The organism is Aliidiomarina sedimenti, assembly GCF_003986955.1.
Classification (GTDB): Bacteria; Pseudomonadota; Gammaproteobacteria; order Enterobacterales; family Alteromonadaceae; genus Aliidiomarina; species Aliidiomarina sedimenti.
The window spans coordinates 1-57,671 of the sequence record NZ_PIPN01000007.1 but is presented as its reverse complement, the minus strand read 5'-3'; the positions used below and the strand labels follow the sequence as shown (position 1 = coordinate 57,671).

The 57,671-nt window shown below is 52.5% G+C and carries 51 protein-coding genes and 1 tRNA gene (1 of these 52 running past the window's edge); 29 read left to right on the top strand and 23 right to left on the bottom strand.

Annotation, left to right across the window (positions count from 1 at the left end):
* Positions 1-18, bottom strand: the beginning of a protein-coding gene (gene hemJ, locus CWE12_RS13380) for a protoporphyrinogen oxidase HemJ (protein WP_126790221.1). It extends 426 nt beyond the left edge of the window; 18 of the gene's 444 nt are visible here — the first part of the coding sequence; it begins with the start codon at positions 16-18; its stop codon lies beyond the left edge, outside the window.
* A gap of 57 nt (positions 19-75) precedes the next feature.
* Between hemJ and CWE12_RS13375 the strand changes: the two genes are divergently transcribed.
* The 4 genes from CWE12_RS13375 (at position 76) to pepQ (ending at position 3,230) form a co-directional block, all read left to right on the top strand.
* Positions 76-795 carry a DUF6776 family protein gene (locus CWE12_RS13375; RefSeq protein WP_126790220.1) on the top strand — a complete coding sequence of 240 codons (720 nt, stop codon included), beginning with the start codon at positions 76-78 and terminating at the stop codon, positions 793-795.
* Positions 796-814: 19 nt separating this feature from the next.
* Positions 815-1,162 (top strand): iron-sulfur cluster insertion protein ErpA, encoded by a 348-nt coding sequence (erpA, locus tag CWE12_RS13370; protein ID WP_126790219.1) that lies wholly within the window; start codon positions 815-817, stop codon positions 1,160-1,162.
* A 276-nt stretch (positions 1,163-1,438) separates the two neighbouring features.
* On the top strand, positions 1,439-1,822 hold the full coding sequence (locus tag CWE12_RS13365) for a DUF3718 domain-containing protein (protein WP_126790218.1): 384 nt from the start codon (positions 1,439-1,441) through the stop codon (positions 1,820-1,822).
* A 94-nt stretch (positions 1,823-1,916) separates the two neighbouring features.
* On the top strand, positions 1,917-3,230 hold the full coding sequence (gene pepQ, locus CWE12_RS13360) for a Xaa-Pro dipeptidase (RefSeq protein ID WP_126790217.1): 1,314 nt from the start codon (positions 1,917-1,919) through the stop codon (positions 3,228-3,230).
* Here the strand turns inward: pepQ and CWE12_RS13355 are convergent.
* Positions 3,227-4,336, bottom strand: a complete 1,110-nt coding sequence (locus tag CWE12_RS13355) for an anhydro-N-acetylmuramic acid kinase (protein WP_126790216.1) — start codon at positions 4,334-4,336, stop codon at positions 3,227-3,229. The genes pepQ and CWE12_RS13355 overlap by 4 nt on opposite strands.
* Before the next feature lie 6 nt (positions 4,337-4,342).
* The gene (locus tag CWE12_RS13350) at positions 4,343-5,650 is read right to left on the bottom strand and encodes a peptidoglycan DD-metalloendopeptidase family protein (protein WP_126790215.1); all 1,308 of its coding nucleotides are present in this window, start codon (positions 5,648-5,650) and stop codon (positions 4,343-4,345) included.
* Positions 5,651-5,903: 253 nt separating this feature from the next.
* Here CWE12_RS13350 and tyrS point away from each other — a divergent pair, with 253 nt between their 5' ends.
* Positions 5,904-7,100, top strand: a complete 1,197-nt coding sequence (tyrS, locus tag CWE12_RS13345) for a tyrosine--tRNA ligase (protein WP_126790214.1) — start codon at positions 5,904-5,906, stop codon at positions 7,098-7,100.
* A gap of 72 nt (positions 7,101-7,172) precedes the next feature.
* Here the strand turns inward: tyrS and CWE12_RS13340 are convergent, their stop codons facing one another.
* From CWE12_RS13340 to CWE12_RS13310, 7 genes are all read right to left on the bottom strand, one after another.
* Positions 7,173-9,170, bottom strand: coding sequence for a methyl-accepting chemotaxis protein (locus CWE12_RS13340; RefSeq protein WP_126790213.1), 1,998 nt, complete (start codon positions 9,168-9,170; stop codon positions 7,173-7,175).
* Positions 9,171-9,266: 96 nt separating this feature from the next.
* Positions 9,267-10,091: a symmetrical bis(5'-nucleosyl)-tetraphosphatase gene (locus CWE12_RS13335; protein ID WP_126790212.1), complete on the bottom strand. Its 825-nt coding sequence runs from the start codon at positions 10,089-10,091 to the stop codon at positions 9,267-9,269.
* A 57-nt stretch (positions 10,092-10,148) separates the two neighbouring features.
* Positions 10,149-10,523, bottom strand: a complete 375-nt coding sequence (apaG, locus tag CWE12_RS13330; RefSeq protein WP_126790211.1) for a Co2+/Mg2+ efflux protein ApaG — start codon at positions 10,521-10,523, stop codon at positions 10,149-10,151.
* 4 nt (positions 10,524-10,527) lie between these two features.
* Positions 10,528-11,331 (bottom strand): 16S rRNA (adenine(1518)-N(6)/adenine(1519)-N(6))-dimethyltransferase RsmA, encoded by an 804-nt coding sequence (gene rsmA / locus CWE12_RS13325; RefSeq protein WP_126790210.1) that lies wholly within the window; start codon positions 11,329-11,331, stop codon positions 10,528-10,530.
* A complete protein-coding gene (gene pdxA / locus CWE12_RS13320) occupies positions 11,328-12,314 on the bottom strand; it encodes a 4-hydroxythreonine-4-phosphate dehydrogenase PdxA (protein WP_126790209.1) in 987 nt (328 codons plus the stop codon). The genes rsmA and pdxA overlap by 4 nt, the downstream gene beginning before the upstream one ends.
* On the bottom strand, positions 12,311-13,597 hold the full coding sequence (surA, locus tag CWE12_RS13315) for a peptidylprolyl isomerase SurA (RefSeq protein ID WP_126790208.1): 1,287 nt from the start codon (positions 13,595-13,597) through the stop codon (positions 12,311-12,313). The genes pdxA and surA overlap by 4 nt, the downstream gene beginning before the upstream one ends.
* Positions 13,598-13,620: 23 nt before the next feature.
* A complete protein-coding gene (locus CWE12_RS13310) occupies positions 13,621-15,948 on the bottom strand; it encodes an LPS-assembly protein LptD (RefSeq protein ID WP_157981986.1) in 2,328 nt (775 codons plus the stop codon).
* Between the two features lie 176 nt (positions 15,949-16,124).
* On the opposite strand from CWE12_RS13310, the gene CWE12_RS13305 reads away from it, so the two are divergent.
* Genes CWE12_RS13305 through djlA form a run of 3 tightly spaced genes read left to right on the top strand, consistent with a single transcriptional unit; the run spans position 16,125 to position 18,682 of the window.
* Positions 16,125-17,132, top strand: a complete 1,008-nt coding sequence (locus CWE12_RS13305) for an aminoglycoside phosphotransferase family protein (RefSeq protein ID WP_126790206.1) — start codon at positions 16,125-16,127, stop codon at positions 17,130-17,132.
* On the top strand, positions 17,120-17,797 hold the full coding sequence (gene murU / locus CWE12_RS13300) for an N-acetylmuramate alpha-1-phosphate uridylyltransferase MurU (protein ID WP_126790205.1): 678 nt from the start codon (positions 17,120-17,122) through the stop codon (positions 17,795-17,797). The genes CWE12_RS13305 and murU overlap by 13 nt, the downstream gene beginning before the upstream one ends.
* Positions 17,798-17,818: 21 nt before the next feature.
* The gene (djlA, locus tag CWE12_RS13295) at positions 17,819-18,682 is read left to right on the top strand and encodes a co-chaperone DjlA (RefSeq protein ID WP_126790204.1); all 864 of its coding nucleotides are present in this window, start codon (positions 17,819-17,821) and stop codon (positions 18,680-18,682) included.
* On the opposite strand, the gene CWE12_RS13290 is transcribed toward djlA, so the two are convergent.
* Genes CWE12_RS13290 through CWE12_RS13280 form a run of 3 tightly spaced genes read right to left on the bottom strand, consistent with a single transcriptional unit; the run spans position 18,683 to position 22,890 of the window.
* On the bottom strand, positions 18,683-19,510 hold the full coding sequence (locus CWE12_RS13290) for a DUF3530 family protein (RefSeq protein WP_126790203.1): 828 nt from the start codon (positions 19,508-19,510) through the stop codon (positions 18,683-18,685). It abuts the gene before it with no gap.
* A 45-nt stretch (positions 19,511-19,555) separates the two neighbouring features.
* Positions 19,556-20,251 carry a pseudouridine synthase gene (locus CWE12_RS13285; RefSeq protein WP_241984213.1) on the bottom strand — a complete coding sequence of 232 codons (696 nt, stop codon included), beginning with the start codon at positions 20,249-20,251 and terminating at the stop codon, positions 19,556-19,558.
* Complete coding sequence (locus CWE12_RS13280; protein ID WP_126790202.1) at positions 20,248-22,890, bottom strand: helicase-related protein; 2,643 nt, start codon at positions 22,888-22,890, stop codon at positions 20,248-20,250. The genes CWE12_RS13285 and CWE12_RS13280 overlap by 4 nt, the downstream gene beginning before the upstream one ends.
* Before the next feature lie 161 nt (positions 22,891-23,051).
* On the opposite strand from CWE12_RS13280, the gene CWE12_RS13275 reads away from it, so the two are divergent.
* Entirely contained in the window at positions 23,052-24,434 is a 1,383-nt protein-coding gene (locus CWE12_RS13275; protein WP_126790201.1) for a PhoH family protein, read from the top strand.
* Here the strand turns inward: CWE12_RS13275 and CWE12_RS13270 are convergent, their stop codons facing one another.
* The 7 genes from CWE12_RS13270 to metK all read right to left on the bottom strand — a co-directional run bounded on the left by CWE12_RS13270 (position 24,435) and on the right by metK (position 29,733).
* Positions 24,435-25,373, bottom strand: a complete 939-nt coding sequence (locus tag CWE12_RS13270) for a hypothetical protein (RefSeq protein ID WP_126790200.1) — start codon at positions 25,371-25,373, stop codon at positions 24,435-24,437. It lies immediately after the preceding gene.
* Between the two features lie 19 nt (positions 25,374-25,392).
* The gene (locus CWE12_RS13265; protein ID WP_126790199.1) at positions 25,393-25,683 is read right to left on the bottom strand and encodes a hypothetical protein; all 291 of its coding nucleotides are present in this window, start codon (positions 25,681-25,683) and stop codon (positions 25,393-25,395) included.
* Positions 25,684-25,776: 93 nt separating this feature from the next.
* Positions 25,777-26,184: a Holliday junction resolvase RuvX gene (ruvX, locus tag CWE12_RS13260; protein ID WP_126790198.1), complete on the bottom strand. Its 408-nt coding sequence runs from the start codon at positions 26,182-26,184 to the stop codon at positions 25,777-25,779.
* On the bottom strand, positions 26,184-26,741 hold the full coding sequence (locus CWE12_RS13255; protein WP_126790197.1) for a YqgE/AlgH family protein: 558 nt from the start codon (positions 26,739-26,741) through the stop codon (positions 26,184-26,186). Before CWE12_RS13255 ends, ruvX begins: the two co-directional genes overlap by 1 nt.
* Before the next feature lie 106 nt (positions 26,742-26,847).
* The gene (gene gshB / locus CWE12_RS13250; protein ID WP_126790196.1) at positions 26,848-27,798 is read right to left on the bottom strand and encodes a glutathione synthase; all 951 of its coding nucleotides are present in this window, start codon (positions 27,796-27,798) and stop codon (positions 26,848-26,850) included.
* 57 nt (positions 27,799-27,855) lie between these two features.
* Positions 27,856-28,584, bottom strand: a complete 729-nt coding sequence (locus tag CWE12_RS13245; protein ID WP_126790195.1) for a 16S rRNA (uracil(1498)-N(3))-methyltransferase — start codon at positions 28,582-28,584, stop codon at positions 27,856-27,858.
* Positions 28,585-28,587: 3 nt separating this feature from the next.
* Positions 28,588-29,733 (bottom strand): methionine adenosyltransferase, encoded by a 1,146-nt coding sequence (gene metK / locus CWE12_RS13240; protein ID WP_126790194.1) that lies wholly within the window; start codon positions 29,731-29,733, stop codon positions 28,588-28,590.
* 232 nt (positions 29,734-29,965) lie between these two features.
* Here metK and tkt point away from each other — a divergent pair, with 232 nt between their 5' ends.
* The 7 genes from tkt (at position 29,966) to queA (ending at position 37,780) form a co-directional block, all read left to right on the top strand.
* Positions 29,966-31,957, top strand: coding sequence for a transketolase (gene tkt / locus CWE12_RS13235; protein ID WP_126790193.1), 1,992 nt, complete (start codon positions 29,966-29,968; stop codon positions 31,955-31,957).
* A complete protein-coding gene (gene epd / locus CWE12_RS13230) occupies positions 31,958-32,974 on the top strand; it encodes an erythrose-4-phosphate dehydrogenase (RefSeq protein ID WP_126790192.1) in 1,017 nt (338 codons plus the stop codon). It abuts the gene before it with no gap.
* 109 nt (positions 32,975-33,083) lie between these two features.
* A complete protein-coding gene (locus CWE12_RS13225; protein ID WP_126790191.1) occupies positions 33,084-34,265 on the top strand; it encodes a phosphoglycerate kinase in 1,182 nt (393 codons plus the stop codon).
* Positions 34,266-34,308: 43 nt separating this feature from the next.
* Positions 34,309-35,373, top strand: a complete 1,065-nt coding sequence (gene fba / locus CWE12_RS13220; protein ID WP_126790190.1) for a class II fructose-bisphosphate aldolase — start codon at positions 34,309-34,311, stop codon at positions 35,371-35,373.
* A gap of 29 nt (positions 35,374-35,402) precedes the next feature.
* Positions 35,403-36,194: a DUF481 domain-containing protein gene (locus tag CWE12_RS13215; RefSeq protein WP_241984212.1), complete on the top strand. Its 792-nt coding sequence runs from the start codon at positions 35,403-35,405 to the stop codon at positions 36,192-36,194.
* 83 nt (positions 36,195-36,277) lie between these two features.
* Complete coding sequence (locus tag CWE12_RS13210) at positions 36,278-36,733, top strand: Crp/Fnr family transcriptional regulator (protein WP_126790189.1); 456 nt, start codon at positions 36,278-36,280, stop codon at positions 36,731-36,733.
* 9 nt (positions 36,734-36,742) lie between these two features.
* The gene (gene queA, locus CWE12_RS13205) at positions 36,743-37,780 is read left to right on the top strand and encodes a tRNA preQ1(34) S-adenosylmethionine ribosyltransferase-isomerase QueA (protein ID WP_126790188.1); all 1,038 of its coding nucleotides are present in this window, start codon (positions 36,743-36,745) and stop codon (positions 37,778-37,780) included.
* On the opposite strand, the gene tgt is transcribed toward queA, so the two are convergent.
* Positions 37,777-38,895, bottom strand: coding sequence for a tRNA guanosine(34) transglycosylase Tgt (gene tgt, locus CWE12_RS13200; protein WP_126790187.1), 1,119 nt, complete (start codon positions 38,893-38,895; stop codon positions 37,777-37,779). The genes queA and tgt overlap by 4 nt on opposite strands.
* A 141-nt stretch (positions 38,896-39,036) precedes the next feature.
* On the opposite strand from tgt, the gene CWE12_RS13195 reads away from it, so the two are divergent.
* The gene (locus CWE12_RS13195; RefSeq protein ID WP_126790186.1) at positions 39,037-39,351 is read left to right on the top strand and encodes a hypothetical protein; all 315 of its coding nucleotides are present in this window, start codon (positions 39,037-39,039) and stop codon (positions 39,349-39,351) included.
* Positions 39,352-39,358: 7 nt separating this feature from the next.
* Here the strand turns inward: CWE12_RS13195 and CWE12_RS13190 are convergent, their stop codons facing one another.
* Positions 39,359-42,436 carry a serine/threonine-protein kinase gene (locus CWE12_RS13190; RefSeq protein WP_126790185.1) on the bottom strand — a complete coding sequence of 1,026 codons (3,078 nt, stop codon included), beginning with the start codon at positions 42,434-42,436 and terminating at the stop codon, positions 39,359-39,361.
* A gap of 384 nt (positions 42,437-42,820) precedes the next feature.
* Between CWE12_RS13190 and CWE12_RS13185 the strand changes: the two genes are divergently transcribed.
* The 6 genes from CWE12_RS13185 (at position 42,821) to CWE12_RS13160 (ending at position 53,599) form a co-directional block, all read left to right on the top strand.
* Positions 42,821-43,525, top strand: a complete 705-nt coding sequence (locus CWE12_RS13185) for a flagellar brake domain-containing protein (RefSeq protein WP_126790184.1) — start codon at positions 42,821-42,823, stop codon at positions 43,523-43,525.
* Positions 43,526-43,676: 151 nt separating this feature from the next.
* The gene (gene rpsU, locus CWE12_RS13180) at positions 43,677-43,892 is read left to right on the top strand and encodes a 30S ribosomal protein S21 (protein WP_126790183.1); all 216 of its coding nucleotides are present in this window, start codon (positions 43,677-43,679) and stop codon (positions 43,890-43,892) included.
* A 212-nt stretch (positions 43,893-44,104) separates the two neighbouring features.
* Entirely contained in the window at positions 44,105-45,853 is a 1,749-nt protein-coding gene (gene dnaG / locus CWE12_RS13175; protein WP_126790182.1) for a DNA primase, read from the top strand.
* Positions 45,854-45,979: 126 nt separating this feature from the next.
* Positions 45,980-47,815: an RNA polymerase sigma factor RpoD gene (rpoD, locus tag CWE12_RS13170; protein ID WP_126790181.1), complete on the top strand. Its 1,836-nt coding sequence runs from the start codon at positions 45,980-45,982 to the stop codon at positions 47,813-47,815.
* A 228-nt stretch (positions 47,816-48,043) separates the two neighbouring features.
* Entirely contained in the window at positions 48,044-50,623 is a 2,580-nt protein-coding gene (locus CWE12_RS13165) for a TonB-dependent receptor (RefSeq protein WP_126790180.1), read from the top strand.
* 234 nt (positions 50,624-50,857) lie between these two features.
* A complete protein-coding gene (locus tag CWE12_RS13160) occupies positions 50,858-53,599 on the top strand; it encodes an ExeM/NucH family extracellular endonuclease (protein WP_126790179.1) in 2,742 nt (913 codons plus the stop codon).
* 76 nt (positions 53,600-53,675) lie between these two features.
* On the opposite strand, the gene CWE12_RS13155 is transcribed toward CWE12_RS13160, so the two are convergent.
* Positions 53,676-54,134, bottom strand: a complete 459-nt coding sequence (locus CWE12_RS13155) for a hypothetical protein (protein ID WP_126790178.1) — start codon at positions 54,132-54,134, stop codon at positions 53,676-53,678.
* Positions 54,135-54,310: 176 nt separating this feature from the next.
* Here CWE12_RS13155 and CWE12_RS13150 point away from each other — a divergent pair.
* From CWE12_RS13150 to CWE12_RS13125, 6 genes are all read left to right on the top strand, one after another.
* Positions 54,311-54,386: transfer RNA gene (locus CWE12_RS13150), tRNA-Ile, on the top strand.
* Positions 54,387-54,871: 485 nt separating this feature from the next.
* Positions 54,872-55,570, top strand: a complete 699-nt coding sequence (locus CWE12_RS13145) for a hypothetical protein (RefSeq protein WP_126790177.1) — start codon at positions 54,872-54,874, stop codon at positions 55,568-55,570.
* A gap of 106 nt (positions 55,571-55,676) precedes the next feature.
* Positions 55,677-55,949 (top strand): hypothetical protein, encoded by a 273-nt coding sequence (locus CWE12_RS13140; RefSeq protein WP_126790176.1) that lies wholly within the window; start codon positions 55,677-55,679, stop codon positions 55,947-55,949.
* Positions 55,950-56,074: 125 nt separating this feature from the next.
* The gene (locus tag CWE12_RS13135; RefSeq protein ID WP_126790175.1) at positions 56,075-56,959 is read left to right on the top strand and encodes a TIR domain-containing protein; all 885 of its coding nucleotides are present in this window, start codon (positions 56,075-56,077) and stop codon (positions 56,957-56,959) included.
* An 89-nt stretch (positions 56,960-57,048) separates the two neighbouring features.
* Entirely contained in the window at positions 57,049-57,315 is a 267-nt protein-coding gene (locus CWE12_RS13130) for a hypothetical protein (RefSeq protein ID WP_126790174.1), read from the top strand.
* 205 nt (positions 57,316-57,520) lie between these two features.
* The coding region (locus CWE12_RS13125; RefSeq protein WP_133306975.1) for a transposase at positions 57,521-57,671 on the top strand (151 nt) is incomplete at its 3' end.

The window sequence follows — 57,671 nt, the reverse complement described above, 5'->3', positions numbered from 1 at the left end:
AAGTAAAAAGTGGTTCATGTTACTATTTCGGTCATTTCTTAGTTTGGGTATTAGCATACCACAGGTGGTCGTAAGGTGAGTTTTTCGAATTGGCGACAACGTCTTGGACGCTTTCGCTTTACAATAGTAGTCGTTGTCCTGGCAGGTTTATGCGCCTGGGGCGGGTATGAAATTGGCAATGCCAGACTGAAATTTCTTGAACAAGAGCGGGAACGCCTCGAAAACCGTATCACCCGATTGCAGAGTACTATTGAAGATCTGGAGTATCAGACCAATATACTAAAGGTGGAACGTGATGTAGACCGGGTCGCCATCGAGAACTTGCAGGGTGAGTTACGTAGTGCTCAGGACCACACCTCTGAAGTACGCCGCGAACTGTCTTTCTATCAGCGGGTGATGGCCCCTGAACTGGATGCGGATGGGGTTAAAATTGACTCGCTGCAGATTACCGGAGATGGCGGTGACGTGTTCCGCTTCCGCTTGATTCTGGTCCAGCTGGATCGGGCCCAGCAGCAACTGGCACAGGGGTCTTACTCGATTATCCTGCGAGGTCGTCGCAATGGACGTGGGGTTGAGTACAATGTGCTGGAACTGGCCCAGCTCGCAGAGGGCACAGGCAGTTTTGCGATGAATTATTTCACCCGGGTCAATGGCAGTTTTAAAATGCCCGAAGGGTTAAGTCCTGAAACGGTGCAGGTTAACGTGCGCACCCGGGGCGGGCAGCGCACCAGTCAGCAATATAACTGGAATGACCTTGCAAATGCGGGCGCCGCAATGCAAGGCGAATCAAATTAAAGGTCAGGAGGTAGAAGCCATGAGTGGTGTTGAACAGGCATTGCCGATTGAATTTAGTCAGGCCGCGGCGAAACGGGTGAAAACCCTGATCGAGGAAGAAGAAAACGAGACTCTGAAGCTTCGTGTTTTTGTTACCGGCGGAGGCTGTTCGGGCTTTCAGTATGGCTTTACCTTTGCTGAAGAGGTCAACCCGGACGACATGTCGATTGAACGCGAAGGCGTAACCCTGGTGGTTGATCCTATGAGCCTGCAGTATCTGGTGGGTGGAGTGGTCGACTATGAAGAGGGGTTGCAGGGCGCGCGCTTCTTTGTCAATAACCCCAATGCGACCACAACCTGCGGATGTGGAGCTTCATTCGCGGTTTAAAGTGTGTTCGTCATGAACGCGCTCAGTGAATGCTATTAATAGAAAAAATAATCTACTCAACAGACCAGTCGGAATGTTTAGCTGGTTAACAAAATCCTGCACAACGCCAGCCTGTACAAGGGCTGGCGCGGTTGTTTTAAGGCGAGAAAAGTTAACAAAACCTGCTCATAAATCCAGCAGTCATTTAACAATAAAAGTACACGAAATTGCTTGCCTTTTAATCTGTCTGCGGCAAAATTGCGCAAAATTTAACGCACGTCAGATAGGAGTTTGTGGATGAAAAAGTTAGCGTTAGCAACAATCGTTTGTGGTTTAGTGATGGGTACGTCGATTCAAACTGCCTCAGCCAATCAGGTAGCCGAAGGTATTTGTACCGCAATCAGTGCTGATGACCGTCAGCGCCTGCGTACCATTCTTAGCAACCACAATATGCGTTTGCGCAATATCTACTCTGGCGTACGTTGCAATGGCTACAGCATGCTGCAGTTTGCGATTACCGCTGAAGCTGCTCAGGTTGGTGAAATGATCACTCGTCAGTTACCAGCCAGCGCGATTGAAGAAGATACCGTGAATGGTGAAACCATGCTGAACTGGGCAGAATCATCAGGTTATGGCTCTTCCGCGGTGGTTGATGCGGTGCGTTCACGTCTGGGTGAATAAGCCAGCAAACGAATAAACAGAAAAAGGGCGACCATGCAGGTCGCCCTTTTTTTTGTTAAACTCTGGGCTCTTTTTGATCGTAATTGAGGTGATTATGGGTAGTTATGCGAACCACATCAGCACGGTGCAGTCCCGCTTTGACGAAGCGCTGCAGGCCACAGGTTTTGACAGTGTGCTGATCTATTCAGGTCAATCGCAGATAGCCTTTCTGGACGACAATCCGTACCCGTTCCGGGTCAACCCGTTGTTTAAATACTGGCTCCCTGTCACTGAAAGTCCGAAGAGTTTTATCTTTTATAAAGCTGGCTGCAAGCCAGTGGTGTATCTGTATAAAGCGAAGGATTTCTGGCATGCACCCGTCAACATTGCGCCGGCCGAATGGCAGGATCATATGGAGCTGAAAGTCGTCGATAATCTGGCTCAGGTGCGTTCAGATTTGGGCGACGAGCTGGCGAAAACGGCGTATTTGGGCGAGCAGTTCGAACCCATGACCAGTTGGCAGCTGGGTCAGATAAACCCCAAGGCATTGATTGATCATCTGCATTATCAGCGGGCGGAAAAAACTGAATGGGAACTGGAAAACCTGCGCAAAGCAAATGGCCTCGCAGCGCAAGCGCATGTCGCTGCACGTGATGCATTTTATGCCGGCGCGAGTGAAATTGAGATCCAGCATGCGTATCTGAGCGCCATTAATTTCCGTGAGCAGGAAGTGCCCTATAACTCGATTATTGCCTTGAATGAGCACTCGGCCATTTTGCATTATGATGTGTACGACCGCAGCGCTCCCTCCGAGTCGCGTTCCTTTCTGATTGATGCTGGCGCTCTGTACAACGGCTATTGTGCCGATATCACCCGTACCTATGCGGCGCAGAAAAGTGGTTTCTACCAGGAACTGGTGGAGGCAATGGATAAAGCCGAGCAGGCCATTATTGAGGCCATCCGTCCTGGTGTTTCGTATTACGATCTGCATGTTCGCATGCATCACATGGTTGCAACTATTCTGGTCGACTTTGGCTTCTTTAAGATTAGCCCCGAGGAAGTGTACGAGCGCGGCTACACCAATGCATTTTTCCCGCACGGCTTAGGCCACTACATTGGCCTCCAGGTGCATGATGTTGGTGGTTTCCTCAAGTCCGCTCAGGGTGATGCTTATGAGCGTGACGGGCGCCATCCATTCCTGCGTTTGTTGCGTAACATTGAACCGGGTCAGGTCTTTACCATTGAACCTGGCTTGTATGTGGTTGATCAGTTGCTGGAAGAGTTTGACGGCAATGATGACTTCAACTGGGCGCGGATCGCTGAACTGCGGCCTTATGGTGGTGTTCGTATCGAAGACAGTGTGCACGTTACAAATGACGGGGTGGAGAATATCACCCGTGATGCATTTGCTAAGGTAAGTAAATTTTAATTCGCTGGGAAATAGCCGCCGAGTATGGCGGCTCGTGTAGCGCCCGTCACTTCCGGTAGGTTGGACGGGCGTTTCTCGATGTGGCTCCAGGCTAACCAGGCAAACGCCATGGCTTCCACCCAGTCTGGTTCAATTCCAAGCTCTGCAGTGGAGGCAAACGTCACCTCGGGACTAAGCGCTTTAAGCCGATCCAGCAATGCACTGTTGTGCACGCCGCCGCCACAAACGAAACATTCGCGTAGCGCGTAATTGCGCAATGGGTCACCAATCGTAACCGCGGTCAATTCAAGCAGGGTTCGCTGTATGTCGGCCGGGTCGAGATCCTCTGCGGCAAGGTTCTGCTCTACCCAGTCGAGGTGGAAGTACTCTCTGCCGGTGCTTTTTGGGGCTGGCTGGCGAAAGTAAGGGTCTTCCAGCATACGTTCAAGGAATGCCTGATTAATCTGTCCTGACTGAGCAAAGTCACCCTCTTGGTCAAAATAGCGCCCCTGCAGCGGGTGCTGCCTGGTGTACCAGGCGTCGAGCAGGCAATTGCCCGGGCCGGTGTCAAAACCAAGCGTTTGCTTATCCTCAGTAAATAACGTCAAATTGGCAATGCCACCAATATTGAGCACCGCCCGCGAGAGAGCATCACCACCCAGCATGGCCTTATGAAAGGCTGGCGCCAGAGGCGCTCCCTGGCCCCCCAGTGCTATATCCTTACGTCTGAAGTCCGCTACCACATCAATACCTGTTAAGCTCGCCAGCGTCGACGCACAGCCCAGCTGAAGGGTATAGGCCGGGGTTGCTACTGGCATATGGCGAACGGTCTGGCCATGACTACCAATCGCGCGGATACGGGAAGCAGGGACGTCAGCCTGACGAAGGAAATGAAGAATATGCTGGGCGCAGAAAGCAGCGAACTCGCGGTCACAGGAGGCGTAGATATTAAGTTCGTCAGTGGCGGGCTGGGTCAATGCCTGGAGGTGTGTTCTTAGCGTTAAAGGGAGCGGGGCTGAATGGCTCTTGACCAGTCTGGTATGGCCATTTTCATCGATTTCACACAAGGCTATGTCGAGTCCATCCAGACTGGTGCCCGACATCAGGCCAAGGTAAAAATCTGACATCGTTTGCTATAGCTCGTCGTTGTCGTTCATCGCCACCATGACGCGGCGTTGGCTTTCCAGTTGTGCCAGGCGTTCCTCAACGATTACGTTGAACTGGGCCATTTCGCTGCGCGGCAGTGATTCGGCGGCTGGCAGGTCGACCGTACGCGGGTTGCGATGGACACCATTGACTAAGAATTCATAATGCAGGTGGGCACCAGTTACCCGTCCGGTAGCGCCAACTGTACCGATACGCTGTCCCTGGCGAACCCGGGCTCCGCGCTGTACATCACGACGGTTAAGGTGAAGGTATTTGGTGACGTAGCGTTCGCCATGCTGAATGAAAACGTAGTTACCATTGAGGTTATTGTAACCACTTTCAACGACGCGACCATCGCCGGCTGCCATAACGGGGGTGCCTGTGGCTGCGGCATAATCAATACCATTGTGCGGACGAACCTGACCAGTTACCGGATGCACGCGGCGAGGATTAAAATCTGAACTTACCCGATTGAATGCGACGGGTGCGCGGAGGAATGCCTGGCGCATATTGCGGCCGTCAGGCTTGTAGTAATTACCATTGTCATGGCGAATCGCCTGGAAGGAGTCGCCCTGGTTGGAGAATTCAGCGGCGACGATACTGCCGGTGCCAATGAATTCACCATCTATAAAACGCTCTTCAAAAATGACGCTGAAATGATCGCCGGGGCGGATATCCATGACGAAATCCACGTCCCAGCCGAATAGCTCTGCAAGGTTCATGATCTGAGCCTGGGTTAAACCTGCCTGAACCCCTGCATTCCAGAAACTGCTGGAAATCGTTGCATTGGCAAAACCGTAGCGGACTTCGACCTCTCTCAGGTCACGTTGACTCGCGTAGCTGCCGTCTTCCATCAAGGTAATCAGCAGTGTTTCCATGTCATTCAGTTCGTACGTTAGCTGAACTAATTCGCCGTCTGAGTTACGACCAACATGCAGGGCATCGCCCGGGTGAATACGCTGCAACAGGCTGGCATCTTCTGCCTGCGTTACGCGGTGCAGCTGTTGGGCGGAAAAATCGAGGCGCTGGAAAATGCGCGCCAGGCTATCGCCGGAGCGAACCTGGTAGCTCTGCCATTCAAGGTTATCCAGTAATTCATTATCTTCAGCTTCAAGGGCCGCCACATGCAATTCAAGAGCGTAACGCTTACCGAGCTCAAGCTCTTCTGCACTGGAGGTGTTACGCGATGCGCTCGCCTTTTCAGACGGCAGCAAGGCAAGCAACAGCAACGCACCCAGGATGAGCGCGATGACCACTTTATGTTGTCGCGGCAGATGATGAATAAATTGTGTCATGAGATGACCCTTGAACTACCTGTATTTAGCGCACTTAATTATCGTTAGCATTATTGTCAGCCTGAACACTACAGAAGACTGTCCGTATCAGGCCGAACTTGTCAGACTGCACGAGGCATGCAAAGTTGCATTGTAACATTGTAACTGTGCAAACATCGAGCAGTATCTGTATATGCTTGCCAGAATGCTTAAAAGCTCAACAAAAATCAAGTAGAATGCGACCTTCAAACGAATTTCAGGGCGAGGAAAGTAAATGAACGGTAAGCCAGGAGTCGCGGAATTACTGCGCGGAGTAGATGAAGTTCTATTGGCGGATGAGCTTGAGAAGAAGCTCAGCAGCGGTAAGACATTGACCGTCAAAGCTGGCTTCGACCCCACCGCGCCGGACCTGCATTTGGGCCACACTGTATTGATTAATAAGCTAAAAATACTTCAGGACATGGGCCATAACGTGGTCTTTCTGATCGGTGATTTTACCGGCATGATAGGTGATCCGACGGGCAAAAATGTGACCCGGAAACCACTCTCCCGGGATGATGTGCTGGCCAATGCGCAGACCTATAAAGAGCAAATATTTAAAATTCTCGATGCAGAAAAAACTGAAGTTCGTTTCAATAGTGAATGGATGAATGAGCTTGGCGCCGCAGGACTGATTAAACTGGCAGCCAGTTCCACGGTCGCCCGTATGCTCGAACGCGACGACTTTAAGAAGCGTTATCAGGGTGGTCAGCCGATTGCCATTCACGAGTTTCTGTACCCACTTATCCAGGGCTGGGATTCGGTTGCGCTGAAAGCTGACATTGAGATGGGTGGTACTGACCAGCGCTTCAATTTATTGATGGGCCGTGAGCTGCAAAAAGAAAACGGTCAAACGCCACAAACGGTGATTACAGTACCGTTGCTTGAAGGACTCGATGGCGTGCAAAAAATGTCTAAGTCACTGGGCAACTACATAGGTATTACCGATGCGCCAAACGATATGTTTGGTAAGGTGATGTCGGTCTCAGACGAACTGATGTGGCGTTATTTTGAGTTATTGAGCTTCCGCTCAGAGGATGATTTAGCCCAGCTAAAAGCGCGGGTAGAAAACGGCGAGAACCCACGTGATATCAAAATCGAACTGGCTAAAGAGCTAATCGAGCGGTTTCATGATAAGGCCGCTGCCGACGGTGCCGAGCAGGATTTTATTCAGCGCTTCCAGAAGAATGCGATCCCGGATGAAATGCCGGAACACAGCCTGCAGCTGGACGACGCCCAACTTGGTATCGCAAGCGTACTGAAGGAAGCCGGCCTGGTATCTTCAACCTCAGAAGCGATGCGTATGGTTAAGCAGGGCGCGGTAAAACTGGACGGTGACAAGGTGACTGACAGTAAACATCAATGCCAGCGTGGTAGTACTGCAGTGTATCAGGTAGGAAAACGTAAGTTCGCCCGCATCACACTGAACTAACTAGCTTGGTGTAGGGCAATAAAAAAGGCGTCTGATATATTCAGACGCCTTTTTTGATCGTGTTTACGTAGCTTACAAGCGGAAGCTCTTCACGCTGTCCTGCATTTCGGCAGACAGTTTAGCCACTTCGTCACTGGCTTCGGCCGTCTGGCGAGCGCCAGATTCAGCCTGCTCAGCAATAGCCACAATGGCTTCCAGCTTCTCGCTGATATCCTGCGCAGTAGCACTTTGTTGTTCTGCTGCGGTGGCAATGGCGGTACTGCTGTCAGATGCCTGGTGCACTGACTCAGTAATGGCCTGCAGCGCAACAGAGGCTTCGTCAGCCTGGGTTACACAGGTCTCAGCCTGGGCTCGACCACGTTCCATCACGGTAACCGCACGGTTTGAATCGTTCTGCAGACGTTCAATCATATCCTGAATTTCTTCAGTTGACTGCTGGGTCCGGCTGGCCAGGGTGCGAACTTCATCGGCTACAACGGCGAAGCCGCGACCTTGTTCGCCCGCCCGGGCTGCTTCGATCGCTGCGTTCAGAGCCAGTAGGTTGGTCTGTTCGGCGATACCGCGAATCACGTCAAGAATGCCGCCAATGTTGGAGCTGTTTTCCGACAATTGGTTGATGACGTCCGAGGCGTTCTGGATTTCGCGCGCTAACTCTTCGATGGTGCGTTTGTTTTCATCCGAGATAACACGGACACGTTTCGCTTCTTCATCCGAATGCTGGATTTCATTCAGTGCCTGAGTTGCGCCGTTCGCCATTTCTGTCGAGGTGCTGCTCATTTCCTGAGTCGCGGTTGCTACCTGTTCAACCTGACTGCGCTGCTCCTGAATCGAGTTCCGTGAATCGGCAGAAACACTGGAGGACTCTTCAGCTGCGGTTGCCAGTTGTGTAGCACGGTCTGCAATGCCTTCAATCAGCTCACGCAGGTTAAAGATAAGTTTATTGATGTTACCGGAAAGCTCACCAAACTCGTCATTTGCACTGTCATCGAGACGTCCGGTCAGGTCACCGTTGGCCAGTGTATTGAGCATGTCATTAACCCGGCCCAGTGGGCGGCTAATTGAGCGCACTGTGACAAACGCAATGATCACCGCAAGTGCGATCGACAGAATAGTTAGCACAGCATTCAGCCAGCCACTGCGGGTAATCGCGTTGCCTGCGTCCATTTGAGCGCTATCAGCGACCTGTTGTACCTGGCCCTGTAGATCGGCCATTTCGGTCAGGATCACATCCATCAGCTGATTATTGGTCCCTAGCAACGCTTGCGCGTCTTCGCGGGCCTGCAGTCGCTCGAACACGACGGCAACCAATGAATCATCGCTGTCGCTCAGACTGTTGGCTGCGGTGTCAATGTAATCACCCACGTCAGCTAGCAGGGCATGATCAGAAAGCCCGGTAAGTGTTTCGTAACGCTCGCGGGTTGAATCAACCGCCACTTCAATCTCACTGCGAATAATCTCGGCGCGACCCTGTTCTTCAACGGCTACCAGGTCGTAGGCCAGAGTCACAAGGCTATTAAGACTGTTCTCAAGCTGGCCTGCCTGAGTGCGAAGCTCGTTGCTAAGGCCCTGGACATCGGTCAGGTCAAGCAATGACATCGCCGCATCGTCAGCAGAAAACTCAATGTCGCCCAACAGGCTGTCACGGGTATTAGCAAGTCGCAGGTAGCGGGTCTGGTAGTCGAAGATTTGCCCGACCTGAGAGGTGAAGCTTTGAATATCCGCTTCCAGAATTTCGATCTCATCACGTTGGTCAGTTGCATTCAAACGTTGAGCGAGCTCTTCGAGTTGAGTGTCAACGGCCGTCGATGCCTCGGTAAATTCACCTTGCAGGGTTTCCACCGTTGCCAGACGCTGACTGTGAAATGCTTCCAGCTGGCTGTTCGAGAGTTGTAGTAATTCCGTTTGCAGATTTGCCACACCAATTAAGGAGGGAATCGCAACGTCACTTACTTCTTCAGATGACTCGCCAATGCCTTTCAAACTAAAGAAGGAACTTAAACTTATAATAAGCAGTAACAGGGTAATGATGGCAAAGCCACCGATAACCCGCGCCGCAACGGTTAACCTCATGGTATTCTCCTACCGACAACCTGATAATTTATAGTTATAACGAATGCACTATATCGAAATTTTGAGCAATTTGAAATTGCATTCACCGCAGCCCGGCTACTTTACATCCGTGAACGCTGCTTGAGTGACGAAACTTTGCTGGTCGATATTCAGCAGTGTGAGCTTGTTTCCCCATACACAGCCCGTGTCGAGCGCAATAATGTCCTCTCGTCCGGTTTTTCCGTTTAGTGCTGCCCAGTGGCCGAACATTATTTGTATCGGCGAGGGTGGATAAAAGTTGAACCAGGGTAATAAGTCGGCATCAGCCTGTTGCGGCGACAGTTTTGAGGTCAGATCTAAATGCAGCCCATCGTCTTCCTGGCGACAGAAGCGCATGCGGGTGAAAGCGTTGACAATGAAACGGAAGCGTTCGATACCAGTGAGCTTGTCGCACCAGCGCGTTGGTTCGTTGTGATACATCTGTTGCAGGTAATCTTGATAATCATCACCCTGCAATTGAGCACTTACCTCATCGGCGAGGGTCTGGGCCTGGGCAAGTGACCACTCCGGGTAGACCCCGGCATGAACGATAACAGAGTCTGAAGCGGGTAGATGCAGCATGAGAGGCTGTTGGCGTAACCACTCAATCCAGAACTCAGTTTCTTTACCCTGGTGAATCATGTCGGTATTGTCTTTAGGATGGGCCTGGCGCACACCACACAACACCGCCAGCAAATGCAGATCGTGATTGCCCAGCACGCAGCCAAAGGCATCGCCTAATTCCACGGCAAACTGTAAAACCTGCTGTGAATGAAGTCCACGCCCGACCAGGTCGCCGACACTCCAGAGCTTGTCAGTGACAGGGTCGAAGGCCACTTTATCAAGCAGCGCTTTTAGTTCATCAATACATCCATGGATGTCGCCAACCGCGTAGTGAGCCATAGCTGTGTCTTTTGGTTAGTAGAACGTGTCTGTTAGTCGGGCTTTCTGGTCGATGTTCTAGTGGAGTATGTGCGGTACCGCAAGACGAAACGCGGGAATAGCCACCTGGTGCAGTTCACCCTGCTGGTCACAGATCCCGTAGTGGCCATGCATGCTGCCAATCGGAGTGGTCAGCACGGTGCCACTGGTATAGCTGAACGCTTCGCCCGGCTGGATGACCGGCTGTTTGCCCACCACCCCATCTCCGGCTACCTGTGTCACTTTGCCGTCTGCATCGTTGATTGTCCACTCCCGGGTTAACAGCTGAATCGCTTCGCTGCCGTCGTTGGTAATCGTAATGGTATAGGAAAAGACAAATTGCTTTTGCTCCGGGTCAGATTGCGACTGTAGATATCGGGTCTCTACATTGACCAATACGTTGGAACTTAACATTGCTTTATTCACGCTCCGCAAGCCAGTTTGCCAGTCGGCAGAAATCATCAACACTGAGAGTTTCCGGCCGTGCCGCGGGGTTGATCCCCAGACTTTCTAAGTCGGCCTCGGTCATCAGTTCTTTAAAGTTATTGCGAATTGTTTTACGCCGTTGGTTGAAGCCTGTCAGGCAAACCTGGTTAAGTAATTTACGATCTTTTACTTCAACTCTGGGGGTGGTTAAAGGGCGTAACCGAACCACCGCCGAATTGACTTTAGGTGGCGGGGTGAAGGCACCTGGCGGCACATCCAGCACCGGCGTGACTTCGCAGGCTTGTTGGATCATCACCGTGAGGCGGCCAAAGGCTTTGCTTCCCGGCTCCGCTCCCATCCGGTCGACCACTTCTTTCTGCAACATAAAATGCATGTCTTCGACCACATCCAGTTGTTGCAACAAGTGGAAAATCAACGGGGTTGAGATGTTATAGGGCAGGTTGCCGAACACCCGCAGCGGTTTACCCAGCTCTTTGCTGAGCGCCGCAAAGTCAAATTTCAGCGCATCAGCGCGGTGCACAGTCAGCTTGTCTTTTAAAAACGGGTGGCTCTCCAGGCGGTCAGCCAAATCTCTGTCCAGCTCGACCACATGCAGGTGACCACAGGCATCGGCAGCCGGTTCAGTCAGTGCCGCCAGGCCGGGGCCTATTTCAACTAACGCCTGACCCGGTTGCGGGTGGATAGCGCCAACGATGGAATCGATCACCCCCCCGTCATGGAGGAAGTTCTGACCGAAACGTTTACGGGCTCTGTGCCCTTGATGAACTTTACTCATAATGCTTTGGTTGCCATGCTAATAGCTTGTTCGAGGGCAAGCTTGAAACTGCCGGGATGGGCGTTACCTCGACCCGCTAAATCAAGAGCTGTGCCATGGTCGACTGAGGTGCGGATAAATGGCAAGCCCAGGGTAATGTTAACTGCGGCGCCGAAACCTTTGTACTTCAGTACCGGCAAACCCTGGTCATGGTACATCGCAAGCACTGCATCTGCCTGTTCCAGGTATTTTGGCTGAAAAATGGTGTCTGCAGGTAACGGACCCTGAAGCTGGTAACCGTGCTCCTGCCGTAATTGTTCCAGGCATGGCTCAATAACAGCCTGTTCCTCGCTTCCCAGATGGCCGTTTTCGCCGGCGTGAGGGTTGAGACCGCACACCAGAATACGCGGTGCGGGGAGGTTAAACTTACTCACCAAGTCCTGATGCAGGATATGAATCACTTTTTCCAGGCGTTGTGTGGTAATCGCTTTCGCCACATACGCGAGCGGAATATGGGTAGTGACCAGTGCAACGCGTAACCCCTCAGTGGCCAGCATCATCACGACATCGTTGCAACCTGCCTGGTGAGCAAAGAATTCGGTATGGCCGCTGAAGGGGATACCCGCTTCGTTAATAATACCTTTGTGCACAGGGCCGGTGACCACTGCCGCAAACTCGCCGCTAAGATTACCTTCACAGGCTAAGCGCAGGGTTTCAATCACATAACTACCGTTGGCGTCATCAAGCTGGCCGGCTACTGTGGGTTTGGCGCTGGCGACATGGCGAATGCACAGTTCACCCGCAGCAGTGGGCTGCGCTGGCTGGTCTGGTTCATAACTGCGCAGGTGCAGTGGTAACTGAAGTAAACTGGCTCGTGCCAGCAGCAGTTCACGGTCGGCAAAAACAACCAGCTCAGCAGGCCATGCCTGCTGAGCTAACTGAATAATTAAATCAGGACCGATGCCAGCGGGCTCCCCCGCTGTTACAGCTAAGCGAAGGGTCACTCTTCAAGCACCTCGACATAAGCACGGTCGCGTAGCTCTTGTAACCAGATATCCAGTTCTTCGCGGTACTTACGGGAAAACAGCATGTTACCCGCCTGGTCCTGCTTGCGCTGTTCAGTCACGTCCTGGGTACGGCGATCCTGAACTTCAAGGATGTGCCAACCATGGGTGGTACGGAACGGCTCACTGATATAGCCAATCTCCTGATTCTCCGCTTTCTCACGGAATTCAGGGACATACATTGAGGGGTCTGCCCAGCCGAGGTCTCCGCCGGCGCGTGCTGAACCGGTATCAGCCGAGTGCTCCTCAGCCAGTTCGGAAAACTCCTTTTCGCCACTCATAATCTGTTCGCGGAATTCGGCTAACATTGAGCGGGCACGGGCGTCAGACAAAATAACCGAGGGTTGAATCAGAATATGGCGCGCTTTCACTTCTTCCGCCGTAAACACTTCGGCACCGCGAACATCGTTGACCCGTAAGATATGGAAACCGATCCCGGAACGCAGTGGACCGACGATATCACCTGCCTGGGCGCCTTCTACAGCATCTGCAAATAGCGTTGGCATGGTATTGATGGTCATCCAGTCCATTTCGCCACCATCCAGTGCGTTAGACGCAGAGGAGGCAGTCACTGCAAGTTCAGCAAAGTCATCACCTTCTGAAAGACGGTTAAGCACCGCACTCGCTCGCTGCTCGGCTGCGCTTTCATCGTTTTCTCCGCTGTCGTCCTGAAAACTGATCAGTATATGGCTCAAATTGTACTCGGTAGTGGAGTCACCCTGTTCATCAATGATCTCTACCAGGTTATTAATTTCCTGTGGACTGATATAAACCCGCCGCTGAACGGTTGCACGCTGCACTTCGTTGGTTACGATCTGCTCACGGACGTTCTCCCGGTATTGACGCCAGGACTCGCCGTCCGCCTCAATCTGCGTCCGCATCATATCGACTGTCATCTCGTTGTCGGAGGCAATAGAAGCGATGGTCTGGTCGAGTTGAGCATCACTGATGCGAATACCCATGCGCTCGGCTAACTGCATTTGCAGTTTCTGAGAGATGAGGCGTTCACTGGCCTGAGTGCGTAACACATCGTCACTTGGAAGTGAGCGGTTAGCACTGCGGCTGTCACGTTTAACCTGCTGAATAAGACTCTGAATTTCGCTTTCCAGAACGACCGTGTTATCAACAATAATAGCGACGCGGTCTAGCGACTGTTGTGCCAGGCTTGATGCCGATACTAGCAGCATGCTCAGAGCTATGATCCAGGATGTTACTACTCTCATAAAATATCCATTAATTGTGTACATTAATCACTTAAGTAAAATGGGCGACGATAGCCAAAAATGCCTTGTTGCAGCATGCCCGCGAGGCTAGAGCGGTCACTACTTAGGCCTGTAATAACAAATTGCAGACTGAGACCGTTGTCAAATTCAGCTGGTGACAGGCTCTGTTGCGACTGGATACCTTCGAAGTTGCGGTCGATCCGCCGATAGGCACTTAAGCGCACTGCCCAGCAGCAGCTTTCATATTGGACGCCGAAATTTGCATCCAGGGTCCGGCTATTGCCGAGGTCCCGGTAATAGTGCCCAGCTACCGACCACTGTGAGCGAAGCTGCCAGGAACCCAGCATACCAACCTGTTCAACGTCAGTTTCCGTACCAATAAGACCGCGAACCTGACGGAAGTTCAACTGTATCAAATTGCTATTATCTTTACGATATTCAACAGCAGACCGGCTTTTCTGCATTTGGTTCAGTTCACTGTCGTACTGAGCACTGGCGCTGAAGAACCAGCGACTGCTAATACGAAAATCGACTTCTGCAGCCAATTCTGACGAGGTATCAGTAATTTGAGTCGAGTTATCAAACAACTGAGTTTCGCTGTCATCAAAGTAAAATATCTGACCGATGCTAAAGCGCATAAGTTCTTCGGCACTCTGATTAAAAATACTGGTGGTAGCGCCGACCGTTACCTGGTTGGCATCAGCTATCCGATCCAGTCCGGAGAAACGACGTTTGCGAAACAGTCCATTGTAATCGTCCTGCAACGGCACTGAGTCATACACCCCAATATTGCGTTGGTCGCGATAGGGGGTGTAAAGAAACTGCACCTGAGGTTGCAGAGTCTGAATTCCGGTCTGATCAGAGAACGAAAACGGGCGTTCAAAGTTCAGTTGGCCGTGCAGTCGCAATTCAGGTAACGCCCGGGTAATCGAACGGTCTACCAGTTCACCGTTTTCAATCAGGGTTTGTTCATAATGGGTTAGCAGCATGCGTCCTTCTGAACTCCACTCCCAGCCAGGGCGTCGCATGAGGTAGCTAACGCCTGTCTCGGTGTGAAAGCGCGAGGCTTTTTCCGGTGAGCCGCTTTGGCGCTCGAAGTGCGTCAGTTCGTTCTGCCAGTCCAGACGCAGGCCCTGCCTTACTGGCTGGCCGGTGTCGTAGTCGACGCTTAGCCGGGGAAGGGTGCGGAACGCGCTTTGGTAGGGCCCCAGTAACTGAAAATCTTCAATCTGTAATTGGCCCTGCCAGCGATTATTGGAGTAATCTGCCTGCCCGCGGCGATAGATATGCGAGTCCGCCCGGTTAGCAAAGTCGCTGCCGAAATCATTAAAGTAATTTACATCACTGACCGAGCTGGCATCGATGTAGGTGCTCCAGTTGTCACTGATATGAGCAAGATGTTCAACCCGCCAGTAGGAGCGAGAGCCTTCATCCTGACGATCATTATCCTGGTCGAGAAACTCCAGATTGACCTGAGCGAGTTGGCGCTGGTCCATATAGCGCCCTTCCGCCATGCCCATAATCCCCCGCTGAGACATGTAGCGTGGGGTTATGGTGGCGTCGTAGTTGGGCGCCAGGCTAAAATAGTAAGGCTGCGCGAGTTCAATTCCGTTGCGACCTGATGACGTTATTGTGGGGTGCAAGAAGCCGGATTTGCGCTCGTCGGTAAGCGGAAAAGAGAAACTTGGCACATACAGTACCGGAATATTGAACAAGCGCACCTGAGCCCCACGCGCCCGGCCCCAGCCTTCGCCTTCGTTCATTTCGATACTGCGGGCGCGGATTTCCCACGGGGGGCGGTCGCCGGGGCAGGTAGTAAAGCTGGAACGGTTGAAATTGAGAGAACGGGTGTTGTCGACATTGGTGATGTGGAGTCCGCGGGCCGCTCCTCTGGCTGAGGTGCCCACCAGATAATAATCAAGCTGATGAATAGACGCCGTCTGCGCCCGGGTGTTTGCTTCAATACTCTCGCCGCGTACCGCGACATAGCCGTCCGTGTAGACCAGCCCACCAGTGGCGCTCAAAGACCCTTCAGCCTGATTAAACTGCGCCTGCTCCGTTTGAATATACTGGTTCAGATGGCGGATCTCGACATTGCCACTAAACGAAGCCTGATTATTGCGCCGCATATCGAATTCATCTGCATTGACTTCAAGGCGTTCGCTGCCGTCTGCACGCACCGAGGCATCCATGCCTGTGTTGATCACGGCATTCTTCATCACGGCATTGTGCAGCACCGGATTAACCCCTTCGCCGACGTGTGTGACTGGGTCTGGTAACCACTCGGGAGGAGCAGAACACTGCTCGGTCAGCGATGGCGGATTAGAATTTGCCTGTACTGGGGCTGCCAAAAGCAGCGGTAACAAGATAACAGTTGGCAGATGCCCGGGATAATGCACCGTGACTGGCTCCGTCAGTTAGAATGAATAGGTGTCGCAAAAGGCGTTTATGATAAAGCAATTTCCTTCGCGCGGCTATTTGATAAGATAGACCTTTTATACAGATTGACGAATAGGAGCGCCATATAGTGACTGACATTCGGCAGCAGCAGTTAGCCAGTTGGCTGGAGACTCAGCCTGAGTGCCCAGCGGGAGCGCTACAGAGTGTTTCCGGTGACGCCAGTTTTCGGCGTTATTTTCGATACCCGTATGCGGGTAGCTGGCGCATAGCCGTTGATGCACCCCCGCCGCATGAGTCGTTGCAGCCGTTTATGGCGATAGCACAACGTTACGCTGACGAAGGCGTACCAGTGCCACTGGTGCATGCATTTGACGAAAAACAGGGCTTTATGGTGCTCGATGACCTTGGCGATACTTTGCTTTACAGCCAACTGACCGATGAAGCCGCCGCGGCAACCAATTATCAGCAGGCGCTAGCCATGCTGCCGAAGATAATGCGCGTCGCCAGCACCGACCAGGGACCACTGCCAGCCTACTCAGAGCCGCTGCTGCAACGTGAGCTGGATCTCTTTCATGACTGGCTCCTGGAAACCCACTTTGGGCTGACCCTGACCCCGGCGCAACACCAGGTGTGGCTTGAGGCCTGCGATCTGCTGAAAGACAACGCACTGTCTCAACCACAGGTCGGGGTCCATCGGGACTATCATTCGCGCAACATCATGCAAACCGACGAGGGCTTGGCAGTTATCGACTTTCAGGATGCGGTACTCGGGCCTGTTACCTATGATGGAGTCTCTTTGTTGCGTGACTGCTACGTACGCTGGCCGGATCAATTTGTCGCCACTCAGCGTGCATTCCTATACCAGCGGCTCCGCACTGAAAAGCTTCTGGACAGTGAGGTCAGCGAAGAGACTTTTACCCGCTGGTTTGACTTAATGGGGATTCAGCGTCATCTCAAGGCGGCTGGCATATTCGCCAGACTGAACCATCGTGATGGTAAACCCGGCTACATGGCCGATGTGCCGCGCACCTTAGGCTACATCAAGGATGTCAGCCAAGGGTACCCGGACCTAGCAGAGTTTTATGCGCTGTTAACGGATATTTTGCCAGGAGCCTCGTTTTCATGCGAGCGATGATCCTGGCGGCTGGCCGTGGCAGCAGAATGCGTCCATTGACCGACCAGTTACCAAAGCCATTACTGACTGCTGCAGGTACGCCGTTAATTGACTACCATTTGCATAAGCTGGCGAAGGCTGGGGTCACCCATGTGGTGATTAATCATGCCTGGCTTGGTCAACAGCTTGAGGCGCATATCGGTGACGGCAGTCGGTTTGGGGTCAGCGTTGCGTGGTCTCCTGAGCCAGCAGGGGGGCTGGAAACCGCTGGTGGCATTATTCGCGCCTTGCCCATGCTCGGCGATGAGCCATTTATCGTGGTCAATGGTGATGTCTGGAGTGACATTGATTACCATGAATTGCCGGCTCAGCTTGGCGACGCCCATGGTCACCTGGTGCTGGTTGAAAACCCGCCTCACCATAGCGAGGGCGACTTTGCTCTCAACCACGGTCGAATTAGCCTCGAAACAACGCCACGCTACACCTTTAGTGGCGTAAGCGTTATCAGCCCGCAGCTTTTTGCCGGGTTCGATGAGGGTTTTCTTAAACTGCGTCCTGTCTTTGAACAGGCAATTCACGGCGGCTTGCTAACCGGCCGACTGCACCAGGGCTACTGGTGCGACGTAGGGACGCCACAACGTTTAGCTGAGCTCGATCGATATTTACGCATCGACCTCGACCATTAGTGAGGAAAAAGTAGCAGGCTTATGTGGGGAAAAATTGTTGGTACAGTGCTTGGCCTTTTACTGGCGCGCCTTCCGGGCGCAATTTTGGGGTTTTTAATCGGTCATTGGTTTGATCATGCGTATCGTCAGCAGGTAAACGAAGGGGGTGGTTTTGCCAGCTTATTTAAAGATCAGCGGTTAAACTCAAAACAGGCGACGTTTTTCTACGCCATGTTTGCGACCCTGGGTCACCTGGCGAAGAGCAAGGGCCGTGTCACCGAAGTGGATATTGCTCAGGCTCAGCAGCTTATGAGGGAGCTTGAGTTACATGGCGACATGATGCGTGAGGCACAGGAGGCGTTTCGCGAAGGCAAGCAGGCGAATTTCCCGTTAGAGAAAACGTTAAAGCAGTTTCGCCAGGATAGTCGTGGCCGCTTTGATCTTTTACAGCTCTTTATGGAACAACTAGTGGTTGCGGCGTTGAATGACCGCCGTCTGCAGCGCAGTGAATACGATGTCCTGTTGCGCGCTGCCCGGGCATTGGGGTTCAATAAGTTTCAGCTGGATAAATGGCTGCTCATGACCGGGGCGAGCGCTCGTTTCGCCCAGTCTTCAGGTTCACAGCAGCGCACCCACCATCGCCAGCAGTCCCGTAGCGGCGGCGAACAGTACCGGCGGCAACAGCAGGCAGGCTCGCTGGAAGATGCCTATCAGGCACTCGGGGTTGAAGCCTCGGTTAGTGACGAACAGGTTAAAAAGACCTATCGCAGTCTGATGCGGCAATATCATCCGGATAAACTGGCTGCTCAGGGGGTGCCGGATCAAATGATGAAAAAGGCGACCCAGCGCTCACAGGAAATTCAGGCAGCGTATGAAAAGATTAAGCGCGCACGGCGGGCCGCCTGATCAGAAGTCTTCGCTTTGCAGCCAGCCATACACATGGTGTTGTAAATAGCGCGGCTGCTCAGCATGACGACCAGCGGGGAGTATACGCTGACGATAACTGAGGTGATTGTGGCGTCGTGCCTGCTGCTGTCGTCTGGAATTTGTGTCAGTGGCCCAGCTATTGCCGTCACCGGGTGCTAAGTCAAGCAGCGGGATCCGCAGTTCAGCCAGGGTGGTCGCCAGCGCCTGGTTCAGTTGCCACTGTGGGTAATACACACCATGCACAATCAACGCATCGATTTGAGCAAATTCACCCTCCGCCATTAAATCTGCAAGCAGTGCTGCACTGACTCCTTCTGCGACGACGACCAGGGCACCCGTGTGCTCAGCGGTATGGGTAAGTGCGGCGTTCATACGCAGCCGTAACGCGTCTTTCAGGGGCTCCACCGTAGCAGGTTCAGGATAGCGCTCGTACGCATCTTCTGCTTGCCAGGTAAAACTACCAATGTCGGTGGTGGGAGGCTGCAAGGCGAAGGTATACCAGCCATAGCCAATCATACTTTGATACAAAGCCCGTATCGCCGACGACTGCAGCGGATGGGTGCCGACATCCGGCAGCAGGATCATGCGCCCGCGGTCATAGGCCTGTTCATTTTCTTTTTCCAGCAGTAAATACCGATCGTCGTCGTCTTCAAGCCAGACCACCTCGCCAGGCGGCAGGTAGTACTCAAAGTCGTTCTGACTGGCGAAGCTGGCTGAGGAGGCTAGCAAGGCAGCGCCGACTAAAGCAATGCCAAAGGGCTTACCACCAACGAGCGACCATCGCGGATACTGGAAATTTGTTTTCATGCCTCAGGTATCGGCCAGGTTCACCGTTTGCTTTAGTCTGGCGGGTTAAAAAGGTGCCGCCAGGGTGAACGCCTGGGGCTGTCCTGTTATCGGGTGGATGAAACCGATTGACTGCGCATGCAAAAGCAACCGTCGAGCCGCCCGTTGCGATGTCTCAGTGCCATACAGCCGGTCGCCTAAAATTGGGCAACCGAGCGCGTTCATATGCACCCTGAGCTGATGTGAACGCCCCGTAACCGGACTCAGGATAACGTCTGATACATTCTGTCCGGCGTTATAGTTGAGTACCTCATAACCGGTCAATGAAGGTTTACCCTGGTCAGTACACACCATTTGTTTGGGCCGGTTCGGCCAGTCGCAGCGTAACGGCAGGTCGACCTCGCCCTGAGGCTGGGGCAACTGACCTTCCACGCGGGCATAGTAACGCTTGGTTACGGTCCGTCGTTGAAACTGTTTACTCAGCTCACTTTGTGCTTTTTTGTGTAAAGCAAACAGGATCAGTCCTGAGGTGGCCATGTCGAGCCGGTGAACCACGCGAATTTCTGGCCATACCCGACGCAGACGGCGTTCAAGACTGTCCTGATGAGCAGGGGCTTTGCCGGGGACTGACAGTAAACCGCTGGTCTTATCGGCAACCACAATGTCGTCATCGTAATAGACCAGGCTAAGATACGGATTCTGTGGAGGCTGATAGACGAAATCATCCGTAGCCCGCGACACATGCCCGGTGGTTCGCATCATCCGCCTTCGGTTCCTGCGTTAACAATAACCCGTATGCTATCGATGCTGATCTGTGGCGCCGCGAAGGCTTTTTTCCAGCTCGCCTGTTGCAACTGCAGGGCTTCAATTTCTTCGTCGCGAATGCTGGGGTTGCGGGTTTGCAAATGTTGCAGCCGCTCAATTTCGTTTTCGAGGCCTTGCAAGCGACGTGCTGCAGCGTCTGCACACTGCTGTTGCAGTACTGACTCGGCCTCGGGCAGGGTTTGTTTGACCACTGCCTGTAACGGTTTGCGTAGCGCCTTGATCATTTGCGCGGCCGATTTCTTATTGACGAAGTGGAGTTGCTTGTTGAGTGTATCGGCAGTTATTTTCTGGTTCAGATTGCGGCCCTGGCTATCCAGTAGCAGGCGCACAGGCGCACAAGGGTAGAGCTTTTCAAGTCCCAGCGCGGGGGCTTGCGGTAAGCTGGCCCGGACATGCATTTCTATGAACCAGTGCCCTGCAGGTAGCGCTTTGTTTTTCAGAATGCCGACACAGGCGCTGCCATGGTTATCACAGATCACCAGATCCAGTGCGGTTAGCACCTGTGGATGCTCCCAGGTAAGAAACTGAGCATCATCGTAACGCAGCGCGGTGACACGATCGAAGGTCACCACGCTGCCTTCTTCATCCAGTCCAGGCAAGCCATTGGCGGCAAAATTTTGTCCCGGTTTAATAATTAACCGCTGGTCATCTTTGTCTTCAACCTGAACCCCGAACTGGTCCCAGAAAGCGAACATGAAACTGGCTAGCTCAGTTCTGTGTTCACTTTCTTCAATCGCCTGACACAAAGCCTGAGCGGGCTGCATACGACATGAGTTTAACTCCAGCAAGCGGTCACGACCTGCGGCAAGGTGCGAGCGAATCGCTGCGACTTCGTTGGCGGTACGGGAAATAAAGGCATCGAAGGTTGCGGTATCTGCAGCCAGCGCCGTTTCAAGGTCGTCGCCAAGTTGCTGCATTAAACGGTGGCCAGTGGCATTGGGTTGGGTAAACGCCTGCATTCCTTCGTCGTACCAGCGAGCCAGCCTGGCTTCGCGTGACTCCGGGCTGGCTGCCAGATGAATATCAAATGCCTGCAACTGGCCAATCCGATCCAGTCGGCCTATGCGCTGTTCTAACTTGTCCGGGTGCGTCGGCAAGTCCAGCATGACCAGGTGGCGGGCAAACTGGAAATTGCGTCCTTCGCCGCCAATTTCGGAACTTAACAGCAGTTGTGCGCCGTCTTCGTCGTCGGCAAAAAAAGCGGCCGAGCGATCTCGCTCCAATAACGACATCCCTTCATGAAAGAGTGCGCTATGGCGGCCATAATGGATGCGCAGCAGCGCCGCCACTTCTTCGACATCGGCCTGGGTCTGCATAATCACTAATATTTTATCGTTACTATGGCTGCGCGCCAGATTGTGCAGCCATTCAACTTTGCGTTGCAAACCATCGTCGTCCCCGCTAGTAAGGGGATAGAACTGATAGCGACGCTGCGGGAAACCGGTGATGTTCGCCCGGGTGTTGCGCATTAACACGCGGCCGGTGCCATGTTCGTCGAGCAGCTCGTTCAGCGCCTCGCTATTCTCGTCGAGGTCGGCCGCCTGGTCAGCCACCTGCTGATACTTCTCCTGCTCGGCAACAAAGGCCTCAAGCGAGTGAAAGCGATCCGGGTCAAGCAGGTGAAGCTGTTCAAAATGACTGTCTGCTCCGCCTTGATCAGGCGTCGCCGTAAGTAGTAGCAGACCCGCTTCATGACTCAGTTGCTGAACAACGCTTCGTTGCGGCGCGGTGAGCTGGTGGGCTTCGTCCACTACCACTAAATCCCAGCCAGCCTCCTGCGCAGCTGCCACGTGCTTGTCCTGTTCCAACAGGGACGCCGGGCAAAGCGCCAGCTGAACCTGATTAAACGGGTTTTCTTCGCTCTCCGCTGCGGCCTCACAGAAACTCTGGTCGACAATGGTAAACATCAGATTAAAGCGGCGGCGTAACTCTATCATCCACTGGTGCAGTAACGGGTCGGGGACTCGCACCAGGACGCGTTGGGCCTGAGCATTGAGTAGCTGACTTTGCATAATGAGCCCGGCTTCAATGGTCTTACCCAGACCGACTTCATCGGCTAACAGCACGCGGGGAAACGCGCGCCCACCGACGGTGTGGCCGATATATATTTGATGAGGCAGTAATTCGATACGGGCGCCCAGCAACCCTCTGGCTGGGTGTTCGAGCCAGTCACGCATCGACGCACTGGCTTGCTGGCGCAAATTAAAGTGGCTGACACGGTCAAACTGGCCAGCTAACAGTCGGTTTAGCGGACTACTCAGCTGAACCTGGAAGTGCAATTGAGTTTCAGGAACTTGAACAGGTTGACCGTCTTTCTCGCCATGATAAACCAAAACGCCGGACTGTTCGTCGACCTTACGGACGGTAAAACTCCAGCCATCGGCATGCTGTGCTTCTTCGTCAAGATCCAGACTATGACGGGTCAAAGGCGCTTGCTGGGCCGCGTAAGCCCTTTCTTCGCCGTTGGCTGGGAACAACAGACTGACCTGGCGGCCACTGATCCCGGTCACAATACCCAAACCTAACTCTATTTCTGTTTCACTTAACCAGCGTTGGCCAATTGCAAAGTCGCTCAAAGGGATGCCTTTTTGTCGTTTAACGAATGAACGGAACCGACCGCTATGGTAACAAAGGAGCGTCCGCCTTGGGGTAAAAAAAATGTTAGTAAAAACTCATAGCCAGCACCGGTTAAACTATGCTAATAAATTAACAACCAGCCCCATTTGAGGTACGTTCTATGTCCGAAACTGGCGTCAAGCACTATGTACTGGATACCAACATCCTTCTGCACGAGCCACTTGCCTTTCTTAACTTTCAGGAACACAACGTCATCATCCCGATGGTTGTTCTCGAAGAACTGGATAACATCAAAGACCGCAACAAAGATGTCAGCCGCGATGCCCGTGTAGCCATTCGCGCACTTGAAGATGCGCTGCACGAAGCGACACCTGAGCAAATTACCGCAGGCGTCCCCTTAACCCGGGTCAGTGGTGAGCATCAGGCGCAGGGGCACCTGTCGATCTTCCCGGATTTCCAGTTGCGCCAGAATGAGTCGGAAATGCTGTTGAATGAAAACGACCATCGCATTATTCAGACAGCACTGGAGTTACAAAAACAACGCAGTGGGCCTGTGGTGCTGGTCACCAAAGACATTAACATGCGGCTTAAAGCAAAAGGGGCGGGGGTGAAACGGGTTGAAGACTACCGTACCGATCAGCTGATTGACGATATCAAATTCCTCGCCAAAGGGTTTTACCAGTTTCCGGGTGACTTCTGGAGTCAGGTAACGGATGTTAAAAGTGAACAGGACGGTCGCGACACCTACCACTATATTCCTCGTGATCTGTTCCCGGGGGCGTACCCAAATGAATATCTGATTGACGAAACCGACAGCTTTGCGGCCCGGATTGAAAGCTATACGGAGACCCTGGTCAAAATTCAGGATCTCAGCAGGGAACGGCTGATGAGTCAGCGGGCCTGGGGGATTTCAGCCAAGAACATTTATCAGGCGATGGGGCTCAATGCCTTGCTTGACCCGACCATCGATCTGGTCATTTTAACCGGACCGGCTGGCTGTGGTAAGACCTTGCTGGCACTCGCCACTGCACTCGAGCAGGTGGTTGAAAAGGGCATGTACGAAAAAATAATTGTCACCCGTAGCACCCCGGAAATTGGTGAGTCGATAGGCTTTTTGCCGGGCACCGAAGAAGAAAAAATGGCGCCCTGGCTGGCAGCCATTACGGACAGCCTTGAGGTGCTGCACAAGTCCGACGAACACGCCGAATCAAGCCTGGATTACACCATGAGAAAAGCCAACATTCAGTTTAAGTCGATTAATTTCATGCGTGGGCGCAGTATCCAGAATGCCATCGTCATTTTGGATGAAGCTCAGAACCTGACTGCGTCTCAGCTGAAAACCATTATTACCCGCTGTGGTGCAGGGACCAAAATTATCTGTTCCGGCAACCTGGCGCAAATCGACAGCTATTACCTGACGGCTTTAACTTCCGGGCTTACCTACCTGGTTGAGCGTTTTAAAAACTACCATGGGAGTGCCACGGTTAACCTCAATGGGGTGGTACGCAGTAGTCTGGCGCAGTATGCAGAAGAGAACCTGTAGTCAGAAGTCTTTAATCGTCACTGCACCGCTGTGCAACGCGCTGCGGTAGTGGCGGGCGACCTCGCCGACTTTCATTGCTGCCGGCCCGGTAGGGTCGGCGACGACCAGTCGCTGCCCTGCATAGGGAACCGAGATATCGCCGTCTTCCAGCTCAAGTTCCACCGCGAAGACGGCATGTCCCGGCAGGTAAACAATGTGACTGTTGACCTCAGGGTGCAAGTTGGCAAAGAGCGCAGCGAGTAAGGTCACCTTGCTATCGCAGTCGCCATGGTTTTCATAGAGTAAGCGGGTGGGGGTAATGAACCCTGCACCCGGGCTTTGCAAGCGGTTGCTCATGTCATCGTAGGGAATTTGCTGCAGCCAGCGGAGCAAGAACTGCAGGGTTTCACGCGCCGACGTTTGCTCCAGATGTGCAGCCACTGCATCGCTGAAGGGGGTTAATGCCGCCTGCGATTCAATGGCAATGCGGGGATGGTCGGGTGTATAACCGTCAGGACCCGCGTGCAGCTGTATGGAGGCGTAATAATAACGCGCCAGAACCTGCTGCATGGCCTCTTGCTGGTGCGCCTGGATTGCGTTTATTCGCTCGCGTTGTTGTTCGGCCGGGCCTTGATGGGCGATGACCTGAAGCGACTGACCCTGGCGTTGAATTTCGATATCATGCCAGCCCTGTTGGTGGGCAAAGTCGAGCAACTGGCGGTGCACTTCACGCTGCAATCGCGCTGAGCTTAATGGACGAAAATTGGTTGGGGTGCCGATGAATGACTGACGTTCGGTGCGAACGTTGAGTTCAACCGGCGTGCCGTTATGGTCGGAAAAACGGTAGTTTAGTTGCAGTCCCTGGTCGTCAGCATAGCGCTGGAACTCAAGTTCGGCGCTCGCGCTGGCTGAGACGAGGCACAGCAGCAGAGCGCAAAGCAGGCTGACGTTTGTTAACAAACGGTCAGCGTACATCGGATCAGAATTTAACTTCGGAAATCGGGCTGGCTACGTACTTCAGGTCGATTTGGTACTCGACGCCGCCGGCACGAATAAAGAAAAAGGTTTTATCGCGTTTAAATAATTCGCTTAATACCACGTTCTTGACGTTAGCACGACGCACAGGCTCAAGGTCCGTTAGCTCGACGCCGTAGCGGCTGACCAGAATATTGTCATAGCGAGCAGGAGTAACCAGCAACAATGACTTGTTATCGTCAGTGAGTGAAATGGTGTTACCGGTGACTGTAAATGGGTCTTCTTTTCCGAACAAGGCGTTGCCCTCAAAATACGAGAAGGAATTAACGAGACGTAAATATATCGAAAAGAGAACCTTTAGCCAAGTAAAGATTCCCAGTCGCTGCCGTCAGCGTTGAAAATAGTCTTGTAGAATAAGGCAAGCTGACGCGCTGTCAATGCTGTCCTTATCCAAATTACGATAACCACCCTCTGCAAATAGCAATTCTTTTGCACTGACTGTGGTTAATCGTTCGTCCTGCAGTTCAACTTTCACGCCAAAGCGGCCATGTAAGCGATTGGCGAATTTTCGTGCACGAACCGTGATCGGTTGTTCGCTGCCATCCATATTAAGCGGTAACCCTACCACACAGACATCGGGTTGCCATTCTTTAAGTAAACGCTCGAGCTGCTCCCAATTGGGGATCCCATCATTCGCTTTTAGTGCTTTTAACGGGGTGGCCGTCGCCGTCACTGACTGACCCACGGCGACTCCAATATTACCTGTCCCGTAATCGAAAGCGAGGTAGCTTGCCATCAGGCGTGTCCTGAACCGGGGGCGAGTTGCCAGATATCAATACCAAGCTTCTCTGCTGCTTTCTGCCAGCGTTCAGAACTTGGCGTTTCGAACAGGATACTGGCGTCAGCCGGGATGGTTAGCCAGTGGTTACTGGCCAGTTCCTGCTCCAGTTGCCCTGCGTCCCAGCCTGCATAACCAAGGGTAAGCAAAAATTTATCGGGTGCGTCGGCAGAACCAAAGGCCTGTAAAATATCCTTCGAGGTGGTGACCATAATCTCATCGCTTAACTGCAGACTGCTGCGCCAGGTGTCCTGCGGCGCGTGGATCACAAACCCACGGTCAGTACCAACCGGGCCGCCGGAATAGACCAGCGAGCGTTCAAGAATATTCTCTCCTGGCACCTGAATTTCGATCTGTTCGAGTAATTTAGAGACGCTCATTTCAGCCGGCTGATTCACTATCAGCCCCATCGCCCCGTCTTCATTATGCTCGCAAATATAGGTGACTGTCCGTTCAAAAAACGGGTCATCGAGATCCGGCATCGCTATCAAAAAATGATTCTGTAAGCTTTCCATACACGACTACCTCACCGTAAAACACTCTATTACTATGGGGGCTGTGGTCCTCTTTTTAAACCCTGTTCAGCCCCCGCGCTGTGTAAAGTACGCTGGCTATTAGCGTTTAATTTTTGCTCTGCATGTCGCTGGCAATGGCATCGAACAGCATTTTCGCAATATTAATGTCGTAATGATCTTCAATTTCGCGCATGCAGGTTGGGCTGGTTACGTTGATCTCGGTAATACGGTCACCAATCACATCGAGGCCGACCAGGTAGAGGCCTTTTTCTTTCAGGGTCGGGCCGATACGCCGTGCCAGCGCCCAGTCGCTGTCACTGAGTGGTTGCGGACGGCCACTGCCACCAGCAGCCAGGTTACCCCGGGTTTCACCGGCGGAAGGAACCCGTGCCAGGCAATAGGGTACCGCCTCGCCGTTGATCAGAAGAATACGTTTGTCGCCATCTTTAATCGCTGGCAGATATTCCTGCACCATGGCGAAGCGTTCGCCGTGGGCGGTTAAGGTTTCGATAATAACACCAAGGTTATTGCCGTCTGCCTTAATGCGAAAAATCGAGGCGCCGCCCATCCCATCCAGTGGTTTTATAATAATGTCTTTATGGGTCTGGTGAAACTCACGGATGCGGTCAGAGTCGCGGGTTACCAGGGTTGCGCTGATGGCATCGGGGAACCAGGCGGTAAACAGTTTTTCACTGCAGTCGCGTAAACTTTGTGGACGGTTGACCACTTTCGCGCCGCTCTGCTCAGCCAGCTCGAGAATATGGGTGGCATAGATAAACTCGGTATCGAAGGGCGGGTCTTTGCGCATCAGGATGACATCCAGTTCACCCATATGAATATCACAGCCATCGCCGAGGGTGTAAAAGTCCTCGTGCTGGTCGCGCACCGTCAGTGGTCGAACGAACGCCATCGGGTTGCCACCGTCAATGAACAAATCTTTCATTTCCATATACAGCACATCATCACCACGTGCCTGCGCCTCAAGTGCCAGGCGGAAACTGGTGTCTTTGTAGGTTTTGACCGTTTCAATAGGGTCCATGATAATGCCGACTTTCATGCCAACCTCAGCTGTAAATTAGAAGATAGAAAGGAACCTCGAGTGTAGCACGAGGGATTAAATCAGATCACCGTGATTTGCCTGTAACGCAGCCAGCGCCGCGAGGGCAGCAGTTTCTGTGCGCAATACCCGCGGACCGAGCCGTACTGGCAGGCATTTTGCCTGATGGGTGGCCGCCACTTCGTCTGCTGAAAACCCGCCTTCAGGCCCCACCAGTAAGCTCACTTCATCCGGAATCGTTGCACTTTTCAATGACTCCTCTGCGCTGGGTTCCAGGGTCAGGGTAAGTGGTCGTTCAGCCGACTCAAGGTACTGTTGCAAGGTGATCGCGGGGTTGACCCTGGGGACTGTATTCCGGCCACTTTGCTCGCACGCCGCAATGACAATTTTCTGCCATTGCAGCAGCTTTTTATCGAGCCTTTCACCCTGCAGTTTAACCCCGCAGCGGGCAGTGAAAATTGGAGTAATGCTGGCAACGCCGAGCTCCACCGATTTTTGCAAGGTAAAGTCCATGCGGTCACCGCGGGAGATACCCTGAATAAGATGGATCTTCAGCGGCGACTCGACATCGGCCGTCTCCTGCGTCAGCACCTTAGCGCTGACATGTTTTTTGCTGGCGCTTTCAATCACCGCCTGGTAACGACAATTGTCACCGCAAAAAAGCTCCAGTTCAGCACCTGTACCTAAACGCAAAACGCGGCCAACATGGTTGGCCGCATCTGCTTCCAGTTCGACGAGTTCACCGCAGCGCAGGGGCTGCGGGTGGTAAATTCGAGGTACACGCATCGGTCAGGCAACCGCATCCTGCAGCAACGGCGCTTTGTCGGTACGTTCCCAGGGGAACTCATCGCGACCAAAGTGACCATAGGCAGCGGTCTGTAAATAGATAGGACGTTCCAGATCAAGCATCTGAATCAGGCCGTAAGGGCGTAAATCAAAGTGCTCGCGAACAGCACGGATAAGACTCGCTTCATCATGCTGGCTGGTGCCGAAGGTTTCAATACTGATAGAGGTGGGTTCGGCGACACCAATCGCGTACGACAGCTGCACTTCACAGCGCGCTGCCAGACCGGCCGCGACAATATTTTTCGCGACATAGCGTGCGGCATAGGCCGCACTGCGATCCACTTTGGACGGATCTTTACCCGAGAAAGCACCGCCGCCATGGCGAGCCATGCCACCATAGGTATCGACAATAATTTTACGGCCAGTCAGGCCGCAATCGCCCATCGGCCCGCCAATCACGAACTTGCCGGTTGGGTTAATATGGAATTTGGTTTGCTTAGTGACCCATTCCGTTGGCAAAACAGGTTTGATGATATGTTCCATCACTGCTTCCTGAACGTCCTTCAGGCTGTATTCGGCTGCATGCTGGGTCGACAGTACGACCGCATCGATGCCGACTGGTTTGCCGTCTTCATAGACAAAGGTCAGCTGGCTTTTAGCATCCGGACGTAACCAGGGTAGCTCACTACGGCGCATGTCGGCCTGGCGTTGCATCAGCTTATGGGCATAGGTAATCGGAGCCGGCATAAGTACATCTGTTTCATTCGATGCATAGCCAAACATCAGGCCCTGATCGCCGGCACCCTGTTCTTCCGGGGCGCCACGGTCAACACCCTGGTTGATATCGGCAGACTGCTTACCAATCGCATTAAGGACGGCACAGCTACCGGCATCAAAGCCCATATCTGAATGGGTGTAGCCAATTTTCTCGACTGTGTTACGAACCAGGCTCTCAACATCCACCCATGCGTGAGTATTGATCTCACCACCGACCAGAACCATGCCGGTTTTAACATAGGTTTCGCAGGCCACACGCGCTTTCGGATCATCGCGCAGAATCGCATCCAGCACTGCGTCAGAAATCTGATCAGCAATTTTATCAGGATGTCCTTCAGAAACGGATTCAGAGGTAAACAGGTGTTGTGCCATAGTTCGTAATTCTCTCTTCATTTTGAAACGGCGCTACTGTAGCCGTTTTTAGCGGTGAAATCCAGTTTTAGACGTCTATAAGTCCGAACGCTATGCTAAATTTGCGTGCGCGGTCTGAATTGTGGACAATACGCGCGCAGGCCATTGCTGCACACCCTTTACGTAACCTACCCGGGGAAAAGTTCATTTCCCGGGTGGAGTAAATGCTAGTCTTAAATCTCAGGAGTGTTCCATGTCCCAACGTCGTCACCTCGCCAATGCCATTCGTGCCCTTAGTATGGATGCGGTTCAGCAAGCAAATTCTGGTCACCCTGGGGCCCCGATGGGCATGGCAGACATTGCTGAAGTTTTATGGCGAGACTACATGCAGCATAACCCGGCAAACCCTGAATGGGCCAACCGGGATCGCTTCGTGCTGTCAAATGGCCATGGCTCGATGCTGATTTATTCGTTACTGCACCTGACTGGCTACGATCTCGACATGAGCGAACTGAAAAACTTCCGTCAGTTACACTCCAAAACACCAGGGCACCCTGAGTATGGCTACACCCCGGGCGTAGAGACAACCACCGGACCCCTGGGTCAGGGGCTGAGCAACGCCGTGGGCATGGCACTGGCAGAAAAAGTGCTGGCCGCACAGTTTAATAAGCCAGGCCATGATGTGGTTGACCATTATACCTACACCTTTCTCGGTGATGGCTGCCTGATGGAAGGTATTTCCCATGAAGTTTGCTCGCTGGCCGGAACCCTTGGGCTGGGCAAACTGATCGCATTCTATGATGACAATGGCATATCTATCGATGGCGAGGTTGAAGGCTGGTTTACCGACGACACAGTACAGCGTTTCGAGAGCTACGGCTGGCACGTCATTGGCGGCGTCGACGGACATGACAGCGAGGCGGTTAATACCGCGATTGAAGCGGCGCGACGGGAAACCGGTAAACCGACCTTAATTTGCTGCCGCACCGTGATTGGCTTTGGCTCACCGAACAAACAAGGTAAAGAAAGCTGCCACGGCGCCCCACTGGGGGATGATGAAATTGCTTTGGCACGCAAGGAACTGGGCTGGAACTATGGCCCCTTTGAAGTGCCAGCTGATATTTATCAGGCGTGGGACGCAAAGGCACGTGGTGCCGAAGCAGAAGCAGCCTGGAACGAGACATTTGCAGCGTATCGCGCGGCACACCCTGAACTGGCGGCTGAATTAGAGCGACGTCTGGCGGGTGAATTACCGGCTGACTTTGCTGACCAGGCGCAGGCCTACATTGAGACACTTCAGGCCAACCCTGAGAAAGTAGCAACCCGTAAAGCATCGCAGCAAGCGTTGAATGCGTTTGGCCCGTTATTACCTGAGTTGCTCGGCGGCTCAGCGGATCTGGCGGGTTCTAACCTGACTAAATGGGATCAGTCCAAGCCACTGACACAGCAGGACGCCAGCGGCAACTACATTTATTACGGGGTGCGTGAATTTGGCATGTCGGCGATTATGAACGGTATTGCGTTGCATGGTGGCTTCATTCCTTATGGCGCGACCTTCCTGATGTTTATGGAATATGCGCGCAACGCGGTGCGCATGGCCGCCCTGATGAAGCAGCCGGCTATTTTTGTCTATACCCATGACTCCATTGGTTTAGGTGAAGACGGCCCGACTCACCAGGCAGTCGAACAACTGGCGAGTATGCGGGTGACTCCGAACCTGACCACCTGGCGCCCTTGTGATCAGGTTGAGTCAGCGGTCAGCTGGCGTGCAGCGATTGAACGTCGCGATGGCCCCACTGCGTTGGTATTCACCCGTCAGGGCGTAGCGCCGCAACCACGCAACGCCGAGCAACTGGCTGATATTCGCCGCGGTGGCTATGTATTGAAAGATTTTGCTGAGAACCCTGAGCTTATTCTGATCGCCACCGGTTCTGAAGTAGAACTGGCAATGCAGGCGGCTGAGAAACTGAGCGGGCAAGGAGAGAAGGTGCGTGTGGTATCAATGCCAAGCACCGATGAATTTGATGCGCAAAGTGACGACTACAAAGAGCGTGTACTGCCGAAAGCAGTGCGTCGCCGTGTCGCTATTGAAGCAAGCATCGCGGACTACTGGCTGAAGTATGTTGGCCTGGATGGCGCCGTGGTTGGCATGACCACCTTTGGTGAGTCAGCGCCAGCCGACCAGTTATTCGAATTCTTTGGCTTTACCGTGGACAATATCGTTAAAACGGCACAGGCGGTCTAAATGAGCGCACCGCGCAAAATATGCATTGCAATCAACGGGCTCGGACGGATAGGCCGCAGCGTGCTGCGTGCCCTGTACGAGTCGGGCTACCGCGACCGTATTGAAGTGGTGGCGGTTAACGAGCTGGCCGCTGCCAGTTCGGTGGCTCATTTGCTTAAGTATGACAGTACTCACGGCCGTTTTGCGCTCCCTGTGAGCGCAGCAGATGGCTACTTGCAGATTGCAGAGGATCGTATCCAGCTGGTTCGCGAAGCAGAGTTAGCGAAGCTGCCGTGGCAGGGTCTTGGCATCGATGTAGTGCTCGATTGCACTGGCGTTTTTGGGAGTCGGGCGGATGCGCAAAAGCATCTCGATGCGGGGGCGGGCAAAGTGCTCTTTTCGCACCCGGCAGCCAATGATGTTGATATCACAGTGATTCAGGGGATTAACCAGCACGAGCTGGAACCAGGGCATCGCATTGTCTCCAACGGCTCCTGCACCACCAACTGCATCGTGCCGGTGATTAAAGTGCTAGACGATGCCTTTGGCGTGGACAGTGGCACCATCACCACCATTCACTCTGCGATGAATGACCAGCAGGTGATCGACGCGCACCACGATAATCTGCGCCTGGCACGGGCGGCGTCGCAGTCGATCATTCCAGTTGATACCCGTTTGGCACGTGGTATCGAGCGTATTTTACCGAAGTTTGCTGGCCGCTTTGAAGCCATAGCAGTAAGGGTTCCGACGACCAATGTGTCGGTCATGGACCTCAGTGTGACCCTGCAAAGCCGGGTTGATATCAACAAGGTCAATGACGCACTGGCCACTGTTGCAGAAGGGAGTTTACAGGGCCTGCTTGGGTTTACCATGGAGCCTCTGGTGTCTGCTGATTTTAATCATGATCCACGCTCGAGCATTGTGGATGGCACCCAAACACGGGTCAGTCATGGTCATTTGGTTAAGGTATTAACCTGGTGTGACAACGAGTGGGGCTTTGCCAACCGGATGCTGGATACCACCCTGAATCTGGCGTGAGATCGGCTGGCGCCATAGCGTGAAGCGACTTAAAGTATAAACTGATTTTTTGATTATTGATGGCTAACCTGACTGGATAGCCCGACAAGACAAGGACAAAGGACAAGCTATGAGCGTTCTGGCAATGACTGACTTTGATCTGCGCGGTAAGCGCGTGTTAATTCGTGAAGATCTCAATGTTCCGATCAAAGATGGCAAAGTAACCTCGGACGCGCGCCTCAAAGCGGCGCTGCCCACTTTGCAGAAAGCGCTTGAGCAAGGGGCTAAAGTGATGGTGATGTCGCATTTGGGCCGTCCAGAGGAAGGCGAGTACGATGAAGCCTACTCCATGGCGCCCGTGGCTCGCTATCTGGAAGAAGCGCTGAAATTTCCGGTACGCATTGAAAGCAACTATTTAAACGGGGTTGATGTTGCCGGCGGTGAACTGGTTGTGTTTGAAAACGTTCGTTTTAACCAGGGTGAGAAAAAGAACGACCCTGAATTAGCGAAGAAGCTGGCGGCGTTGTGCGAGATCTTTGTGATGGACGCATTCGGCACCGCGCATCGTGCCCAGGCTTCAACCTATGGTGTTGCACAGTATGCGCCCATCGCATGTGCGGGGCCGCTACTGTCGGCCGAACTGGAAGCATTGGGTAAGGCGCTGAAAGAGCCGAAACGACCTCTGGTTGCCATTGTCGGTGGCTCTAAAGTGTCAACCAAGCTCACGGTGCTCAATTCGCTGGTACGTAAAGTGGACCAGCTAATTGTTGGCGGCGGCATTGCCAACACCTTTATCAAAGCAGCCGGACATAACATTGGTAAGTCGCTGTGCGAAGACGAGCTGGTGCGCGAAGCCAAACGCCTTGCGGATTCAGCGAAAACCCGCGGTGCGGATATTCCGGTACCCACCGATGTAGTAACCGGTAAAGAGTTTGCTGAAAACGCAGCGGCTGAAACCAAAGCCGTCACCGATGTGGCTGATGACGATATGATTTTTGATATCGGGCCGGAAACTTCAGAAGCGCTGGCTGAGATACTGAAAAGCGCTGGCACCATCGTCTGGAACGGGCCTGTCGGTGTGTTTGAGTTTGAACAGTTTGGCGCCGGCACGCAGGCGCTGGCGCAGGCAATAGCGGCCAGTGATGCATTTTCAATTGCAGGTGGTGGTGATACGCTGGCAGCCATTGATAAATATGGCATTGCCGACAAGATTTCATACATTTCGACCGGCGGCGGCGCGTTTTTAGAGTTTTTAGAAGGTAAAACCTTACCAGCGGTTGCCATTCTCGAAGCTCGCTGCAAAGACCACTAAGGTCACGCAGGATCATAAATTTTAGTTTAAGGAGTATTTTTTCATGGCATTAATTTCATTGCGTCAGTTGCTGGATCACGCAGCAGAGCATAGTTACGGCGTCCCTGCCTACAACGTTAATAATTTAGAGCAGATGCGCGCTATTATGCGTGCTGCCGACGACACCAACAGCCCTGTGATTGTGCAGGCCTCTGCCGGTGCGCGTAGCTACGCGGGTGCACCTTTCCTGCGCCACTTAATTCTGGCTGCGATCGAAGAATGGCCACATATTCCGGTGGTAATGCACCAGGACCACGGCACCTCTCCAGCGGTCTGTCAGCGTTCGATTCAACTCGGCTTCAGCTCAGTGATGATGGACGGTTCGTTGAAAGACGACGGCAAAACCCCGGCTGACTACGACTACAATGTCGATGTGACTCGTCGCACGGTAGAAATGGCACATGCCTGTGGGGTCTCGGTCGAAGGTGAACTGGGTGTGCTTGGCTCGCTGGAAACCGGCGAAGCGGGTGAAGAAGACGGCGTCGGTGCAGAGGGCAAACTGACCCACGACCAGCTACTGACCGATCCGGAAGAAGCCGCGGCGTTTGTTAAAGCGACTCAGGTCGATGCACTGGCAATTGCCTGTGGTACGTCACATGGGGCGTACAAATTTACCCGTCCACCAACTGGTGACATTCTGGCTATCGAGCGGATTAAAGAAATCCACGCGCGTATTCCGGATACCCATTTGGTCATGCACGGTTCGTCGTCAGTGCCGCAGGACTGGTTGGCGGTGATTAATGAGTTTGGTGGCGAGATCCCTGAAACCTATGGTGTGCCAGTTGAGCAAATTCAGGAAGGCATCCGCCATGGTGTGCGTAAGGTTAATATCGATACCGATCTGCGCTTAGCCTCGACGGGTGCGATCCGTCGTCACCTGGCGCAGAACACCAGCAACTTTGACCCGCGTAAATACTTTCAGGCAGCCACTGAGGCGATGTACGATATCTGTAAAGCTCGCTATGAAGCCTTTGGTACAGCAGGAAATGCAGACAAAATTAAACCAATTTCGCTGGAAGATATGTATAAGCGTTATGAAAGTGGTGCATTAAAAGCCACCGTTAAATAAGGCATACAATTGTCTGTAAGGAGTGAGTTGTGTCTAAAGCAATCTCAACAGGAACCTTGGCAACCTTCCTGGTTGCCGCCCTCCCGGGGTTTGTTCTGAGCTCAGCTGCGCTGGCTCAGGAAAACCAGGCCGAGGCAGAAGACCAGGCCTGGAAAATTGAAACCGAAGTGGGTTTATTAATCCGCACCGGCAATACCGAGTCACAGTCCTGGAAAGGTAAGTTAAACCTTGCGCGCGATGTCGAGCGCTGGCGCCACCAGGCAGAATTCGACTATTACCGTCAGGAAACCGAAAATGAAGCGGGTGAAGATGTTATCGACGCCGACCGTTTCTTTGCCGCTGCGCAGACCAACCGTAAGTTTTCTGACGACAGTCGGTCGTCGCTGTTTTTGTATGGTTCATACGAAGACGATCGCCTGAATAGCTATGATTTCCAGTCTACGATTGCTGCCGGTTATGGTAATCGCTATACCTGGAACGAAGGTCTGTATGCGGACTTCGAAATTGGTCCTGGTTATTCATACGATAAACGCATCGACACTGGTGAAACCAGTGGTGAATGGATTCTGCGCCTGGCGGGTAAACTGAACTGGGATATTACGGCGAACTCGCGGTTCACCCAGAGTATGTCGACCGAAGTGGGTAACGATAATACCCGTACCCGCTCAGTCTCAGCGCTGACAGCGAATATCAATTCGTCGCTGGCGATGCGGGTGTCGTTGACACTGACTCACAACGATACCGTGTACCCAATTGAAGATGGCTCGCTGCCAGAAAAACTGGATACCGAAACAGCCGTTACTTTGGTGTACAGCTTTTAACCAGCGTTTGCGGAACGTTTAGCAGTGGTTCAGGCGTGGCTTACTTTCAGGTAGGGCACGCTTTTTTCGCTCATGGAGGTCCTATGCGTCTTATTCAGTCGGTTTCCCGGCTTAAGTTGCTGGAAATTATGAATCGTCTCGACTTTTTCATTGAGTTAAGCGGGGAAGAGCGTCGCCTTTTGGTCGACGATAAGTTGCAGGTATACAGCTGTCGTGAAGGCCAGCCTATTACTAAGCAGGGCGACCATGACACCGCATTTTATCTGCTGCTGTCCGGCGAAGCGCGCATAGAAAAAGATGGTCAGCAGCTTGGCCGGGTCAGCACCGGCGAATTTATCGGTGAAGGGTCTTTTGTGACCCGAAACCCACGCAGTGCATCCGCCATTGCTACGCGGGACAGTATTTTATTTCGGATTGATAACAAAGCGTTGCGCTCGTTAGGCGCAGTTATTCGGGAGAAGGTGAAAGACGCAATTATTCGCGGCATGGCGCGACGGATCGTGCACTTGAACGAACGTCTTGAGCTCACACGGGTGTAAGCAGGAATAATGAAAGTAGCTGATTTTAGTTTTGAATTACCGGACGAGCTAATTGCCCGTTATCCACAGGCTGAACGCAGTGCCAGCCGAATGCTTGACGTAAATGCCAGTAGCGGCGAACTGACGCACCGTCAGTTCAAAGACATTGTTGACCTTTTACAGCGTGGCGATTTGCTGGTTTTTAACGATACCCGGGTCATTCCGGCACGTTTACTGGGGCAGAAGGTCTCCGGCGGCAAAGTTGAAGTGCTGGTTGAACGGGTTCTGGATGAGCATCACGTGCTGGCGCATGTACGTGCCAACCGGGCGCCGAAAGCGGGTGTCCGGGTGCTGCTGGAAGAGGCCTTCGAAGCTGAAGTGCTGGGGCGCGAAGGGGCCTTATTTAAACTCCATTTTGATAGCCAGCAGACCGTCCTTGAGCTGCTCGAAGCCCATGGGCATATGCCTTTACCGCCTTACATTGACCGCCCTGATGAAGACAGTGACCGCGAGCGTTACCAGACCGTTTATAATCGCAAGCCGGGTGCGGTGGCGGCGCCGACTGCGGGGCTGCATTTTGATGATGCTATTTTGCAGCAGCTGCAGGACAAGGGCGTTGAATTTGCCTACGTAACTTTACATGTCGGCGCGGGTACCTTCCAGCCGGTGCGGGTTGAGTCGATCGAAGAGCACGTCATGCACAGCGAATATGCAGAGGTAGGTGAAGATACCATTGCTGCCATTCAGGCCGCCAAAGCACGCGGCGGGCGAGTGGTTGCTGTGGGCACAACCTCAGTGCGTTCGCTGGAATCAATGGCCAAAGCCAGCGCGGCAGACCAGTTGCAGCCATTCTTTGCGGAAACGGATATTTTTATCTATCCGGGCTATCAGTTTGCGGTGGTCGATGCCATGGTCACTAATTTCCATTTACCGGAATCGACCTTGTTGATGCTGGTCTCGGCGTTCGCCAGCCGCGATAGTATGCTCAACGCCTACCAATCAGCGGTTGAGCATAACTATCGTTTCTTCAGCTATGGCGATGCCATGTTTTTGCACTCACGACCTTAGTCGTTGAGTGCTGGAACCGGCAGGCTGCGTTTTGCGTAGAAGTTTTCGACAAAGTCATCGAAGGTGCCATTGTCGAGCGCATCACGCATGCCCTGCATAACCACCTGATAGAAGCGCAGATTATGAATGGTGTTTAAGCGCGCCCCTAAAATCTCGTTACAGCGATCAAGGTGATGCAGGTAAGCGCGTGAGTAATTCTTGCAGGTATAACAGTCACAGGTTTCATCCAGCGGGCCAGGGTCGGTGCGGTGTCTGGCGTTGCGGATCTTAAGCACGCCGTCACTGACGAACAGGTGGCCATTGCGCGCATTGCGCGTTGGCATTACGCAGTCAAACATATCCACACCACGGCGCACGGCTTCAACCAGATCCTCCGGCTTACCGACACCCATCAGATAACGCGGCTTATCCGCTGGCATCTGTGGCGCGGTATGGCTGAGGATGCGCATCATGTCTTCTTTTGGCTCACCGACCGACAAGCCACCGATAGCGTAGCCATCGAAACCTATATCAGTCAGGCCATTGAGCGATACGTCACGCAGATCTTCATACATGCCGCCTTGAATAATACCGAATAACGCCGCCGGGTTGCCCTCGTGGGCGTCTTTTGAACGTTGTGCCCAGCGTAACGACAGCTCCATCGAGCTTTTCGCCTGCTCTTCAGTCGCAGGATGTGGGGTGCACTCGTCAAAAATCATGACAATATCCGAACCCAGTTCGCGCTGCACCTGAATTGATTTTTCCGGGGTCAGGAGGATTTTTTCACCGTTTATCGGAGAACGGAAGGTGGCGCCTTCTTCGCTGACTTTGCGTAGCTCGCCGAGACTGAACACCTGGAATCCACCCGAGTCGGTGAGGATAGGACCATCCCAGTGCATAAAGTCGTGCAGATCACCATGTTGCTGAATAATTTGGGTACCAGGGCGCAGCATCAGGTGAAAGGTGTTGCCGAGGCAAATCTGGGCGCCGGTTTCACGCACTTCTTCCGGGGTCATACCTTTGACCGTCCCTAAGGTGCCGACCGGCATAAAGGCAGGGGTTTCCACCGTCCCGCGCTGAAAAATCATTCGTCCGCGGCGCGCCTGGCCGCTGGTTGTATCCAGTTCAAACTTCATAGTCACCACATGTCCTGTTCCTGATCAGGCGCGATTATACACAAAAATGGCGCACGATTGGCAGCAGCGGCAGAATTCCCTTGGTGTGCTAGATTTAACTAACTGTTTGGACAATGCATTTGTAACGTCTCAGGAGATCCTATGAGCGATAAAAAATCGGTGTTAGTACGGGCCACTATTGGTGACAACATGACTGTGTCCTTTCCTGACGGCAACGTTGTTGCATCGATGAAGGGGCGGGTTCGCTTTGAAAACTTTACCAACCTCAAAGTTGAGGTGCGCTTTGAGGACCTCGAACGGCGCTTCCATGTCACCCATGACGAAGCGGTGGAGTTCAAGGTGGAAGAGCTGAAGACCTCCGGCAAGCACGAATTTACCCTGCATGAAGTAACCAGCGAGGGCCATACTGACGACACCGTCTATGGCGAAGGCGCTATTGTGGTTGAGGGTGGATAAAGCCTTTTTAAAGGAAAATCAAATCACGCCGCGAGGTGTGGCGGCAGGGCAGATCAAAGAGTTCCTCAACCGCCAGTGCGAGGCGCTCGATGCGCTGCCAGATCTCTAGCATGTAGCGTTGTGACGGGTCCTGCGCCCGGTTAGCTTCACATTGAGCGATAAGGCCGGGGCTCACATCGTCTCCGTTTAGACTGACCACAATTTCCTGCAATATCAGGTTGGCCGGGTTCTTCGCCAGTTCGATCTGGGTACCTGGCAGGTTCTTCACCATTTCAATAAGTTCGGGACGAAGTTCGCTGAGCAGCGGCTCACCAGCCCAGACGATAGCACTGCTGGCATGCAGGTAGGCCCGGTTGTAGTGCTCGCTGGTGGTTTTTTCCAGGGTTTCGCGTAAAGAGCGTAAGTCCGCAGCGTCTTCGGTCAGGCGCCAGCGTTGATAGTCGATGACGAGTTGCCGCGCATGGTTCAGCGCTGCGACTTTTGACGGCGACTCATCGAGCACGTGCTGTGCTCGTTCAAGCTGTTGCAAAGGCGGCAGTTGGCGCAGCTCAGCGGGCGGGGCAAACAGTTTCAAATCTATCAGCAACAAGCTAAAGAACCCGATATGGGGGAAGGTGTCGCGGCCCTCGACGATTTGTTGATAGGTGCGCTGTTGCCACTGCGTGTATGCCGGGTCGTCCTCGGACAGACGATAAAGCATATGAGCTAAGGTTTGCGCATAGTTGTAGGCAATCACACCATGGTTTGGAATTGCCTGGTGGCTTTGCGCCAGATACTCGATGGCGTCCTGTAAACGCAGGCGGGCCTGCTGGTTCTCGAGGTATGAAGCCCGATGACGTAGGTTTGCGCCCACGTTCGCAGCCACCGTGGGAAGGTTTGGCGCAATGCTATAAGCCATCTGCAGAGCGTCTTCATTGCGTTGCCAGTAGTGTTCGCTGCGCTCACCTGAAGTCAGCTCCGCCATATTCCGATGCTGACTAGCCAGGTTCAGATAGAACGACGGCCCGCGGTGCGCCTCGGGAATGCGCTCAGCGATAACCTGAGCACGCTGCAATAAGGGTTCGATGCTGCGTCCCAGGTTCGCCAGCGTGGTTTGTTGGGTGCGGATCTGGTTGAGATAACTTAAATGAATGGCGGTGGTTATACGGGACTCCGTGCCTCGCTCCTTTGCATAACGAAGGGCAAGTTCATAATGGCGGGTGATCTGACGAATAGCTGTTAATGCTTCCTCAGTCGACTGACTGGTGTGTCGGCTCAGCAACGAACCCTGATGATGGTGATACATGGGGTGCTCGCTGTCTACTTCTCTGGCGTAGCGCAGCTGCTGTGCCGCCAGCTGATGCCAGCGTTCAAGGTTTTCACCGCCAGGCCCGGGGTAATAGTGAACCAGCTCCAGGTAGGCCGAGGCGAGTCGAATATAGCTGCCTATCGACGATGGAGTCTGGGCTGCAAGGTTGTCTCCATAGTATTGCATGCTCTCAATCAGGGCGTCGGTATCGCCAGGCACCTGGCGTACCAGGGTATTGAATAATGCTTCAATCGCTAATGAAAGGCCTAACTCGTAGCGGGGGTAAAACCAGCTTGGGAACTCACCGTTTTTCAGGATCGAATCTGCCGCCACTTCATCACCGTTGAGGTAGGCTCGCATGGCGCGCAGGTAATCGGCGGGCAGGTCACTGCGTTCTACACTGTCGAGGTAATGCAAGGCAGGTAAGCGGTGAGTGCTATGGGCCAGGGCTAAGGCGTCTTCCCGCGAGCTGGCTGACGGCAGATTAAATGCCTGTGAACGGGCAACGGTGTAGAGCCGCTGATGCACAATTGCCAACGCCATCGCGGTGCTGTCGGAACGCTCTCCGAGTTGCCAGGCCTGGGTCAATGCACTTTGCGCTTCCGTATTATTACCCAGTTGAACAAAGAGGCGGCCAGCAGAGGCGTAATGATCAGCGCTAAGCCATTTGGGCAAGTCGTGGGCGCGCTCAACCCATTGTCGCGCCGCGTTTCGCAGTTGCTGCAATTCATCCCGCGAGGCATGTCGGGGCGATCGGTATATCGCATCGATCTGGCTTTCCAGACGGGTGACCTGTTCGTGCATGCGCACCTGTTCTAACTGGCGGTCTCGCATATGGCTTTGGTAAAAGCCGGCAGCAAGGATTAATAACAGCCCTATGATGGTGGCTACCAGAACGGTACCGCGCAACCAACGGTTGCGCTGCCACAGGCGCTGGCCGCGGTACCACGGGTTGCGTCGCAGTGAGATGGGTCGCGACTGCAGAAACGCGCGTAAGTCAGCCGCTAATAAAGCGGCATTCGCGTAGCGTTGGGTCGGGTCGGGTTGTAAACAATGGCGAATAATACATTGTAAATCGCGCGGCAGAGTTTCCAGTCCCTGATCACTGTGCTGGCCGGTTAAGACCATGCGCAGAGTGGCGCCAAGGGCGTAAATATCGATACTGGAGGTTAAGCGCGCGCCCTCAGTAAAGCGTTCCGGGGCCATGTAATGCTCGGTTCCGACACCCGACGCTGAGGAATGATGGTGACTATCGGCGATGCCGAAGTCGACCAGTACCGCGGTTAACGGATTACTGTCCTCCTGGAGGACGATATTGCCGGGTTTAATATCGCAGTGCACAATGCCTTTTCGGTGCGCTTCTGCGATCGCATCACAGACTTGTGCAATAAGTTCGACGCGCTGACTGATACTGAAATGTTCACGCCAGTGATTGAGGTGCTGGCCTTTAACCAGTGACATCACCAGATAGACCGCGTCACCTTCTTCGGCTACTTCATAGACCCTGCATATGTTGGGGTGGTCGAGTTGCGCCAGCACACGGCCTTCGGCCAACAGACGTTTGCGTTCCTGCAGGTCACTGCGGTGAATAAACTTGATAGCGACGTCGCGATGGAGCTGATTGTCGTGGGCTTTAAAGACCGAGCCGGAGCTGCCATGGCCAATTTGTTCGAGGCAGCGATAACGCGTGTTAATCGGGTACGGAAAGGTGCGGCGCGGGGCATCCGTTGCCGAAGGCGAATCCGATGGTTGTGAACCGGGAAGATAAGTGTCCTGGTCGTCATAGGATGACGTCATTGAAGTTCCTTTCCTTATGCCATGCACCGATTGTATCAATCTTTTAACGTAAATTAAGTATATTCACGGCAATTGACGTCAATTATCGATGCTGTAAAGGTGCTCGAACGACTAATGTTAGCACTCACTCTGAACCTGTTAGTTGCGCTGTATCAGCATAGGGTTATCGGGCAAACCTGGTCTGCGCCTTGCACTCTTTACGTAAGTGGGGGCGGTGGTGACTTTCGCGTTCGAATATACCAGCCTTTGACGTGCCACCGCTGCCCTCACTCCTGCCTCTGAAAATTTTTTAACCCCCTTCTTTTTTGTTTTCGATAAGGTGCTTGATATAGACAACAATCGCACCGACAATAGGGCTCTATTGCAGGTAGTACAGGGAAAGGAATGACCGAGTTAAATATGTCCGTGGCAATGAAATCTATCCCCGTCGATCTCGAGGTTGTAATGGGGATGCAAAGCCACCGGATTAGAGCCACCTGGGTTGGACAGCGGGAAGGTGAATACCTGGTTATCGATTTACCACGCAAGTATACCTGGCGTGATATGCAGGAATGGTTCTATAACGCGACATCGGTAGTGGTACGTGGAGTGCTGGCAACGGGCCAGGTCTTCGCCGCTGAAAGCCGGGTGCTGGGAATGGTGGCGAAACCTTACCGACAGCTTTACTTGTCGGCGCCTGACAAGCTGGAAGAGCGTTCACTGCGCAAAGTGCCACGCATTCAGGTCGATATTGACGCCAAGCTGAGTTTCGCCGCGGAGCTTCCAAAACCGTCGGGCGTGCCCGCAGACTTTACTGGCATGCGAGGCCGGGTGACCGACCTGTCACGCACCGGAATTGCGTTTGAAAGCTCAGAAAAGCTGCCCTTTGTGCGCGAGCTTTTTATGAATAAGCTGGTTGATCTTGAATTATTTGACGAAGGCCAGTCGTTAAACAGCGTATTGGGTGAAGCAAAAAGTTGCCGGGTGACCGACAGTGGCTTGCTTAATTTTGGTATTGCAGTTGATACCCGTAACCGTGATTACGCGCAGGCATTGGGTCAGCTGATCCTTGCATCCCGTCATATTAAAGCCGTATTACGCGGTGAATAGCACAGAATTTTGAGCAACTTAATGCCAACCCAGATCGAATTCTGATCTTGGGGTTTACAGCACAGGGTTATTTGTTTAAAATTCAGCACCAATTTTATTCGTAGTGGTTAAAAGTTAACCAGCAGCCAAAGTATCTTGAGGTGAGATTTTAATGCCAGTAATTAAAGTGAAAGAAAACGAACCGTTTGACGTAGCATTGCGTCGCTTCAAGCGTTCATGCGAAAAAGCAGGTGTGTTGTCAGAAGTTCGCAGCCGTGAATTTTTTGAAAAACCAACTGCAGAGCGCAAGCGTAAGAAAGCAGCTGCGGTAAAGCGTCACGCTAAGAAGTTGTCGCGCGAAAACGCTCGCCGTACGCGTTTGTACTAAGGTTTTCTTTCTGGGGTCTTTCTGGCGTCCTGCTCTGGCGCTGAAAAAGCCGCCAGGCAGACAGAAAAACCGTGCTCCAGGCACGGTTTTTTTATGCTTAGGAAATGCCTTAGAGAGTGTCTTAAAAGATGCCTCGAAGGATGCGTTAGCAAAGCGGTTGGCTGAGAATAGCAACGCTAGGTTTCATCGAATGAAGCGAGTAAAGTAAGGGTATGGCTGGACTCATTCCAAAAGACTTTATTCAGGATCTAATCGCCCGCGCTGATGTTGTCGAGGTGGTAGATTCGCGTGTCCGTTTGAAAAAAGCAGGCCGCAACTACCAGGCCTGCTGCCCGTTCCATAATGAAAAATCCCCCAGCTTCACCGTCGCCCCTGACAAGCAGTTCTATCACTGCTTCGGGTGTGGGGCCCACGGTAATGCGATTGATTTCATCATGGAGTACGACGGCCTCGACTTTCCGGATGCGGTTGAAGAGCTGGCGTCGATGATGGGGGTTGAAGTGCCCCGTGAACAAGGTGGTGGAGCTGGCAAACCGGTTGATAAACAGCAACAGGCCGACGACTACGCACTGATGGAAAGCTGTGCCCGGTTTTTTGCCCAACAGTTGCGTAACCACCCGCAAAAAGACCGGGTTATTAACTACCTGAAAGGCCGTGGGCTCAGTGGCGAAACCGTGAAAGCCTTCGATATCGGCTATGCGCCGGATGACTGGGACGCGGTGCTAAAGCAATTTGGTGGCAACAAAAGTGTTCAGCAGCAGTTGCTGTCGCTGAAACTAATCACAGAGAATGACCGCGGGCGGCGTTATGACTTTTTCCGTGACCGGATCATGTTTCCGATCCGTGATCGACGTGGCCGGGTAGTCGGCTTCGGGGGCCGGGTGCTTGATCAGGGCGAACCCAAATACCTGAATTCGCCGGAAACCCGGATCTTTCACAAAGGTCGTGAGCTCTATGGCTTCTGGCAGGTCAAACAGGCCCATAAGCAAATCGAGAGTGTGGTGCTGGTGGAAGGCTACATGGATGTGGTGGCGCTGGCTCAGTATGGCGTTACCAATGCGGTGGCGTCGCTGGGGACGGCGGCGACCTCCGATCATTTGCAGCTGCTGTTCCGCCACAGCCCGGTGGTGGTGTGTTGTTTTGACGGCGACCGTGCTGGCCGCGATGCCGCATGGCGAGCCATGGAAAACGCACTGCCGTTGTTAAAAGACGGCGTCGACATGCGCTTCTTGTTTTTGCCGGACGGGGAAGATCCGGATTCTTTGGTTCAGCGCGAAGGTCAGGCCGGATTTGAAAAACAGTTAAAGAATGCTCGTCCGCTGACCGATTACTTTTTCGACCATTTAAAAACGTTGCATGATATTGGCACTTCAGCTGGCCGTACCGGGCTTGCAGGGCAGGCGGAGAGTCTGATTGAGCGGGTTTTGAGCGATAATTTTAAAGCAGAATTACGCACTCAGCTGAATACATTACTTGGCCGCAACGCAGAAGTTGAGAGTCTAAGCTTGAAAAAAGCGGTCACCGGCTCCACTAAACGTACAGCGGCGAGCACATCAAAACAGATGACGCCGGTATTGCGTGCGATGGGGCTGCTGGTGCAATACCCCTATTTGGGGAAAACAGTGGCGGTCCACGACGAATTAGTCGACCTGAATATGGAAGGCGCCAAAATATTCGTCGCGTTGCACAAGCAGTGCCATGAAAAAGACCTGAGCACCGCGCAATTAATGGAAAGCTGGCGCGATACCCGTTACGCAGACAGTTTGCGGCGTTTAGCAAGCTGGCAGCACGGAGTGCTTGAGGAGAACGTGGAAAAGGAGTTCGGGGAAACTTATTTGTTCCTCATCGACAGTTATCTGGAACAACGGCTGCAGGTTTTGCAGTCGTTAAGCGGGGAACAACTAACCCGTGAAAAACTTACGGAAATCGAGCAGTTACTGAAGTTACTGAAAGGCCGGTAGAAAGCGCTTTTACCTAGCTTGGGTTAGGGCAAAAGTTAAACTAAAACTGGCCCGGAAACGTATATTTTGGTATAATGCTTGGTCATTCCATGAATTCTCAAGTCATTTTCTGAGGTGATCGTCTGTATGCAGACTCGGCAGTCGCAATTAAAACTTCTTATTGCTAAAGGTAAAGAGCAAGGTTACTTAACCTTTGCAGAAGTGAATGACCACTTACCACAAGATATCGTTGATTCGGATCAGATCGAAGATATTATCCGGATGATCAACGATATGGGTATCAAGGTGTTTGAAAGCGCACCTGATGCCGATGACTTGATGATGAGTGAAGACAACGCGGACGAAGATGCAGCAGAAGCTGCAGCGGCCGCTCTTGCGACTGTGGAAAGCGAAATTGGTCGTACTACGGACCCGGTACGCATGTACATGCGTGAAATGGGTACGGTAGAGCTGTTGACCCGCGAAGGCGAAATCGTCATCGCCAAACGCATCGAAGAAGGTATTAACCAGGTTCAGTGCTCTGTTGCAGAGTACCCTGAAGCGATTAACTTCCTGCTTGAACAGTGGGATGCCTACGAAGCTGAAGAAATCCGTCTGACTGAAATCATCTCTGGTTTTATTGACCCGAACGAGGTCGATGAAGCGCCTGTGAGTGCCACCCACGTGGGTTCAGAGCTGAGCAACGACCAGTTGAAAGACGAAGACGGCGACGATGACGCCGATGAGGACGATGAAGACAGCGCAGATACCGGTATTGACCCGGAATTTGCCCGCGAGCAGTTTACTGCGCTGCGTGATCAGTACGAGACCACCCGGCAGGTTATCGCTAAGCACGGCCGTGACGACAAGCGCGCCCGGGTTGAAATCGATGAACTGAGTGAGCTGTTTAAACAGTTCCGTCTGGTACCAAAACAGTTTGATCGCCTGGTGGCCGACATGCGCGCGATGATGAATCGTGTCCGTGTCCAGGAACGTTTGATCATGAAGCTCTGCATCGAGCATGCGAATGTGCCGAAGCGCACCTTTGTCCAGGCCTTTGCAGGCAATGAAAATTCAATGGCATGGTTCGAGCAGTTAGTTGATTCGAAGCAGAACTACTCGGCTGTGCTGAAAGAACAACGCTACGAAGTCGAGCGTTGCATTGGTAAGTTAGTGGCGGTGGAAGAAGAAACCGGACTGACCATTACCAAAGTGAAAGACATTAACCGTCGTATGTCGATCGGTGAAGCGAAAGCACGCCGGGCGAAGAAAGAAATGGTTGAAGCCAACCTGCGACTGGTTATTTCGATTGCGAAGAAATACACCAACCGCGGTTTGCAGTTCCTCGACCTGATCCAGGAAGGTAACATCGGCTTGATGAAAGCAGTCGATAAGTTTGAATACCGTCGTGGTTACAAGTTCTCGACCTACGCAACCTGGTGGATCCGTCAGGCAATTACCCGTTCTATTGCTGACCAGGCACGGACCATTCGTATTCCGGTGCACATGATCGAAACCATCAACAAACTGAACCGTATTTCACGGCAGATGTTGCAGGAAATGGGTCGTGAGCCATTACCGGAAGAACTGGCAGAGCGTATGCTGATGCCGGAAGACAAAATCCGCAAAGTACTGAAAATCGCGAAAGAGCCGATTTCAATGGAAACCCCAATCGGCGATGACGAAGATTCGCATTTGGGTGACTTCATTGAGGACACCACACTCGACTTACCGGTCGATGCAGCAACCTCAGAAAGTCTGATGAATGCGGTGCGTGAGGTTCTGGGTGGCTTGACCGCTCGCGAAGCGAAAGTATTACGCATGCGCTTCGGTATCGATATGAATACCGACCATACGCTGGAAGAAGTGGGCAAACAGTTTGATGTTACCCGCGAGCGTATCCGTCAGATCGAGGCCAAAGCACTACGCAAGCTACGTCACCCAAGCCGCAGTGAACAGCTGAAGAGCTTTCTCGACGAATAGCATCGAGCAAAAACAGATTTCCTGTTGAAAAATACCCGCGTTATAGCGGGTATTTTTTTGCCTTGAATCAGACGATCGTCTGATATTCATTTCTTTTATGTTAGCTATTTTTGTTTTTGACAGAATATTTACATAACAACCGTTGTGTAAATATTACTAAAATGTAACAAGTAACCTGCACGTTACGAAAATACATGGCTTTGCCACAAAAAAACAAGGATAACAAAGATGAAATCACGCTTCCGATTTTCGCTTTGTGCTGTAGCGATAACCTCTGTTCTTTCCTCACCTGCTGTTCTGGCTCAACAACAAGACACCGATGAAGAATCGGTTGAACGTATTCAGGTGACGGGTTCCCGTATCAACCGTACCGACATCGAGGGCGCGTCGCCGATAACGGTTATTGACCGCGACCTGATCGATTCCTCCGGCTACAAAAACCTCCAGCAGTTGCTTGAACGAATGCCTTCGGCAGGGGTGGGGACGTTCTCAACCCGTGGCAACAGTCAGGATTCAACCGCCAATGGGGGCGCCGCCGTCAGCTTACGGGGTCTCGGCAGTGACGCTACACTGGTGCTGATTAACGGTCGCCGTGTCGCGGTATCCTCGTTTGCCGAAGGAGTGGCCAATTCATTCGTCGACATCAACTCAATTCCGGTGGCCGCGATTGAACGGGTCGAGATCCTGAAGGACGGTGCGTCGGCGATTTACGGCTCGGACGCTGTTGCGGGTGTGGTCAATATTATCTTACGTGACGACTTTGAAGGCACTGAGCTGAGTGCAAGTTATGGTGGTACCACCGGCCCAAGCTACGACGAAACCAATGTCAGTGCCGTTTGGGGTACCGGTGACATGGACAGCAACACCACCATCATTTTTGATTACTTCAATAACAGCTCCATCATGGGTTCAGAAATGGGCCGTTTCGGAACCGCTGACCAATCTCCATGGGGCGGCAATGATTTTCGTTCCTCGCGCGGCTTCCCGGGTAACTATGTAGTAGATGGCGAAGTTGTGGTCGACCCGGACTGCCCGGAAGACAGCACCTTTGGCGTCTCATGCGTGTACGATTACGGTCCGGCTACCATGACCATTCCGGAATCAGAACGGGTCGGCGCGATGATACTGGCGCACCAGCGTCTGACCAACAACGTGGAAGCGTATCTCGAATTCAATGTGCAACATAACAGGTCCAAGGCCGGTGGTGCCGCGACACCTTTGGATGCAGACGCGGGATTAACCGTCCCCGGAGACCATCCGGATAACCCCTTTGGCGAAGATCTGCTGATTAACCGTCACCGTACTGTCGATGCCGGGCCACGGGTTTGGAGCATCGAGTCAGACACCCTGCGGTTGGTTGCGGGCTTGCGTGGTGATATTAATTTCTGGAACTGGGACCTGTCGTTCCAGAAAGGACGCAACTCTGCCCTGCAAACAGGTAGTCGGGATCAGGGTTGGGTGCGCACCGATTTACTGCAGGAAGAAATCAATGCCGGCCGTTACAACCCGTTCGGCGGTACTATCAATTCACCTGAAGTTATTGACGCCATTACCACATCGCTGGTGCGTCGTGGTAAGTCACATATTACTGCGGTAGATGGCAGCATTGCAGGTGACGCCTTCGAGCTCGGTGACCATACGGTAAAAATGGCGGCCGGTTTTGAATACCGCGAAGAAGACGTGTTTGACCAACCGGATGACCAGTTCCAGCGCGGGCTGATTTTTGGTACAGAGTCAGTGCAGGCTGAAGCCAAGCGTGATCAGTGGGCCGCCTATGCAGAGTTCCTGGTGCCGTTAAGTGATGCGTTCGAAGTGTCAGTGGCAGGTCGCTACGACGATTACAGTGATTTTGGTTCAACCTTTAATCCACAGTTCAAAGTTCAGTATCGGGCAACCGATGACCTGCGCTTTCGCGCTGCATACGGCGAAGGTTTCCGTGCGCCGTCACTGGCGCAAATTGGTCTCGGGCCATCTCAGGTATCGCAGTTCTTCGTCGACACCTATCGCTGCCCGGACGGCGATCCGAACAACCCGGCTTGTGGCTCCACGGACTACACCATTGTCTTTAGCGGCAATGATGACCTGGAAGCAGAAGAATCAGAAAGCTGGAACGTAGGGGGGGTGTGGCAGGTTAATGAAGCGTTGGATCTGACCGTAGATTACTGGTCAATTACTCAGGACAACAAAATTGACCGCAACGACTTCGAAACCGTTTACAACGAAAACTGCAACGACCAGGACAGCACCATCTGTGTGCGCCTGCCAGCAAACCCGGGTGACGAGCTGGGTGAGTTGTCTACCCTGTTCAACAGCTATGTCAATATCAGCTCTCAGGAAGCGGCGGGTGTCGACTTCTCAACCAGTTATCGGCTACCGGCAAATGACTACGGCGATTTCCGTTTTGGCTTTGACTGGTCGTGGATGACCACGTTTGAACGCAATGGCATCGATTATCTGGGTGAGTATAACTACCCGGAACATCGTTGGATCGCCAGCACCGACTGGACCCGTGATCGCTGGGGCGCCACTCTAAGCGTCAGCTACATAGGCGAATTCCAGGACTACAAGTCACCACAGGATGTCGAGACCACTACAGTACGCGACATTAGCGCACAGGCGTTACTCGACCTTCAGTTCCGTTTCGACGTGAATCAGTCGTTACGGCTTTCTGTCGGTGGGACCAACATTCTGGATGAAGATCCTCCGTTTGCAATTGGTGACGGCGACGGCGACCTCTACGGCTACGCCTCAGGTGTGCACAACCCGCGCGGGCGTTTCCTCTACGCCCGTGTGAACTACAGCTTCTAACGTTCACCAACCGATTCTACCCTCCCTGGTAGAGAAGACCCCGTTCGCGGGGTCTTTTTTTATTCGCCGGTGAAAACTAGCCCATTTTTAGCTCTTTTGGGGCGTGGATCTGTCACCTAAAAGACATAACAACGCGTTAACATCTTGAGGCTTGAATCGCTGCGAAGCTAAATCAGGGTTTTGGGGTACGACGAGTAGCTTTGCATCATGACTATAAAAATCCGGAGAATACGGATGAGAGTTTTACTCACAGTCGCTACCCTGGCGCTGAGCGCGCCTGCGTTCGCGTCACAGCCTATTGCCTACTGGGCACAGAATGACAACGAATTAGTCGACGGCGGTAACGGATTCACGCCAGCTTCATTTCCTATGCCTGCCGATGTCGGTGAAGGCAGTCTGTACCTGAACAACTTCAATGATGACGTGCAGGACGGTGCCTATCGCTTTATCCAGAGCTTTTCAGGCTCAACCAGCAATGCGTTGCCGGGCTTTGGCTCTGGCGGGTCGCTGTCGCCTCAGGGCGGCGCTGGTAACAGCAACAACGGCATGTCGGTGGTGATGGAGGTGGACACCTCTGAATTACAGGACATCCACGTAAGCTGGGCCCAGCGTGGTACCGCCACCGGCTTTGACAGTCGAGAGTTTGCCTGGTCGGTAGACGGCAGCAACTACACAGTGGTTGAAACCGATACCGGCGCCCTGGGCTCGTCTTGGTCAGTTGAGAACTATGATCTGTCCGCAGTCACAGCACTTAACGACCAGCCCAACGTCTATTTCCGCATCACTTTAGACGGTGCATCCAGCCAGAACGGCAACAACCGCTTTGACAACCTGCTTGTCAGTGCAACCAACGCGGCTGACGCCGACCGCATTACCGTGTATGACAACGATTTCAGCAGCGACCCCTTTAATCAGGGTTGGTATGAGGTCAATGTCAGTGGCAACGAACGCTGGCAGTGGGACGGCGACTTCGACAATATCAGCCTGGCACCTTATGTGGGTGGGCAGTGCCAGTCCAATGAAAACTGGCTGATATCGCCACGTTTTGACTTCTCGCGTCAGTTTGATGAGCGTCTGGCGCTTGATATTGCGCGCGGCTTCCCCGGTGATAATCCGCTGGAAATATATTACAGCGAAAGCTACGACGGTGAGGACGAGATTGACCCCGAACAGTGGCAGTTGCTCACCGTTATCGACAGCGATGACTTTAATCAGAATAACGTTCCTCAGCGGTTTGATGGCTTCGAACAGCTGCAGGATATCGAAGGCTACGGCTATATCGCCGTGCGTTTTAGCTATCAGGATGGTGACTGCGGTACCTGGCGGGTTAGCGGCATTGAGCTAACCGCCGATGTTGAACTGAATACGCCGGACGAATTTGCCTGTGGCGCGCCGGCAACACCCATTCACTATGTCCAGGGCGAAGGCTTCCAAAGCCCGCTGCAAAATGCATTTGTGCATCTTGAAGGGGTTGTGACTGGTTCGTTCCAAAGCACCGAAGATGGCGGCTTAGGTGGTTTCTTCCTGCAAACGGCGGACGCGGAGCAGGACAACAATCCGCTCACCTCAGAAGGTATTTTCATCCATGACGACAACTTTGGCCGCAGTGTCTATCGCGGTGATATTGTCCGCGTCGCCGGGGTGGTGAGCGAGCAGTTTTCCGAAACCCAGTTGGGTACGATCAGTGATGTCGAGCTCTGTGCCAGCAATCATCTTGATCAGGTCAGCCCGGCACTGGTTGAATTGCCGGTTATTGACTCGATTGAATTTGAAGCCCTTGAAGGCATGTGGGTAGAAACCGCGCAGGAACTGGTGGTCACTGATGTCTACAATGCGGTTCGTTTTGGTGAAATCCAGGTTTCCTCGCAACGCCTGTACCAGCCAACCCAATTGGTCGCCCCGGGAGAGCCGGCACAGGCACTGCAGGCCGCCAATGACCTTGACCGGTTACTCATCGACAACGCACGCAGCGGCTCAAACCGTTTACCCTTTCTGACTGGTGCCGATGGTGTCAACGAACTGTCCGCCAGCAACCCAATTCGGGCGGGATACACCCTTGAGACCGGGTTTGATGGACTGATGGGCTTTGCGTTCGACGCGTACCGGGTACGTGCATTGACCGACCCTGAATTTATAACCAGCAGCAACCCACGTCACGAAGCGCCAAGACGCCGTAGCCAACTGCGCATCGCCAGCTTTAACGTCGAAAACCTGTTTACCACCTTACAGGGGCCCGGTGTAGGTTGTGGCCCGAATGACTTGTCATGTCGAGGCGCCAACACCAGCAGCGAACTGGAGCGGCAGCTGGCGAAACTGGTGGCAGCCATTAGTGCAATGGACGCTGACATTGTGGCACTGGTTGAAGTTGAAAACGACGCCAATGACAGCACCCTGGCCACACTGGTCAGCGAATTAAATGACGCCAACCCTTACGACAACTGGCACTACCTCGCCACCGGCGAAATGGGCACCGATGCGATTAAGAATGCGTTTGTGTATCGCTCGCGCCGGGTTGAACCTGTTGGCGACTACGCCGTACTCGACTCCAGCGTTGACCCGGACTTTGACACCTCACGGCAACGTCCGGCCTTGGCGCAAAGTTTCGCCACCCGCAATGGCGGGCGCTTTACAGCGGTTAACGTACACCTGCGCTCGAAAGGGTCCTGCCCGTCGGACAACGGGCCTGATGCTGATTCGGGCGACGGGCAGGGCTGCTGGAATCAGTGGCGCACCTTGTCAGCCGCGGCATTGGCACGTTGGTTAGCGGATAATCCGACAGGTGCTGGCACAGCCAATCATCTGATTTTGGGTGACTTTAACGCCTATGCGCAGGAAGACCCGCTGACCACCTTATATGATGCCGGCTACGTTAATCTGGCAATGGCTGAGAATGAGGGTGAATCCGACTATTACAGCTACACCTATTTTGGTCAGGCAGGCAGCCTCGATTATGGGTTAGCCAGCCCGCAGTGTTGATAGTGATACAAGTGTCCGACATAGCAAAGCCGCTCGTTTGAGCGGCTTTTTTGTAGACCGAGGTTTGTGGTTCGAATTAAGCCCTTGAGCGTATGAAACGTTCACGCAGCGTTTGGTCTGAAAAAGTGGCCGGTAACTGCAGTACGTAGAAGATGACAGCAAATAAAACGCACATCACTATGAGAGACGGGTAGAACAGTATGTCGACCGTTGAGGCTGTCACCTGAAACCAGTGCCCGGCAGCAAAAAAGGCTATGGCAGAGCTTGGAAGAGCAATGACGAGGACCGTTGAGACCAAATTTTCAACGTACTTGGCGTAGCTTTGACCCAGCCCGTGCTCTTTGCGTAAGCGCCGACTACGTATGGCAAAATCAGAACCGTAGTTGAAATATATCATCAGCGAAAAACCTAAGCCCATCAGTAATGGAGCCCAGGGATAGGAGGCCAGGCCTGCGATAACCAGTGTATTGGCAAGTATCGTCAGCGCATGGCGGCGGATAAGCGCCCGTTGGATAGCCAGTGGTAGTTCGCGCATGAGATCTCCCTGTTTTTCAACTTCACATCTACGATGCACAAATAGTGACCGATTAACAGTTAAATAACAAGGTAAAAGTTGCACCAGCCGCCGCCCATCCCTTATACTCCCACCGCTTGTTTTCAAGCACCTACCTTCAGAAGTTCCGGCAACACGCCCACAACTTCACAGCATACGGCCCCTTAGCTCAGTGGTTAGAGCACCCGACTCATAATCGGTTGGTCCCCAGTTCAAATCTGGGAGGGGCCACCAATCTTTTCAATGGCTTACGTCATTTTTTTGGCTTGTCAAAATCCCCCGGCACACCCTGAGGTCAAGTATGGGGTCTAGTTAGGTTTTTGCGCTTCGAGTAACTTTACCTCATGGGGTGAGTTTAGCGTAGATGACCTTGTGGCTCTATAGTCGTTTGCTGAGTCCGTTAGCCTCGTCATCAGTGCTTAGTAGCTGAAACGCCTCAAGCAACCGCTCGTTTATGGTCACATCGCTGCGTATTTATACTTGCCCGGTTAAATTAACTTCTGTAAGGTCAATAACATAAACAGCGACGCCACGGATATGAGGCAAAGCGTACAAGCTAAACGAGCATGCTCAGTTTGTTTTCCAAGGGAAAGAGCCTCCTCTGTTATAATTCTTTGTCATTTCAATAACCTGATTCCAAATCAGGCCGATAAAACGGTTTGATAGGTTGTGATTGCACACTATTAAAATGTTCTGTCCATCAGATATAGGAACGATAAATGTTCGAAGTGCTCCATCCATATGACAATACACTTATTACTCATCCGGATTACATTAAGCTAGCATTGGATAATGGATTTCAGCGGACAAACGACTATGTAGGAGGTCGATGCCCCGTTTGTAAAAGGGAGATGAAGGTAAGAGCTGGGCACAAGAAGGATGATGGTCATTTTTATCATAACGATAGTGAATTCTGTCCTACTAAAGATCCCGCATCCCGTCCGTATTTAGGGAAGGTGGCAGCTCAAATTGACCCCCATGCCGTTAACCTAAATCGTAAATTTGTAAGGTCTAATATAGAATGTATCTGGAGCAGGTTAAGTGAGATTGTTCCCTATCTAGACCTCTTGGAATTCATCGCGATTTTGAAAGAGGCAAGGCGCCTGAATGTGTATGGCTATGTAGGGGGGGTGCCCGAACTTATTCCTTACGTTTTTGTGACATTGATAAATTTCCTGCCAAGCAAAAGCCGTGAACAGAAGAGAAAATTAAAGTTCTGCTTCTTTTATGATTCATCAGTTAAAAAGTATGAAGACCTCTGGATAGATAAAGGTATTAATAGCGACCTCGTAAGAATTTCATATAAAAACTCTGAGACCATTAGAGTCAAAATATTTGATATGGAGTATCAATACCTTTCGCGCCAGAAGTTTAGGCTTTCTGAGAAGCAAAAAAACTGGGTCTTGGATGAAGTCTAGATATAACAAATGCGTCAACGGGACTGGCTTTCCGCTGGCGCTCCAAACCGGCCCGTTACGCTGGCGTTATGTGCTTCCGCACGAATCGAATTTATAGGAGTTCTCCATGGCTGAGTGGGATGGACTTAGTGAAGATGCCCAAGACGTCTATGTAAATCTTGGGTCTAGAAATCATAAAACTATAAGCAAGATAAAAACTAGTCGTCTCGTTAATGCTATACGTGAATCACAATTCGTAGGTTACGACGACGGCTCCCCATATAAATGGCTTATGTTTGAATATGAAAGACGTAAAAGCCAAAAGAATTGGATACTAGGAGTTGGCGCCTTAATTGTTGCGGCCACGGGCGTTCTAGTAACTTACCTTGTTGCCAATTAAACACATAACCAAGCGCAGCAGTTCGCGCCTTCGGCGCCGGATGCCCTTTCCGCTGCGCTACAAGGGCCCGCTCCGCTGTGCGCTGCGTTAGAGCAACGATTCTTAAATTCGTAGAAGGTTTTCGCATGGATGTTTTTATAAGTTGGTCTGGAGACAAGAGTAGAAAAGCAGCAGAGGTGTTGAGAGATTGGCTTCCTAGCGTGATTCAAGCTGTTACGCCTTACTACACTCCTAAAGACATTGATAAAGGACAACGTTGGTCCAATGATATAGCTGGAAAGCTGAATGTCTCGCATTTTGGCGTCATATTGGTTACTCGAGAGAACCTAAATGCTCCGTGGATTTTGTTCGAAGCTGGCGCTTTATCGAAAAACGTCGGATTTTCTCACGTGTGTCCGATACTCCTCGATCTAAAACCGACTGACCTGTCGGGCCCTTTGGTCCAGTTTCAAGCAACTGCCTTTTCGAAGGATGAAATGAAGACTCTTATTGCGGCAATAAATGATGCTCTTGGAGACAATAGAATTAATGAAAAGAACTTGGACAACATTTTCGAGAAGTGGTGGCCTGACCTAGAGCAAGCGGTTGAAAAGATTATTCTCGAGGATTATTCAAAGGACGAAACTGAAGAAATTCGATCGGACAGAGATCTTCTTGAGGAAGTTTTGAGACTTGTTAGGAAACACGAATATAGGAGCTTTGACTCTGGTAACAGATTACTCGATAAGCTCAACCACAAGCACGTCAGTTACAGCGAGAGCAACAAAACTATAACCATCTGGCTTGGCGAAACATCACCCTATGAGATACATCTGGATCAAATTGGGTCTGGTTCTCAGCTTTTGGACTTCATTCTACAGGTAAATCGAAAAGGCAGATCCAAACCAGAACATATCAAAGGTTTCCTCGACTGCATCGAAGAGCTCAGCGATCGATACTTCAAAACAAATGCCCAAGGTGTTTTTTGCCCTCTTGGCACGAACAAAAGCGTTGAGTGGCCTGAAGAGTAAAGGGATCTAACAATTGGCTGTTGCCTGACGTACCTGCTCTGCCGCTCCGGAACGAAGCAAAGCCAGATGTTAGCACGAAAGGAAAATGCATGAGCACATTTAAATACAAACCGTATTATAAATTTGATGGCCAAACTCACTCAAGTCCCTCGCGTGAAGAACTATCGCCAGAAGAAGCGGAAGAACGTGTAAGGTGCTTTTTTGAAGATATTGCTCATTACTTTGAAGATAATATCGCTATCAATAAAGAGGGTGACCTCGTTTCGATTTCTGGTGACATCAAACAATCAGATTGCGATGAGTTAGTAAAGAAATGTTTAAATAGCCTAGACCTATTTGCACACAAAATATCGTGATATGTGCTAGCGAGGCTCTGCAATACGCAGTCTTCGGCTGCTGGACTCGCTATGTTCGCCTCTCTCGCGGCGTTAGACCTAAATAGGAATAAATATGCCCAAGCAAGCACTCTATAAGGAATTCATGGCCATGACCTCTCCCCCACGAATAGAACCATGACATCGATGAGATTTCCATTAAAATGGGTCAAGTGGAGATCTCAAAATGAAAAAACGTTACAGCGAAGAACAAATCATCAAGGCCATCAAAGAGCACGAGGCTGGAGCCAAGGTCGAGGACATTTGCCGTCGCCTAGGCATATCCAATGGCACTTTTTACAACTGGCGCAGTAAATACGCTGGTATGGAAGTCAACG

What these genes read in the sequence shown, in the direction of transcription:
- erpA (WP_126790219.1), top strand. Translation starts at nt 815, where the DNA reads ATGAGTGGTGTTGAACAGGCATTGCCGATTGAATTTAGTCAGGCCGCG.
- CWE12_RS13365 (WP_126790218.1), top strand. Translation starts at nt 1,439, where the DNA reads ATGAAAAAGTTAGCGTTAGCAACAATCGTTTGTGGTTTAGTGATGGGT.
- pepQ (WP_126790217.1), top strand. Translation starts at nt 1,917, where the DNA reads ATGGGTAGTTATGCGAACCACATCAGCACGGTGCAGTCCCGCTTTGAC.
- CWE12_RS13355 (WP_126790216.1), bottom strand. Translation starts at nt 4,336, where the DNA reads ATGTCAGATTTTTACCTTGGCCTGATGTCGGGCACCAGTCTGGATGGA.
- CWE12_RS13350 (WP_126790215.1), bottom strand. Translation starts at nt 5,650, where the DNA reads ATGACACAATTTATTCATCATCTGCCGCGACAACATAAAGTGGTCATC.
- tyrS (WP_126790214.1), top strand. Translation starts at nt 5,904, where the DNA reads ATGAACGGTAAGCCAGGAGTCGCGGAATTACTGCGCGGAGTAGATGAA.
- CWE12_RS13340 (WP_126790213.1), bottom strand. Translation starts at nt 9,170, where the DNA reads ATGAGGTTAACCGTTGCGGCGCGGGTTATCGGTGGCTTTGCCATCATT.
- CWE12_RS13335 (WP_126790212.1), bottom strand. Translation starts at nt 10,091, where the DNA reads ATGGCTCACTACGCGGTTGGCGACATCCATGGATGTATTGATGAACTA.
- apaG (WP_126790211.1), bottom strand. Translation starts at nt 10,523, where the DNA reads ATGTTAAGTTCCAACGTATTGGTCAATGTAGAGACCCGATATCTACAG.
- rsmA (WP_126790210.1), bottom strand. Translation starts at nt 11,331, where the DNA reads ATGAGTAAAGTTCATCAAGGGCACAGAGCCCGTAAACGTTTCGGTCAG.
- surA (WP_126790208.1), bottom strand. Translation starts at nt 13,597, where the DNA reads ATGAGAGTAGTAACATCCTGGATCATAGCTCTGAGCATGCTGCTAGTA.
- murU (WP_126790205.1), top strand. Translation starts at nt 17,120, where the DNA reads ATGCGAGCGATGATCCTGGCGGCTGGCCGTGGCAGCAGAATGCGTCCA.
- djlA (WP_126790204.1), top strand. Translation starts at nt 17,819, where the DNA reads ATGTGGGGAAAAATTGTTGGTACAGTGCTTGGCCTTTTACTGGCGCGC.
- CWE12_RS13290 (WP_126790203.1), bottom strand. Translation starts at nt 19,510, where the DNA reads ATGAAAACAAATTTCCAGTATCCGCGATGGTCGCTCGTTGGTGGTAAG.
- CWE12_RS13285 (WP_241984213.1), bottom strand. Translation starts at nt 20,251, where the DNA reads ATGATGCGAACCACCGGGCATGTGTCGCGGGCTACGGATGATTTCGTC.
- CWE12_RS13275 (WP_126790201.1), top strand. Translation starts at nt 23,052, where the DNA reads ATGTCCGAAACTGGCGTCAAGCACTATGTACTGGATACCAACATCCTT.
- ruvX (WP_126790198.1), bottom strand. Translation starts at nt 26,184, where the DNA reads ATGGCAAGCTACCTCGCTTTCGATTACGGGACAGGTAATATTGGAGTC.
- CWE12_RS13255 (WP_126790197.1), bottom strand. Translation starts at nt 26,741, where the DNA reads ATGGAAAGCTTACAGAATCATTTTTTGATAGCGATGCCGGATCTCGAT.
- gshB (WP_126790196.1), bottom strand. Translation starts at nt 27,798, where the DNA reads ATGAAAGTCGGCATTATCATGGACCCTATTGAAACGGTCAAAACCTAC.
- CWE12_RS13245 (WP_126790195.1), bottom strand. Translation starts at nt 28,584, where the DNA reads ATGCGTGTACCTCGAATTTACCACCCGCAGCCCCTGCGCTGCGGTGAA.
- metK (WP_126790194.1), bottom strand. Translation starts at nt 29,733, where the DNA reads ATGGCACAACACCTGTTTACCTCTGAATCCGTTTCTGAAGGACATCCT.
- tkt (WP_126790193.1), top strand. Translation starts at nt 29,966, where the DNA reads ATGTCCCAACGTCGTCACCTCGCCAATGCCATTCGTGCCCTTAGTATG.
- epd (WP_126790192.1), top strand. Translation starts at nt 31,958, where the DNA reads ATGAGCGCACCGCGCAAAATATGCATTGCAATCAACGGGCTCGGACGG.
- CWE12_RS13225 (WP_126790191.1), top strand. Translation starts at nt 33,084, where the DNA reads ATGAGCGTTCTGGCAATGACTGACTTTGATCTGCGCGGTAAGCGCGTG.
- fba (WP_126790190.1), top strand. Translation starts at nt 34,309, where the DNA reads ATGGCATTAATTTCATTGCGTCAGTTGCTGGATCACGCAGCAGAGCAT.
- CWE12_RS13210 (WP_126790189.1), top strand. Translation starts at nt 36,278, where the DNA reads ATGCGTCTTATTCAGTCGGTTTCCCGGCTTAAGTTGCTGGAAATTATG.
- queA (WP_126790188.1), top strand. Translation starts at nt 36,743, where the DNA reads ATGAAAGTAGCTGATTTTAGTTTTGAATTACCGGACGAGCTAATTGCC.
- tgt (WP_126790187.1), bottom strand. Translation starts at nt 38,895, where the DNA reads ATGAAGTTTGAACTGGATACAACCAGCGGCCAGGCGCGCCGCGGACGA.
- CWE12_RS13195 (WP_126790186.1), top strand. Translation starts at nt 39,037, where the DNA reads ATGAGCGATAAAAAATCGGTGTTAGTACGGGCCACTATTGGTGACAAC.
- CWE12_RS13190 (WP_126790185.1), bottom strand. Translation starts at nt 42,436, where the DNA reads ATGACGTCATCCTATGACGACCAGGACACTTATCTTCCCGGTTCACAA.
- CWE12_RS13185 (WP_126790184.1), top strand. Translation starts at nt 42,821, where the DNA reads ATGACCGAGTTAAATATGTCCGTGGCAATGAAATCTATCCCCGTCGAT.
- rpsU (WP_126790183.1), top strand. Translation starts at nt 43,677, where the DNA reads ATGCCAGTAATTAAAGTGAAAGAAAACGAACCGTTTGACGTAGCATTG.
- dnaG (WP_126790182.1), top strand. Translation starts at nt 44,105, where the DNA reads ATGGCTGGACTCATTCCAAAAGACTTTATTCAGGATCTAATCGCCCGC.
- rpoD (WP_126790181.1), top strand. Translation starts at nt 45,980, where the DNA reads ATGCAGACTCGGCAGTCGCAATTAAAACTTCTTATTGCTAAAGGTAAA.
- CWE12_RS13165 (WP_126790180.1), top strand. Translation starts at nt 48,044, where the DNA reads ATGAAATCACGCTTCCGATTTTCGCTTTGTGCTGTAGCGATAACCTCT.
- CWE12_RS13160 (WP_126790179.1), top strand. Translation starts at nt 50,858, where the DNA reads ATGAGAGTTTTACTCACAGTCGCTACCCTGGCGCTGAGCGCGCCTGCG.
- CWE12_RS13155 (WP_126790178.1), bottom strand. Translation starts at nt 54,134, where the DNA reads ATGCGCGAACTACCACTGGCTATCCAACGGGCGCTTATCCGCCGCCAT.
- CWE12_RS13145 (WP_126790177.1), top strand. Translation starts at nt 54,872, where the DNA reads ATGTTCGAAGTGCTCCATCCATATGACAATACACTTATTACTCATCCG.
- CWE12_RS13140 (WP_126790176.1), top strand. Translation starts at nt 55,677, where the DNA reads ATGGCTGAGTGGGATGGACTTAGTGAAGATGCCCAAGACGTCTATGTA.
- CWE12_RS13135 (WP_126790175.1), top strand. Translation starts at nt 56,075, where the DNA reads ATGGATGTTTTTATAAGTTGGTCTGGAGACAAGAGTAGAAAAGCAGCA.
- CWE12_RS13130 (WP_126790174.1), top strand. Translation starts at nt 57,049, where the DNA reads ATGAGCACATTTAAATACAAACCGTATTATAAATTTGATGGCCAAACT.